45 protein-coding genes, 1 tRNA gene and 1 pseudogene (2 of these 47 only partly in view) are annotated in these 57,671 nt (G+C 69.5%); 20 read left to right on the top strand and 27 right to left on the bottom strand.

Annotated features, from left to right (window positions below; genetic code table 11):
• Positions 1 to 1,547, top strand: the 3' portion of a protein-coding gene (locus tag ACFVT5_RS02800) for an MMPL family transporter (RefSeq protein ID WP_389880676.1). Its footprint begins 664 nt before the window's first position; 1,547 of the gene's 2,211 nt are visible here — the last part of the coding sequence; its start codon lies beyond the left edge, outside the window; the stop codon is at positions 1,545 to 1,547.
• 85 nt (positions 1,548 to 1,632) lie between these two features.
• Here ACFVT5_RS02800 and ACFVT5_RS02795 read toward each other — a convergent pair whose 3' ends face one another.
• The 6 genes from ACFVT5_RS02795 to ACFVT5_RS02770 all read right to left on the bottom strand — a co-directional run bounded on the left by ACFVT5_RS02795 (position 1,633) and on the right by ACFVT5_RS02770 (position 7,727).
• On the bottom strand, positions 1,633 to 2,199 hold the full coding sequence (locus ACFVT5_RS02795; RefSeq protein ID WP_389880674.1) for a hypothetical protein: 567 nt from the start codon (positions 2,197 to 2,199) through the stop codon (positions 1,633 to 1,635).
• 85 nt (positions 2,200 to 2,284) lie between these two features.
• Positions 2,285 to 2,917 carry a hypothetical protein gene (locus ACFVT5_RS02790; RefSeq protein WP_389880670.1) on the bottom strand — a complete coding sequence of 211 codons (633 nt, stop codon included), beginning with the start codon at positions 2,915 to 2,917 and terminating at the stop codon, positions 2,285 to 2,287.
• Complete coding sequence (locus tag ACFVT5_RS02785) at positions 2,904 to 4,469, bottom strand: substrate-binding domain-containing protein (protein WP_389880668.1); 1,566 nt, start codon at positions 4,467 to 4,469, stop codon at positions 2,904 to 2,906. Before ACFVT5_RS02785 ends, ACFVT5_RS02790 begins: the two co-directional genes overlap by 14 nt.
• 11 nt (positions 4,470 to 4,480) lie before the next feature.
• Positions 4,481 to 5,677 carry a toxic anion resistance protein gene (locus ACFVT5_RS02780; protein ID WP_389880667.1) on the bottom strand — a complete coding sequence of 399 codons (1,197 nt, stop codon included), beginning with the start codon at positions 5,675 to 5,677 and terminating at the stop codon, positions 4,481 to 4,483.
• Complete coding sequence (locus ACFVT5_RS02775) at positions 5,674 to 6,792, bottom strand: hypothetical protein (RefSeq protein WP_389880665.1); 1,119 nt, start codon at positions 6,790 to 6,792, stop codon at positions 5,674 to 5,676. The genes ACFVT5_RS02780 and ACFVT5_RS02775 overlap by 4 nt, the downstream gene beginning before the upstream one ends.
• Before the next feature lie 230 nt (positions 6,793 to 7,022).
• Entirely contained in the window at positions 7,023 to 7,727 is a 705-nt protein-coding gene (locus ACFVT5_RS02770; RefSeq protein WP_389880663.1) for a hemolysin III family protein, read from the bottom strand.
• A gap of 236 nt (positions 7,728 to 7,963) precedes the next feature.
• Between ACFVT5_RS02770 and ACFVT5_RS02765 the strand changes: the two genes are divergently transcribed.
• The gene (locus ACFVT5_RS02765; protein ID WP_389880662.1) at positions 7,964 to 9,835 is read left to right on the top strand and encodes a phosphoenolpyruvate carboxykinase (GTP); all 1,872 of its coding nucleotides are present in this window, start codon (positions 7,964 to 7,966) and stop codon (positions 9,833 to 9,835) included.
• A 115-nt stretch (positions 9,836 to 9,950) separates the two neighbouring features.
• Here the strand turns inward: ACFVT5_RS02765 and ACFVT5_RS02760 are convergent, their stop codons facing one another.
• Positions 9,951 to 10,418, bottom strand: a complete 468-nt coding sequence (locus ACFVT5_RS02760; RefSeq protein WP_389880660.1) for a hypothetical protein — start codon at positions 10,416 to 10,418, stop codon at positions 9,951 to 9,953.
• A 132-nt stretch (positions 10,419 to 10,550) separates the two neighbouring features.
• On the opposite strand from ACFVT5_RS02760, the gene ACFVT5_RS02755 reads away from it, so the two are divergent.
• Together ACFVT5_RS02755 and ACFVT5_RS02750 are read left to right on the top strand one after the other, a co-directional pair.
• Positions 10,551 to 12,137: an MFS transporter gene (locus ACFVT5_RS02755; RefSeq protein ID WP_389880659.1), complete on the top strand. Its 1,587-nt coding sequence runs from the start codon at positions 10,551 to 10,553 to the stop codon at positions 12,135 to 12,137.
• Between the two features lie 5 nt (positions 12,138 to 12,142).
• Positions 12,143 to 12,790, top strand: a complete 648-nt coding sequence (locus ACFVT5_RS02750; protein WP_389880657.1) for a TetR/AcrR family transcriptional regulator — start codon at positions 12,143 to 12,145, stop codon at positions 12,788 to 12,790.
• Between the two features lie 9 nt (positions 12,791 to 12,799).
• Here ACFVT5_RS02750 and ACFVT5_RS02745 read toward each other — a convergent pair.
• Positions 12,800 to 12,874, bottom strand: a tRNA-Ala gene (locus tag ACFVT5_RS02745).
• Between the two features lie 81 nt (positions 12,875 to 12,955).
• Here ACFVT5_RS02745 and ACFVT5_RS02740 point away from each other — a divergent pair.
• Positions 12,956 to 13,690, top strand: a complete 735-nt coding sequence (locus tag ACFVT5_RS02740; protein ID WP_389880655.1) for a Mut7-C RNAse domain-containing protein — start codon at positions 12,956 to 12,958, stop codon at positions 13,688 to 13,690.
• Here ACFVT5_RS02740 and ACFVT5_RS02735 read toward each other — a convergent pair.
• The 5 genes from ACFVT5_RS02735 to ACFVT5_RS02715 all read right to left on the bottom strand — a co-directional run bounded on the left by ACFVT5_RS02735 (position 13,687) and on the right by ACFVT5_RS02715 (position 22,743).
• Complete coding sequence (locus ACFVT5_RS02735; protein WP_389880996.1) at positions 13,687 to 16,131, bottom strand: galactose oxidase-like domain-containing protein; 2,445 nt, start codon at positions 16,129 to 16,131, stop codon at positions 13,687 to 13,689. The two genes, ACFVT5_RS02740 and ACFVT5_RS02735, sit on opposite strands and share 4 nt — an antisense overlap.
• 5 nt (positions 16,132 to 16,136) lie before the next feature.
• A complete protein-coding gene (locus ACFVT5_RS02730) occupies positions 16,137 to 17,450 on the bottom strand; it encodes a glycosyltransferase (RefSeq protein ID WP_389880653.1) in 1,314 nt (437 codons plus the stop codon).
• Positions 17,447 to 19,090, bottom strand: coding sequence for an ArnT family glycosyltransferase (locus ACFVT5_RS02725; RefSeq protein WP_389880651.1), 1,644 nt, complete (start codon positions 19,088 to 19,090; stop codon positions 17,447 to 17,449). Before ACFVT5_RS02725 ends, ACFVT5_RS02730 begins: the two co-directional genes overlap by 4 nt.
• Positions 19,087 to 20,439, bottom strand: a complete 1,353-nt coding sequence (locus ACFVT5_RS02720) for a glycosyltransferase (protein ID WP_389880649.1) — start codon at positions 20,437 to 20,439, stop codon at positions 19,087 to 19,089. Before ACFVT5_RS02720 ends, ACFVT5_RS02725 begins: the two co-directional genes overlap by 4 nt.
• Positions 20,440 to 20,694: 255 nt before the next feature.
• Positions 20,695 to 22,743: a thioredoxin domain-containing protein gene (locus ACFVT5_RS02715; protein WP_389880648.1), complete on the bottom strand. Its 2,049-nt coding sequence runs from the start codon at positions 22,741 to 22,743 to the stop codon at positions 20,695 to 20,697.
• Between the two features lie 145 nt (positions 22,744 to 22,888).
• On the opposite strand from ACFVT5_RS02715, the gene ACFVT5_RS02710 reads away from it, so the two are divergent.
• Positions 22,889 to 23,161: a hypothetical protein gene (locus ACFVT5_RS02710; RefSeq protein ID WP_389880646.1), complete on the top strand. Its 273-nt coding sequence runs from the start codon at positions 22,889 to 22,891 to the stop codon at positions 23,159 to 23,161.
• Entirely contained in the window at positions 23,158 to 23,565 is a 408-nt protein-coding gene (locus ACFVT5_RS02705; RefSeq protein ID WP_389880644.1) for a PIN domain-containing protein, read from the top strand. Before ACFVT5_RS02710 ends, ACFVT5_RS02705 begins: the two co-directional genes overlap by 4 nt.
• 29 nt (positions 23,566 to 23,594) lie before the next feature.
• Here the strand turns inward: ACFVT5_RS02705 and ACFVT5_RS02700 are convergent.
• The 3 genes and pseudogenes from ACFVT5_RS02700 to ACFVT5_RS02690 form a co-directional block, all read right to left on the bottom strand.
• Positions 23,595 to 23,754 (bottom strand): annotated as a pseudogene (locus tag ACFVT5_RS02700) (DUF255 domain-containing protein); the annotation flags it as partial.
• A 618-nt stretch (positions 23,755 to 24,372) separates the two neighbouring features.
• Positions 24,373 to 24,819, bottom strand: a complete 447-nt coding sequence (locus ACFVT5_RS02695; RefSeq protein WP_389880642.1) for a hypothetical protein — start codon at positions 24,817 to 24,819, stop codon at positions 24,373 to 24,375.
• A gap of 200 nt (positions 24,820 to 25,019) precedes the next feature.
• Positions 25,020 to 32,645, bottom strand: a complete 7,626-nt coding sequence (locus ACFVT5_RS02690) for a ricin-type beta-trefoil lectin domain protein (protein WP_389880640.1) — start codon at positions 32,643 to 32,645, stop codon at positions 25,020 to 25,022.
• A gap of 565 nt (positions 32,646 to 33,210) precedes the next feature.
• On the opposite strand from ACFVT5_RS02690, the gene ACFVT5_RS02685 reads away from it, so the two are divergent.
• Together ACFVT5_RS02685 and ACFVT5_RS02680 are read left to right on the top strand one after the other, a co-directional pair.
• The gene (locus tag ACFVT5_RS02685; protein ID WP_389880638.1) at positions 33,211 to 36,360 is read left to right on the top strand and encodes a DNRLRE domain-containing protein; all 3,150 of its coding nucleotides are present in this window, start codon (positions 33,211 to 33,213) and stop codon (positions 36,358 to 36,360) included.
• 193 nt (positions 36,361 to 36,553) lie between these two features.
• Positions 36,554 to 39,766, top strand: a complete 3,213-nt coding sequence (locus ACFVT5_RS02680; protein WP_389880635.1) for a tetratricopeptide repeat protein — start codon at positions 36,554 to 36,556, stop codon at positions 39,764 to 39,766.
• A 51-nt stretch (positions 39,767 to 39,817) separates the two neighbouring features.
• Here the strand turns inward: ACFVT5_RS02680 and ACFVT5_RS02675 are convergent, their stop codons facing one another.
• Together ACFVT5_RS02675 and mca are read right to left on the bottom strand one after the other, a co-directional pair.
• Positions 39,818 to 40,069 (bottom strand): hypothetical protein, encoded by a 252-nt coding sequence (locus tag ACFVT5_RS02675; protein ID WP_389880633.1) that lies wholly within the window; start codon positions 40,067 to 40,069, stop codon positions 39,818 to 39,820.
• A complete protein-coding gene (gene mca, locus ACFVT5_RS02670; protein WP_389880631.1) occupies positions 40,062 to 40,943 on the bottom strand; it encodes a mycothiol conjugate amidase Mca in 882 nt (293 codons plus the stop codon). The genes ACFVT5_RS02675 and mca overlap by 8 nt, the downstream gene beginning before the upstream one ends.
• A gap of 125 nt (positions 40,944 to 41,068) precedes the next feature.
• Here mca and ACFVT5_RS02665 point away from each other — a divergent pair, with 125 nt between their 5' ends.
• Positions 41,069 to 41,470 carry a DUF4307 domain-containing protein gene (locus tag ACFVT5_RS02665; RefSeq protein ID WP_389880629.1) on the top strand — a complete coding sequence of 134 codons (402 nt, stop codon included), beginning with the start codon at positions 41,069 to 41,071 and terminating at the stop codon, positions 41,468 to 41,470.
• A 239-nt stretch (positions 41,471 to 41,709) separates the two neighbouring features.
• On the top strand, positions 41,710 to 42,207 hold the full coding sequence (greA, locus tag ACFVT5_RS02660; protein ID WP_389880627.1) for a transcription elongation factor GreA: 498 nt from the start codon (positions 41,710 to 41,712) through the stop codon (positions 42,205 to 42,207).
• 74 nt (positions 42,208 to 42,281) lie between these two features.
• Here greA and ACFVT5_RS02655 read toward each other — a convergent pair whose 3' ends face one another.
• The 3 genes from ACFVT5_RS02655 to ilvA all read right to left on the bottom strand — a co-directional run bounded on the left by ACFVT5_RS02655 (position 42,282) and on the right by ilvA (position 45,661).
• Positions 42,282 to 43,133, bottom strand: coding sequence for an ABC transporter permease (locus ACFVT5_RS02655; protein ID WP_389880625.1), 852 nt, complete (start codon positions 43,131 to 43,133; stop codon positions 42,282 to 42,284).
• Entirely contained in the window at positions 43,130 to 44,158 is a 1,029-nt protein-coding gene (locus ACFVT5_RS02650; protein ID WP_389880623.1) for an ATP-binding cassette domain-containing protein, read from the bottom strand. Before ACFVT5_RS02650 ends, ACFVT5_RS02655 begins: the two co-directional genes overlap by 4 nt.
• Before the next feature lie 261 nt (positions 44,159 to 44,419).
• Positions 44,420 to 45,661, bottom strand: coding sequence for a threonine ammonia-lyase (gene ilvA / locus ACFVT5_RS02645; protein WP_389880621.1), 1,242 nt, complete (start codon positions 45,659 to 45,661; stop codon positions 44,420 to 44,422).
• Between the two features lie 132 nt (positions 45,662 to 45,793).
• Between ilvA and ACFVT5_RS02640 the strand changes: the two genes are divergently transcribed.
• The 3 genes from ACFVT5_RS02640 (at position 45,794) to ACFVT5_RS02630 (ending at position 47,301) form a co-directional block, all read left to right on the top strand.
• Positions 45,794 to 46,318 (top strand): MarR family winged helix-turn-helix transcriptional regulator, encoded by a 525-nt coding sequence (locus tag ACFVT5_RS02640; protein ID WP_389880619.1) that lies wholly within the window; start codon positions 45,794 to 45,796, stop codon positions 46,316 to 46,318.
• Between the two features lie 207 nt (positions 46,319 to 46,525).
• The gene (locus ACFVT5_RS02635) at positions 46,526 to 47,053 is read left to right on the top strand and encodes a sigma factor-like helix-turn-helix DNA-binding protein (RefSeq protein ID WP_389880617.1); all 528 of its coding nucleotides are present in this window, start codon (positions 46,526 to 46,528) and stop codon (positions 47,051 to 47,053) included.
• Complete coding sequence (locus ACFVT5_RS02630) at positions 47,050 to 47,301, top strand: hypothetical protein (protein WP_389880614.1); 252 nt, start codon at positions 47,050 to 47,052, stop codon at positions 47,299 to 47,301. The genes ACFVT5_RS02635 and ACFVT5_RS02630 overlap by 4 nt, the downstream gene beginning before the upstream one ends.
• A 69-nt stretch (positions 47,302 to 47,370) precedes the next feature.
• Here the strand turns inward: ACFVT5_RS02630 and ACFVT5_RS02625 are convergent, their stop codons facing one another.
• Positions 47,371 to 48,555: a cystathionine gamma-synthase gene (locus ACFVT5_RS02625; protein WP_389880613.1), complete on the bottom strand. Its 1,185-nt coding sequence runs from the start codon at positions 48,553 to 48,555 to the stop codon at positions 47,371 to 47,373.
• 103 nt (positions 48,556 to 48,658) lie between these two features.
• On the opposite strand from ACFVT5_RS02625, the gene ACFVT5_RS02620 reads away from it, so the two are divergent.
• The 5 genes from ACFVT5_RS02620 to ACFVT5_RS02600 all read left to right on the top strand — a co-directional run bounded on the left by ACFVT5_RS02620 (position 48,659) and on the right by ACFVT5_RS02600 (position 52,880).
• Positions 48,659 to 49,777 (top strand): hypothetical protein, encoded by a 1,119-nt coding sequence (locus tag ACFVT5_RS02620; protein ID WP_389880611.1) that lies wholly within the window; start codon positions 48,659 to 48,661, stop codon positions 49,775 to 49,777.
• 105 nt (positions 49,778 to 49,882) lie between these two features.
• Positions 49,883 to 50,548 (top strand): peptide-methionine (S)-S-oxide reductase MsrA, encoded by a 666-nt coding sequence (gene msrA, locus ACFVT5_RS02615; RefSeq protein WP_389880609.1) that lies wholly within the window; start codon positions 49,883 to 49,885, stop codon positions 50,546 to 50,548.
• A gap of 141 nt (positions 50,549 to 50,689) precedes the next feature.
• Positions 50,690 to 51,010, top strand: coding sequence for a hypothetical protein (locus ACFVT5_RS02610; RefSeq protein WP_389880607.1), 321 nt, complete (start codon positions 50,690 to 50,692; stop codon positions 51,008 to 51,010).
• 146 nt (positions 51,011 to 51,156) lie between these two features.
• Positions 51,157 to 51,804: a hypothetical protein gene (locus ACFVT5_RS02605; protein WP_389880606.1), complete on the top strand. Its 648-nt coding sequence runs from the start codon at positions 51,157 to 51,159 to the stop codon at positions 51,802 to 51,804.
• The gene (locus ACFVT5_RS02600; RefSeq protein ID WP_389880604.1) at positions 51,804 to 52,880 is read left to right on the top strand and encodes a hypothetical protein; all 1,077 of its coding nucleotides are present in this window, start codon (positions 51,804 to 51,806) and stop codon (positions 52,878 to 52,880) included. The genes ACFVT5_RS02605 and ACFVT5_RS02600 overlap by 1 nt, the downstream gene beginning before the upstream one ends.
• A gap of 2 nt (positions 52,881 to 52,882) precedes the next feature.
• On the opposite strand, the gene ACFVT5_RS02595 is transcribed toward ACFVT5_RS02600, so the two are convergent.
• From ACFVT5_RS02595 to msrA (ACFVT5_RS02585), 3 genes are all read right to left on the bottom strand, one after another.
• Positions 52,883 to 54,646, bottom strand: a complete 1,764-nt coding sequence (locus ACFVT5_RS02595) for a sulfatase (protein WP_389880602.1) — start codon at positions 54,644 to 54,646, stop codon at positions 52,883 to 52,885.
• Positions 54,647 to 54,740: 94 nt separating this feature from the next.
• Positions 54,741 to 55,574 (bottom strand): hypothetical protein, encoded by an 834-nt coding sequence (locus ACFVT5_RS02590; RefSeq protein ID WP_389880600.1) that lies wholly within the window; start codon positions 55,572 to 55,574, stop codon positions 54,741 to 54,743.
• A 76-nt stretch (positions 55,575 to 55,650) separates the two neighbouring features.
• Positions 55,651 to 56,337, bottom strand: coding sequence for a peptide-methionine (S)-S-oxide reductase MsrA (msrA, locus tag ACFVT5_RS02585; protein WP_389880597.1), 687 nt, complete (start codon positions 56,335 to 56,337; stop codon positions 55,651 to 55,653).
• Positions 56,338 to 56,443: 106 nt separating this feature from the next.
• Between msrA (ACFVT5_RS02585) and ACFVT5_RS02580 the strand changes: the two genes are divergently transcribed.
• Positions 56,444 to 56,731, top strand: coding sequence for a hypothetical protein (locus ACFVT5_RS02580; RefSeq protein WP_389880595.1), 288 nt, complete (start codon positions 56,444 to 56,446; stop codon positions 56,729 to 56,731).
• A 4-nt stretch (positions 56,732 to 56,735) separates the two neighbouring features.
• Here ACFVT5_RS02580 and ACFVT5_RS02575 read toward each other — a convergent pair whose 3' ends face one another.
• Both ACFVT5_RS02575 and ACFVT5_RS02570 read right to left on the bottom strand, forming a co-directional pair.
• A complete protein-coding gene (locus tag ACFVT5_RS02575; protein WP_389880593.1) occupies positions 56,736 to 57,080 on the bottom strand; it encodes a DUF1330 domain-containing protein in 345 nt (114 codons plus the stop codon).
• A gap of 109 nt (positions 57,081 to 57,189) precedes the next feature.
• A protein-coding gene (locus tag ACFVT5_RS02570; RefSeq protein WP_389880591.1) for an NAD(P)-dependent alcohol dehydrogenase crosses the window boundary here: on the bottom strand, positions 57,190 to 57,671 show its 3' portion. The gene runs 559 nt beyond the window's last position; the window shows 482 of its 1,041 coding nt (coding positions 560-1,041); its start codon lies off the right edge, out of view; it ends in the stop codon at positions 57,190 to 57,192.

Below are 57,671 nucleotides of genomic sequence, written 5' to 3'. Positions count from 1 at the left end.
TGTTCGTCCTCGGCAGCCTCACCCAGGTGTCGGTGTTCTCGATCAACCTCACCACCGCACTCGGCCTGGGCCTCGGCATCGACTACGCGCTGCTGATGATCAGCCGGTTCCGCGAACATCTGGCGGAGGGCGCCGAGGTGCCCGACGCGCTCCGGCACACCGTGCGGACCGCCGGACGGACCATCATCTTCTCGGCGGCCACCGTCGCCGCCGCACTCGCCGCGCTCCTCGTGTTCCCGCAGTTCTTCCTGCGCTCCTTCGCCTACGCGGGCATCGGTGTCGTGGTCATCTCCGCTCTGAGCGCCCTGATCGTCGTCCCCGCGCTGCTCGCCGTACTCGGCCACCGGGTCAACAACGGCCGGCTGCCCTGGGCGGACACCGTGCGCAGCGCCGAGGCCCCGCTGTGGGGGCGGCTGGCCCGTACGGTGATGCGCAGGCCCGCGCTGACCGCGCTGCCGGTCCTCGGGGTGCTGCTGCTCGCCGCGAGCCCGCTGCTCGGCGTCGTCTTCGGTACGCCGGACGAGCGGGTGCTGCCGGAGAGCGCCCAGAGCCGGCAGGTCGCGGACGCCGTGCAGCGGGACTTCACGGGCAGCGACGCGTCGGCGGTGCAGATCGTCACGACAGGACCCATGACCCCGGCCGACCTGCGGACGTACGCCACCGGTCTGTCACAACTCGACGGCACGGTACGGGTCGAGACGTCCACCGGCACCTTCAGCGAAGGCCGCTTTGCCCCGGCCGGGCCCGCGTCCGCCGCGCTGGGACGGCCCAACGCCCAGCGGATCAGCGTCGTCACCGACCTCACGCCGAAGTCGGACGCGGCTCAGCAACTGGTCGCCGCCGTACGGGGGTTGGCGGCGCCCGGCGGGGCCGAGGTCCTGGTCGGCGGCACCGACGCACGGCTGGTCGACTCGAAGGCGTCGATCGCCGACCGGCTACCGGCCGCCATCGGGCTCGTCGCGGGCTCCACCTTCGTGATCCTCTTCCTGTTCACCGGCAGCGTGGTCCAGCCGCTGCGGGCCCTGGTCCTCAACGGGATCAGCCTCACCGCCGCCATCGGCGTCATGGTGTGGATCTTCCAGGACGGCCATCTGTCCTCGCTGCTCGGCTTCACCCCGCAGCCGATGGACACCTCGATGACGGTGCTCATGTTCTGCATCGCCTTCGGCCTCTCCATGGACTACGAGGTCTTCGTCACCAGCCGCATCAAGGAGCTGCACGACGCGGGCGCCGACACCGAGACCGCCGTCACCAGCGGCCTCTCGCACACCGGACGGATCGTCACCATGGCGGCGGGGCTGCTCGCGGTGAGCTTCTTCGCCTTCGGCACGGCCGATGTCAGCTTCATCCAGATGTTCGGCCTCGGCAGCGGTCTGGCGATCCTCATCGACGCGGTCGCGGTGCGCGGGGTGCTCGTACCGGCGGCGATGCGGCTGCTGGGGCGGACGGCCTGGTACGCGCCGCGTCCGCTGCGCGCGATGCACGGCCGGTTCGGCCTCAGCGACAGCGCGCCCGCCGAAGAGCCGAGGACACCGGTCAAGGTCTGAGCCACCCGCGCGCGCGGTCGGTCACGCGGAACACCGTGTGACCGGCCGCGCGCCACACCGCATGGCCCGGCCGCGCGCCCGCCCCTCAGCCCGGTGACGCCCCCCGCTCGACATCGACGGCGGTCGGCTGCCGTAGCTCGGTCTCGGCGACGACCATGCCGGGGCAGGCCCGCCGCAGGGCCGCCACCAGCGGCGCCAACTGGACGGTCCGGTACGGGCCGTGGTACGTGGTGTGGACGCGGTCGCCCACGCACAGCCGCAGCAGGAGTTCGTCCCGCTCGGTCCGCTCGTCGTCCTGGCCGGGCTTGACGGACACCCAGGAGACCGGTCCGACCTGGAGCGGCCGGAGCGCGGTGACCGCGTCCAGCGGGTACGTACGGGTGCGCCCGTACCGCTGACGCAGGACGAGGTGGCCGGTGTCCGGCGCCACCCGGATCTCGGTCACCGAGGTCCAGGTACGGATCCAGTTCCGCGTTCCCACCGCGGTCACCACGACCGCCGCGAATCCGCAGACGAACGCCACGCCCGGCGCGAAGAAGGCGAACAGCACGGTCAGCGGGAGCAGTGGCGCGACGGGGAAGATCCCTTGTTCCAGGTACCACGGCTTGTGATCGGCTCGCCAGTGGAAGGTTCGGGCACTCGACTCGTCCATGTACCAAGGGTCAGGGCTCGCCGCGCGGAACACCACCCCGGTCGGGTAATTGCCGTACCGGCAACCCCAACCCCTGGCAGACAGGCTAGTTGGAGCGGCCCCGCTCCTCCAGATACCGCGTATGCGACTCCTGGCGCCTGGCCTCCGTCTCACGCAGCGCGGCGGCCAGCGTGTCGGCCTCGTCGTGCAGAAGGGTCAGTTGCCGCTCCAGATGGCGTTCCGGGGGCAGTTGGCCTGGAGTGAGCCGGGTCCACCAGCGGGTGCGGACGAAGGTGTCGACGGACTCCGGGATGTCCTGGCGGATCGCGCGGGCCAGCCGGTGCACGCTCTCCGGGTCCTGCCCGAGGATCTGCGCGACCCAGCCCGGGTCGAGCAGCGCCGCGAGCAGTTCGGTCAGCTCGGTGAGCCGTCCGGCGGCGGCGGGCGGCAGCTCCACCGACTCCAGATACGTCCGCAGCGTCGCGAAGTCCTCACGCAGCGCGTCGAGTTGCTCGGCCGGGTCCTGGAAGTCGGGTGCGGCCGGGCGTTCCGGCGGTGCGATCAGGGCGCCCGCGCCGTACAGCCCGACGACGACCACGGGCCAGTACACGCCCGCCAGGCCCGTGAACGTCAGGACCAGACCGACCAGTCCGCACGCGCTGCCGGTCAGGTTCTTCCGGGACTCCAGATACGCGAGCGCTCCGGCGTATCCACCGCCCTGTCTCCTACTGGTAGCCACGGATCTCCTCGAAGGCGCCGTCGAGCGAGCCCTTCTGCGCGTCGAACAGGCGCCCGCCGGTCAGCTCGGCGATATGCGTCAGCTCCGCGCGGTCGGAGTCCCCGAACAGGATCGGGAACACCGGGATCTCCCGCTGTGCGGGCGGCAGATCCGCGTAGAAGGCGTCGAACTCCTGCGGGCGGGCGCCGGTCGTGTTCTCGCCGTCCGTCATCAGCACGATCGACGTGAACGTGTCGTCGTCGGGCCCCAGATGCTCGTACGCCTTCCGCAGCGAGGTGTAGATCGCGGTGTCGCCCTCGGCGGTGAGCCGGCCGGTGTCGGCGCGGATCGCGTCGAGCCCGGCCTGCGGGTCGGCGGGCTTCACCACATGCGTACGGACGTCCTTGACCTGCGATCCGAACGGCATCAGCGTCACCTCCTCACGGTCCCGGAAGTCCCCCGTCAGATCGCTCAGCGCCTTCTTGAGCCGGGTGAGCCGGTCGCCGTGCATGGACCCGGTGGTGTCCAGGACGTACACGGTCCGCGAGGGCCTGCGCAGCTTGTTCTCGTACGCGTCGAGGAGGCCGTCGGCCACGGAACGGCTGCCGGGGAACGGCAGTTCGCGGCGCTTGTCCGCGTCGAGTGCGGCGGCGGGCTTCACCGACGCGACGACCGGGCGGCGCAGGGTGCTGTCGGTGATCTTCCGCTGGATCTCCGGGGCGCGCAGCCGGTCGGTGAGCCGGCGGACCGCCTCGCGGGTCGCCCGGTCGGTGGACGTGAGCGACGACAGCGGGTAGTCGGCGGTGACGACGCCTTCGCGGGGGCGGATGACGGTGAGGTCGGCGCGGGTCTCGTCGCCGAGGAGCACCGACTCGTAGTTGATCAGGGCGTCGACGGTGCCCCGGCGGGCGTAGGCGGTGGCGAGCCAGCCGGAGGAACCGGACGTCAGCTTCTGGCCCTTGAAGAACTCCTTCAGGGCCGGGGTCGCCTTCTGGACGTCGGCGGTGGTGAGCGCGGACTGCGCGCCGGAGAGACCCGACGCGACCGATATCAGCGCCGAGAAGCCGGAGTTGGAGCGCGCCGGGTCTGTCATGCCGTACGTCAACTTGCCGTCCGCGACGGCCTGTTGGACCTGCGACCAGGTGACGTCATTCGGCTTCCACTTCAGCCGGGTGACGACCGAGCGCTTCACGCCGATGGCCACCGGGCTGGACATGATCGGGCTCTCCGACGCGACGGCCTTCGCGGCGTCCGGGCGGAGGCGGAGGTAGTCGTTGGACGACAGCCACACCGCGTCGTAACGGCCCTTCGTCTTGCCGGCCGCCAGTTGGTCCACGGCGTCCACGGTGCCGGTGTAGGTCGGCTCGACCGTGATCCCGGTGTCCTTCCGGACCTGCTCCAGGACCGGCTTCATGTCGGACAGCTCGGAGGACGCCAACACCCGTATGGTACGGGGGGACTTGGGGTCTTCTTGGGGATCGGCCTTGTCGTCGGTGGCCGTGGTGCAGGCCGTCGCGAGGGCGAGGAGGACGACGAGCGCGGAGCGTCTTCCCAGGCCCACGCCTGTGCTCACGGACGGGCGGTTCACAGCGACCCGCCTTCCAGGGAGTTGTTGGCCTGCGAGCGCGCCAAGTACGTGCTGGCCTGCTGGAGTTCCGTCGTCAGGGACTCCACCGTCACCGCCATCGACTCCGTCGCCTGGACCTTGTACGTGTCGATCGCGTCGAGGGTCCGGTAGATCTGCTGGAACGCGGCGCGCAGCGTCTCGGCGCCGACCGCCGGGTCCGCCGCGATGCGCTGGATCTCGCCGGACTGGGTGGCGAGCATCTCGGCGTTGCCCCGGATCAGGTCCTCGGTGGTGCCGCGCAGGGCGTTGACCTGCTCGACGACCTTGCGCTGATTCTCCAGCGCGGACGACAGCATCACGGCGATACGGAGCGCCGAGACGGTCGTTGTCGCGGCGCGGTCGACGCCCTTGATCAGCTCGTCGTTGTTGCGCCGGACCACGTCCATCGCGAGATAGCCCTGGGCGCTGACGGCGAGTTGGGTGAGCAGGTCCTGGTGCTTCTGGCGGACCGGGAAGAGGACATCGGCGCGCAGGGAGTCCGCCTGGACCGGGTCGGTGAGGTCGACGGTCGCGATGTGTCCCTCGACCGCCTCGTCCAGGGCCTGGGTGAGGACCGCGTACTCCTGGAGCTTGCCCATGGTCTCCCAGAGGCGGACGCGTTCGGTCTGAAGGGCCGCGTTGTCCCGGCGCAGTTCGTCCTGGCCGCCCCTGAGGGAGCCGACGATCTTGTTGAGGGTGCCTTGTGCGGACGCGTACTTCGCGAGGTGGTCGCGGAGTTTGTTGCCGCCGGGCAGCTTGGAGAGGAGCCGTCGGGCCTTGCCGCCGGGAACGTCCCGTGGGTCCAAGTCCTCGACGGTACGCCGGAGTTCGACCAGGGATGTGGAGACGCGGCCGGTCACGTCGTCGCCGCCGCCCGTGGGCAGCGAGCGGACGGTGCGCTGGAGCATCCGGTTCGACTGGGCGGCGGCGCCGCGCATCTCGCCGTTGCCGAGCGCCACGATCTCGCCGATGCGGGAGGTGAACTCGGGTGAGCGGGCGTCGAGTGCGGCGAGTCCGTCGACGTACTCGGCGGCGCGCCGCGTCATGGCGTCCCGTACCGAGTCGTCGACCGGGACGAGTCCGCCGGCCTTCTCGCGCGGGACGGCGGCGACGGGCTGCGGCGGGGTGAGCGTCAGCTCGGGCTCGGGCGGTGTGAGGCTGTCCGGTGTGGTCACTGGCTGGTCTCCTGGTCCCCCGCGCGAGCGGCCATCTTCCTCAGCACCCCGGCCTTGGGCACGGGAGCCTGACGGACGCCGCTCAGCGTCTGGTTGAGATACGTGGTGTGGTCGGCGGTGGCCGAGGTGAACTCCGTCCCGGCGCCCTGCGGCCGGAAGCCGTGCCGTACCGCGAGTTCCCGCAACCGTTTGTCGGTGCTGAGGAGTTCGCCCAGCTCACGGCCCTTGGGGGTGAGCGGTACGACGGTGTGGTCGCTCGGCACGGTGGTGTCCGGGTAGAGCACGGTGAGGTCGCCGGGGTCCTGACCCTGGATCAGGAGCGAGGCGACCTGCGACTCGTAGACGAGGACCAGCGGGTTGCCGACGCCGCTGATGAAGTCGCGGAACGGCTGGTCCGAACTGCTCTGCTGCGAGCCCTGTACGGCGATCAGCTTGTGCAGAAGGGGCGCGGTACGGGCGATGTCCGCGTCGTTCGCGGCGACCCGGCCGCCGTCGGCGACATAGGAGGCGGCGGCGAGGTAGAGGGCGCCCGAGTTGGAGGAGTTGGGGTCGGTGCTGGTGATCGAGAGCGCACCGGTCAGCTCGGTGAACTTGTCGGCGCCCTTGAGCTGTTGCCAGGTGCGGTCGGCCTTGGCCGCCTTCAGATAGGCGTCCATCTTCAGGGTGCCGGAGCCGCCGTCCTCGCCGCCGGCGTCGGACGAGCCGGGGCGCAGGGTCGCGAGGCCGTTGTCGGCGAGGACCTGGGCGGCGCTGTGGTGGGCGACGACGACCAGCGGCGAGTAGAAGGGGCGCGGCAGCGGCTGGTCCACCTTGTACTTCGCGGCGAGTTCGTCGGCGGGGGCCTTGCTGGACGGGAACGCGAAGTCGTACCCCTTGAGGTCGCGTCCCTCCATGGCCCATGAGCCGGACGTCTCCGTCTTCACGGTGAAGCCCTTGGCGGCGAGGGCCTTCACCACATCGGGATCCGAGAAGAACTCCGCCTTCTCCGATCCGATCACTCCGTGCACGGTCTTCGTTGCCGTGCCTGCGTCCTTACCGGTGCGGCCCGCTACGACGGCGGCTGCCACGCCACCGATCAGCAGCACCGCGAGGACGAGTCCCAGGATGCGTTTCACGAGACCGAGAGTGCTCCCGGAATCCAACGTTCCCTACGGCGTCAGGTGAACGGGGGGTGACAGGGTGATCCCGGTATGCAACGGGGGCCGCAGTCGGCAGCGCCCCGAAGGGGCGCGGGGAACTGCGCGACCAGCCACGACGGCGCCGCAGCCGAACGACGGCACATCACCGCTCGCCCAGCGGAGCGCGCGGCGGGGGTGCCGTGGCCACTTGAGGAAGGGCGGGGTGCCTACTGGTGCTGGTACGCCACCAGTGAGATGCCCACGTAATGCACCACGAAGGCCGCCAATGTCAGCGAGTGGAACACCTCGTGGAAGCCGAACCAGCGCGGTGACGGGTTCGGGCGTTTCATGCCGTAGATGACGCCGCCCGCGCTGTAGAGCAGGCCGCCGACGATCACGCAGACCAGGACGGCGATGCCGCCCGCGCGCATGAAGTCGGGCAGGAAGAAGACGGCCGCCCAGCCCATCGCGAGATAGCAGGGTGTGTAGAGCCAGCGCGGCGCGCCCACCCAGAAGACCCGGAAGACGATCCCGGCCGCCGCGGCGGCCCAGATGCCCCACAGGAGCACCTGCCCCTGCGCGTCGGGCAGCAGCAGCATCGTCAGCGGCGTGTAGGTGCCCGCGATGATCAGGAAGATATTGGCGTGGTCCAGCCTGCGGAGCACACCGTCCGCCCGCGGACCCCAGTTGCCGCGGTGATAGAGCCCGCTCACACCGAACAGGAGGCACGCGGTCAGGACGTAGATCCCGCAGGCGATACGCGCCCGGGACGACTCCGCGAGCGCGGTCAGCACCAGTCCGGAGACGAGTACGGCGGGGAACATGCCGGCGTGCAGCCAGCCACGGAGCTTCGGCTTGACCTCAAGGGCTCCCGTGCCTCCGGCGGCGGGATCCGGGGGGTCCGTGAGGGCGTCGGGGACGGGCGCTGTCATATCGGAATCGTACGGGGAGTCCGGGGGTGCCGGGGCTGGTAGGTCCATCACTGTTCACAGGGTGGCAAGGCTCACGTCGCTCATGCGTGAGGCGGTCTGGACAGATGCGCGGATGCGTCGGATGATCAAATGAGTGCGGTCGGCACCGGATGAGCGCCAAGATTCATCACCGTGAAGCGTCCGGGTCGCAGCCCCCAAGGGGCATAACAAACAAAACCCCTCAATTAGGAGCAACCGTGGCGCGCGACATCGCGGCTCCCCTTTCCACTGGCATTTCCGGCACAGCCCCCACCACCCACCAGGGCCTGATCGCCTGGGTGAGCGAGATCGCCGAACTGACTCAGCCGGACAGCGTGGTCTGGTGTGACGGTTCCGAGGCCGAGTACGAACGTCTGTGCGAGACGCTCGTCGCCAAGGGAACGTTCAAGAAGCTCGACCCCATCAAGCGCCCGAACTCGTACTACGCGGCCTCCGACCCGACCGATGTCGCGCGGGTCGAGGACCGTACCTTCATCTGCTCCGAGGACGAGCAGGACGCCGGACCCACCAACCACTGGAAGGCTCCCGGCGAGATGCGGGCCATCTTTCAGGGAGAAAAGAACAGCTTTCAGGGCACGAAGGGGCAGGGCGGGATCTTCCGGGGCTCGATGCGTGGCCGGACCATGTATGTGGTCCCGTTCTGCATGGGCCCCCTCGGCTCCCCGCTCTCCGCGCTCGGCGTCGAGATCACCGACTCCGCGTACGTCGCCGCGTCCATGCGCACCATGACCCGGATGGGACAGCCTGTCCTGGACGAGCTGGGCTCCGACGGCTTCTTCGTGAAGGCCGTCCACACCCTCGGCGCCCCCCTCGCGCCGGGCGAGGCCGACGTCCCGTGGCCGTGCAACTCCACAAAGTACATCTCGCACTTCCCGGAGACCCGCGAGATCTGGTCGTACGGCTCGGGCTACGGCGGCAACGCCCTGCTCGGCAAGAAGTGCTACGCGCTGCGCATCGCCTCCGTCATGGCCCGGGACGAGGGCTGGCTCGCCGAGCACATGCTGATCCTCAAGCTCACACCCCCGCAGGGTGAGTCGAAGTACGTCGCCGCGGCCTTCCCGTCCGCGTGCGGCAAGACCAACCTCGCGATGCTGGAGCCCACCGTCCGCGGCTGGACCGTCGAGACGATCGGCGACGACATCGCCTGGATGCGCTTCGGCGAGGACGGCCGGCTCTACGCGATCAACCCCGAGGCCGGTTTCTTCGGCGTCGCGCCCGGCACCGGTGAGCACACCAACGCCAACGCCATGAAGACCCTCTGGGGCAACTCCGTCTTCACCAATGTCGCCCTCACCGACGACGACGACATCTGGTGGGAGGGCATGACGGAGGAGACCCCGGCCCATCTCACCGACTGGAAGGGCAACTCCTGGACACCGGAGTCCGGGACGCCCGCCGCCCACCCCAACGCCCGCTTCACGGTGCCCGCGTCGCAGTGCCCGATCATCGCCCCCGAGTGGGAGGACCCGAAGGGCGTGCCGATCTCGGCGATCCTCTTCGGCGGGCGCAGGGCGAGCGCGGTGCCCCTGGTCACCGAGTCCTTCGACTGGAACCACGGTGTGTTCCTCGGCGCGAATGTCGCGTCCGAGAAGACCGCCGCGGCCGAGGGCAAGGTCGGCGAGCTGCGCCGCGACCCGTTCGCGATGCTGCCGTTCTGCGGCTACAACATGGGCGACTACATGGGCCACTGGATCGACGTCGCCAAGGGCAAGGACGCCGCGAAGCTCCCGAAGATCTACTACGTGAACTGGTTCCGCAAGAACGAGGCGGGCAAGTTCGTGTGGCCCGGCTTCGGCGAGAACAGCCGCGTCCTGAAGTGGATCGTGGACCGGCTCGACGGCCGCGCGGAGGGTGTCAAAACGCCCATCGGCATCCTGCCGACCGTGGACGCCCTGGACACCGAGGGCCTCGAACTGGCCGCGTCCGACCTGGAGTTCCTGCTCACGGTCGACAAGGAGGTCTGGCGCGAGGAGGCCGCCCTGGTCCCCGAGCACCTCAACACCTTCGGTGAGCACACGCCGAAGGAGCTGTGGGACGAGTACCGGTCGCTGGTACGGCGCCTCGGCTGACGCGGTAGTTCCACAAGTGCGGTAGTTCCGAAAGGAATGTGGCACCCGGTCCGCGCGACGCTGCGGGAGCGCGCGGACCGGGGCCGTCTACGGGGGCCCTCGCCGGGCCCCTTTCTCAGTGGGCCCCGGTGAGTTCCCGTGCCGAGTCCGCCACCGGCGCCTGCGCGTGTGCCGCCGCGTGCGCGTCCACCCGCTCCGCCGCGAGGATCGCGGCGCCCGTGTCGGCGCGCGAAGCGGCCACCACCAGGGCCCGGCCCGCGAGGACATGGGCGCGCTGGTGCAGGTCGGCGAGGTTCGTGGCGTCGGAGACCGTGGACCGCGTGGGCGGGGTGCCGCCGCGCAGCCGGGCCACCTCCCGAGCGAGCCGCTCGGCCGCCGCGTCCAGATCGGCACCGGCGGCTTCGCCGATGTCCGTGCCGGACGTACCGGACCCCAGCGCGCGCAGCTCGTCCGTGACGGCGAGCAGCGCGGCGAGATGTCCGGCGAGCTGGAGGTCCAGCTCCTCCTCGCGCGAGCGGTGCGGGAAGTCGTCGGGGAGGTCGGCCATCGTGTGGACCGACTTGGTGCGGATCGCTTCGTACATGGGACGACCTCCTCTGGGGTGACAGAAATAATCCTAGCTTAGATTCAGTCTAAAGTTGAGCGGAGTCAGGCACCTCCACCCTCGGCGTCCTCATATTGACAGCCCCCCTCTTTTGAGAGCTACTCTCATTTCATGGTTGCTGTCACTCAACAGTCGGATGTGCGGCGTGATCCCCGCCGCTGGTGGGCCCTCGGGGCTCTGGTCGCGAGTCTGCTCGTGCTCGGTTTCGATCTGACGATCCTGAATGTGGCGCTGCCGACCATGGCCGCTCAGCTCGGCGCGTCCACCGGCGAGCAGCAGTGGATGGCCGACGCGTACGTCATCGTCTTCGCGGCCCTGATGCTCCCCGCCGGGCTCCTCGGCGACCGTTTCGGGCGCCGCCGTGTCCTGCTCGTCGGTCTCGGTGTCTTCCTGCTCGGCTCGGTGTTCGGCGCCCTCGCCGACGATGTGGCGCTCGTCGTCGCCGCCCGCGCCGTGATGGGCGTCGGCGGCGCCCTGGTGATGCCGCTCGCCCTCGCCGTCCTGCCGTCCCTGTTCGCACCCGACGAGCGGACCAAGGCGGTCGGCGCGCTGTCCGCCGCGTCGGCGCTCGGGCTGCCGCTCGGGCCGATCGTCGGGGGCTGGCTGCTCGACCACTTCTGGTGGGGCTCGGTGTTCGTCGTCAACATCCCGATGGTCGCCATCGGCGTCGCCGCCTGCGTGTTCCTGCTGCCCGAGACCCGTGACCCGTCGGCGCCCCGGGTCGACGTCGTCTCCACCGCGCTCACGGCGGCCGGGCTCGGCTCGCTGATCTACGCCGTCATCGAGGCGCCGCACCGGGGCTGGGGCGACCCGCTGATCCTCGGCCTGTTCGCGGGCGCCGTCGTCCTGATGGCGGGGCTCGTACTGCGGGAGCGGCGGTCCGAGCGGCCGATGTTGGACCTGTCGCTCCTCGGCCGGCGCGGCTTCCTCCTGAACACGCTCACCGCGACCCTGGTGATGTTCGTGCTGTCGGGCCTGATGTTCGTACTGCCGCAGTACCTCCAGGCCGTCCTCGGCAACGACGCGTTCGGTACGGGGGTGCGGATGCTGCCGATGATGGGCGGACTGCTGGTCTCGGCACGCGGTGCGGCGGTGCTCGTACCCCGGTTCGGGGCGCGGGCGGTGATCAGCGCGGGGCTTGTGGTGATCGCGTTCGCCGCGCTGCTCGGCAGCCGTACGGAGGTCGGCTCCGGGTACGGGTTCACGGCGCTGTGGCTGGCGCTCGCCGGGCTCGGCTTCGGACTGTCCGTGGTGCCGGCGATGGACAGCGCCCTGGGGCATCTGCCTGCGGAGCGCGCGGGCAGCGGGTCCGGGCTGCTGATGACCGTACGACAGGTGGGCACCGCGCTCGGGATCGCCCTGCTCGGCTCGCTTCTGGCGAGTGCCTACGCGGGCAGGGTCGACACCGGTGGGCTGCCGGCCGGGGCCGCCGACACGGCGCGGGACTCGGTGGTGGCCGCGCATCTGGTGGCCGAGCGGATCGGCGACGCGTCCCTCACGGCGTCCGCCGACGCCGCCTATGTGCACGGCATGGGACTCGTGCTGGTGGTGAGCGGGATCGCGGCCCTGGTCACGGCGCTGCTCGCGGCGGCCCTGCTGCCGAGCGCCGAACCGGAAGCGGATGCGGATGCGGGATCGGATACGGAATCGGATACGGGCCGGGACTTGGCCGCGCCGCCCTCCGATGTCCGACAATGAAGAGCATGTCCGCCACCGCACACTCTCCGTCCCCACCCGCAGACCCGTCCCGTCCGGGTCTGCGGGAGCGCAAGAAGATCAAGACCCGGACGGCGATCCGTGACGCGACGTACCGGCTGATCTCCGAGCAGGGGTACGAGGCGACGACCGTCGAACAGATCGCGGAGGCGGCCGAGGTCTCCCCGAGCACCGTGTTCCGGTACTTCCCGACCAAGGAGGACATCGTCCTCACCGACGAGTTCGACCCGCTCCTGGAGGACGAGCTGCGGGCCAGGCCCGCCGACGAACCGCTCATCGACTCGCTGCGGTATGTGTTGCGCAAGGGGCTGAGCCTGGGCGGCCAGGAGGAGCCCGAGGTGACGGCGCTGCGCACCCGCCTGATGGTCGAGGTGGCGTCCGTACGGTCCCGGATGATGGAGAGCATGTCGGTCACCGGCCGCATGCTGTGCCGCGTCCTCGCCGAACGCTCAGGCCGCGACCCCGCCGACCTGGAGGTACGGGTCTACGCGATGGCCCTGATCGGCGGCCTCCAGGAAGCCACCATGTACTGGGCGGAACACCACCACAAGGACGACCTGAGAGACCTGGTGGACCGAGCCCTGACCACATTGGAAACGGGTCTGCCCCGCGAAGCACCGGACCAACGGTCCTGAAGGGAAGGGGGCGGGGCGGCCGGATTCGAACCGGTGTCCTCCTCCATGCTGTGTAGGCGCACTACCTCTGTGCTACGACCCCGCCTTGCCGGGGAGGGTATCCCGGGTGTGTCGGGGCGCGACACCGGATTAATCGCTGCGCGCCACCGTGGCATTCTGGGCCCCGTGAACGGGTTCGAGATCGTGGTCGAAGTCGCTCCCGAGCTGGGGGTGTTCGTCGGGCGAAAGTGGCGGGACGGGGCCGCTTCCCTGCCGACCGACGGGGTGTCCTCGCTGGGGCACGTCGTCGAGTCGCTGGGGGTGCCGCTGACCGAGGTGGGCGGTCTTGTCGTCGAGGGGCGCGTGACGCCGCCGGCGTATGTTCCCGTCGCCGGTGACCGTGTCGTCGTCCGTGCCGTCGAGCGACCGCAGCGGATCCCGGGCGCTCCCCTCAGATTCCTGCTCGACGTACACCTCGGCACCCTCGCCCGGCGCCTGCGTGTCCTCGGTGTCGACACCGCGTACGAGTCCACCGACATCGGCGACCCGGCGCTAGCCACCCGTTCGGCGGCCGAGCGGCGCGTGCTGCTCAGCCGGGACCGGGGGCTGCTGCGCCGCCGTGAGCTGTGGGCGGGCGGGTATGTCTACAGCGACCGGCCCGACGACCAACTCCGGGACGTACTGGGCCGGTTCGCGCCCGAACTGCGGCCCTGGACCCGGTGCACCGCCTGCAACGGGCTGCTCAAGACGGCCACCAGGGACGAGGTCGCCGACCTCCTCGAAGGCGGCACCCAGCGCTCGTACGACGTGTTCGCGCAGTGCTCCGACTGTGCCCGCGTGTACTGGCGGGGCGCCCACCACGACCGTCTGGAACGGATGGTGGCGGACGCCCTCGCCGAGTTCGGGACCCCCGACAGCTAGCGGCGGCGCACATCCCCCTTCCCGCACGCCACGCCGTCCCTGTTCGGGTCGAGGCGGAGTGGGTCGTCCTTGCCGTTGACCTTCAGGCGGCCGTACTCGTTCTTCGCGAGCCAGTCGCAGCGGGACGCCGTCGTCTTCTTCACGGACGGCGGGAAGTCCGTCGGGACGCAGACGTTGGCGGAGCCGTAGTGCCGGTCGCAGCCGGAGATCGTCGGGCTGACCTTGACCGAACTCCGCTTCTTCTGCGGCTTCTTGGCCGGAGCGGCGGGCGCGTCCGCGAAGTCGTGGACGTGCGGCGACGCGGCGGCCTGAGAGAGCGCGGCGGGCCCGTCGAGGTGCACCCACTTCGCCACCGACGGCACCCCGTTGGCGTCGACCGCGAACAGCATGTACCAGCCGGGCGGCGCCAGATTCGGGTTGCTCGTGACATTCAGGTCGATGTTGTCGCCGTCGACGGTCAGCGGCAGATCCACGAACCGCTGGTTCGGGTCCGATGAGTGCGTGACCGCCGCCGGACGGATCAACTCGGCCTTGGCGATGGGCCGGTCCACGGTGATCCGCTGCGTGTCCCCGTACTGCCACTGGCTGTCGATCACGGAGGTGATCTGCGGGCGCGGGCCCTTGAGGAGATACGGCGGGGTGTAGATGGACACGTTGTGGTTCCAGGTGCCGTTGCCCGGGTTGTCGCCCGTCGACATCACCCGGCCGTCCGGCAGCAGGAACGACGACGAGTGGTAGCCGCGCGCCTCGGGGTCGGCCGCGACCGGGTCGAAGGTCTCCGTCACCGGATCGAACAGCGACGACTCGAAGACGGGGTCGGCCCGGTTGTGCAGGGCGCCCCCGGTCTCCAGGACCTTCCCGTCGGGCAGCAGCACCGCGGACACGTACATCTTGCCCATCTGCCCGGTCTGCGGCTGCTTGCCCGCGCCCAGGTCGACGGTGCCCTGCGGCAGCGGCGGCCCGGCGACGTACGCGGGGCTCGCGGCCTTGAGGTCGATGATGTCGGTGAGCCGGTTCGCGTTCGGGTTGGAGTCGATGTTGCCGCCGCCGAGGGTGAGAACCTTCTGGTCCTGCGCCGGAGGCAGCAGCACACTCGCGGACTGGTCCCGCTCGTCCTTGCGCTGGAGGCCCGGCACATCGGTGACGGTGTTGGCGTCGTAGTCGTAGATCGACGAACCGGTGCCGGGCGTGCCGTTGCCGAAGACATGGCTGCCCGAGTAGAACAGCCGCCCGTCCTGCATGAGGATCATCGACGGGTACAGACCCCAGTACGACCAGGTCTGGTTGACCTGCCAAAGCGGCAGCCACTTCTCCTCGGCGGCCGACCACCGCTCGGCGGTCACCGAGCCGGTGGAGTCCTCGCGCAGCCCGCCGAACGAGATCACGTCACCGTTGCCGAGCGCGGTCGCCGACGGATACCAGTGGCCGTCGTTCATGTCGTTGGTCTTCTGGTACGTCTCCGACACCGGATCGAAGACGTACGAGTCCTTGAAGCCCTCGTACCCGTGCGACCCGTTGGCCGCCGGATACGCCTTGTTGCCGCTCATCACCAGGACCCGCCCGTCGGACAGCTGCACATGACCGGCGCAGAACATGTCCTTCGGTGTGGGAATCGTCTTGTACGTGCCCGCCACCGGGTCGTACACGGCCGAGGTGAAGGTGCCCGCCTCGAACATCTCCTCGCTGTTGCCGGAACCGGCGATCAGCAGCACCTTGCCGTTGTTGAGGACGACGGAGTGCATCGACCGGACCGGGTTCTGCGTCGGCAGCACCTCCCACTTGCCGTCCGCGCACTCCGCCGGGGTGCCCGTGCACACCGGGTCGGGCGGCGCGATCGTCACGTCCTCCATCGTGTAGTCGTCGGTGGTGACGGACCCGGTGCCGTAGACGGAGACGCCCCAGGTGATCTGGTCGGTGCCGGGCGGCACTTCGGGCGTACGGACCTCGGCGCGCTCCCAATTGGCGCTGATCGGGAGGGTCTTGAGGTCGGTCCAGTACTGCCAGCCGGCCGTCGTGTCGTGCCGGAAGAGGGTGACCGACACATCGGGCGTGGTCGACTTGTACCAGAGTCCGAGGTCGTACTGCCTGCCCTCCTGGACGACGGGCGCGCAGGCCGCCGACTCGGTGATCAGGGCCTTGCGGTCGCCGTCCACGCGCCGGGTCAGCTCGACCTTCATGGCCTTGCTGCCGGAGTGCGCGCCGGCGACCGTGGTGAACGTGAAGTCGTTGTCGCCCCAGCCGGACTTCTCCCAGCAGTACGGCATCCCGTCCGTACCGGCGGTCTCGAAGCCGGGGTTCTTGACGAGGTTGGCGGCGGACGCGGACTGCGGCGAGGTGAGCAGCAGTCCGGCGGTCAGGGCGCTGACGCCCAGAAACGCCGCCGCTCTTCGCCCGCCGAAACGGAATCTGACGCGTACGCCTGACCGTACGCGTGCGGACATACGGGTCATGCCGTGCTCCTGGAGGTCGGTCCGGTGCGGCTCTCGCGGTCCGTGCGGTCCGCCATGTCGGTGCTGCTGTCCGGGCCGGCCGTACGGTTCTTGTGGTCCTTGCGGCTCTTGCTGTTCTTGCGGTCCTTGCGGGGCCGGCGCGGCAGATAGACCAGGGCCTCCGTGCCGGCGAACCGCAGGACGAACGTGGTGACGAGGGCCAGGGCGGTGGCGGGCAGCACCGCCATCTGCCACTGGCTCACGAACAGGGCGATCAGCGGGATCCGCAGCACCAGATCGGCGTTGGCGAGCAGCGCGAACCGGGCGGTGCGGTCCGCCCAGTGCCGGTACTGCCTGCGATCCCGGAACAGCAGCAGTTCGATCAGCAGGAAGTTCCAGGCGACGCCCGCCTGGTTGGCGATGATCTCGGCGGGCAGATAGTGCAGCCCCGCGTGCGTGAGCCCCCACAGGGCGACCAGGTTCGGTACGAAACCGGTCAGTCCGATCAGTCCGAACACGAGCATCCGGGCCAGCGGTGACGCGGTGCGCAGCCCGACCAGGTGCCGCAGGAAGCGCAGCCCCTCCGAGACACTCGACTTGGACTCACCGGCGAACCGGTCCTGGAACACGAACGGCACCTCGTGGACCGTTCGGGGACGGCAGCGCACCGCCAGCTCCAGGAGGATCTTGTAGCCGAGCGGTTTGAGGGCGTCGGCGGTGACGGCGCTGCGCCGGATCGCGAAGAACCCGCTCATCGGGTCGCTGATGCCGCGCAGACTGCGCGGGAAGAGGCCCTTCGTCAGCCAGGTCGACGCCCGGGACACGGCGACCCGGTAGCCGCCCGCGAGTCCGGCGCGGCTGCCGCCCTTGGTGTAGCGGCTGGCGACCACCAGGGTGGCCGACGCGCTTTCACCGGCCGCGACCAACTCCGGTACCAGCGACGGCGGATGCTGGAGGTCGCCGTCCATCACGACGACCCAGTCCGAGGTCGCCGCACGAATGCCCTCGACGACGGCGCCGCCCAGGCCGCCCGTCGGCTCGTCCCGGTGGATCAAGGTGACCGGAAAGGGGCAGTCGCGCGCCGCCTCGGTGATCACGGCCGGTGTGTCGTCGGTCGAGTCGTCCACGAAGACGACCTCGCAGGGCAGCCGCGACGGCACGGACGCGGTGACCTGACGCAGCAACTCCCTTACGTTTCCTGACTCGTTGAAGGTCGGCACCACAACGGTGACGGCGCCGGGCTCCGGCATCACCTCAGCCAGTGGCCCCGGAACCCCCAACTCGTCCGGGATGCCCAGCTCTTCCGGCATCCTGCCCTCGTAACCCGTCATCGGTCGCCCCCCGTGATCCGTCGGATCTCGATCCGGTCCTCGCCGTCGCCGAAGGTGGCGACCGCCGTCGAATGCTCCAGCGCCGCCTTGACGTTGGGCAGGTCGACCGCGTCCCGCCGCACCGTCGGTGACGCCACCACGTAGTCGAGGTCGCGCCAGCCGCCCGGCATGGTCTTCGTCACCGCGGGGTCGAGGTCGGCCTTGTAGAACCAGATGGCGCCGAGGCCCGGTTCGTAACCCGCGTGCACGAGATCCAGCCAGAGCGCGTCGTCCACCAGGACCCGGGTCTTCGCCGGCTCTGGCACCTCCGTCGCCATCCAGGCGGCGGCGTGCCGGTAGGGCGCGTTGGCGTCGGCGGTGAGCGCCGTGTGGTTCCCGTCGTACCAGCGCGGTACGACATAGGCCGCGGCGGTGGCCATCAGGACCGCCGTCACGGTGAGCCGGATACCCCGGGTGATCTGCCGTTCGTCGGGGCGCCGGCCCTTTCTCAGCGCCGCGTGCGTGACGCTCGCCGCGCCTCCGGCGAGGACCAGCGCCAGGAACGGGAGCGCCTGCACCACGTACATCGCGGGCAGATAGCCCGACGGGCGCATCGCGACCAGGGCCAGTGTCGCGACCGCGAGCGCGGGCCCGGCGAGTGCCCGCGCGGTCACCGACCAGCGCCAGGTGGCGAGCAGCAGCAGCGCGCCCGCGAGCCCGCCGATCGGCAGCACCCGGTCGTAGTAGAGCCACGACTGGAGCACCCCGTACGAGCCGGAGCCCGGGTCGAAGAGGAAGCCGGAGCCGGGGCGGCTCATCTGGTACGTGATGCCGTCCCACAGCGACACATGGCCCGCGCCCGGCAGCAACTCGCCCTTGAGCAGCGCGAACAGCGGATACGAGAGCCCGATCAGGGCGCAGGCGGTGATCGCGCCGGTGATCGCGAACTTCCGGGTGTCGCGGTGGCTGTGCCGCCACATGGTGATCAGCAGCGCGGGCAGCAGCAGGAGCATCGTCTCCTTGCTGAGCACCGAGGTCGCCGCCGCGATCCCGGCGCCGAAGTGATGCCACAGATGCCGGCTCGGCGAGGCGGCCAGGCAGAACGCGAGCAGCATCCACATCACGGCGATGTTGTCGAGGAAGATCTCCCGCTGGAGCACCACGGACAGCGGCGACAGACCGAACAGCGCCATCGCCAGACCCGCCGCCCAGCGCGGCAGCCACAGCCGCCGGGCCAGGACGTACAGCAGGACCGCGCTCGCCGCGCTGACCACGAGCATCGCGATCCGCATGGTGCCGACGGTCATCGAGTCGGGGCTGAAGAGGGACGGTATCCAGGTCAGCGCGGCTATCTGCATCCAGCCGACCGGCGGGTGGTCGTACCAGTACGTGTAGTGGGCGAGCCCTGTGCCCTGCTGGACGGACCACGCCTGCGCGAGGTAGGTGCCCTCGTCGTCGCTGAGCGCGGGGTAGTCGGCGATGTTCCAGCCCTGGACGACCATGATCGCCGTCAACAGCGCGGCGCACAGGGCCAGATCGGCCGGGGAGCGGCGGAAGCGGACGACGGGACGGCGCGTCAGGACGGGCCTGGACGCACGGGAGCGCTGCGCGGGAACACCCTGGATCTCGGGGGTGTCCACCGCGGTGAGGGTGGAGGTCACGCGGGGACGTCCTCTCGGGTGGTCTCGGCGTGTACGGAAGCGGTGTGCGGGGACGCGGGCGCGGAAGTGGCCTGCGCGGAAGTGGCGTTCAGGGAACCTGAGTTCGGGGAGCCCGTGTTCAGATGGGCGCCCACATGGCTGGTCAGCTCCCAGTCGCTGCGCCCGCGCTGCTCGCGCCACACGGCACGGATCGCGGCACCGGCGAGGAGCACCTGGTAGAAGGGGCCGCCGACGACGAGCTTGACGTAGTGCGTGAACCGGACGCGGAGCCCGTACTGCTTGCCGAAGTCATGCAGGCCGACCAGCTCGAACACGAAGGTGACCAGGGCGGTGACGGCCGGCAGGAAGGTGACGAAGGCGATCCCGACCGGCACATCCAGGAAGATCGCGATGGCCGCGTTCAGCGGGATGATCACCCCGGAGAAGGCTTGCAGGAACGGTGTCATCAGCGTGTACCGGGCCAGCAACCGCTGTCCGGTGGTGGGCAGTTGCTTCCAGTCCTTCTTGCGGTAGACCTGAAGGAAGCCCTGGTTCCAGCGGGTGCGCTGCTTCAGCAGGGACATCAGGGTGTCGGGGGTCTCCTCCCGGGTCACCATGTCGGAGTCGTAGGCGACGACGACCTTCTTGCCGACGCTGGACAGCCGTACGCCCAGGTCGCAGTCCTCGGCGAGGCACTCGCCGTCCCAGCCGCCGGCCGCCCGCAGCACATCGGTCCGCACGAAGACCGTGTTGCCGCCGAGCGGGATGAACCCCTTCTGCGCGTGCAGGTGCAGCCGGGACCGGAACCAGAAGAAGTACTCCAGGCAGTTGCGCAGGCTGTACCAGCTGGAGTGGAAGTTGATGAGCTGCACCCCGCCCTGGACGACGTCGGCGCCCGAGGAGCGGAAGGCGTGGTCGACATGGGTGAGCAGTTCGGGGTGGACCTGGTCCTCGGCGTCGAACACGCCGACGATGTCGCCCCGGCAGTGCGGCAGCGCCGTGTTCAGCGCCTTCGGCTTGTTCTTGGGCGTGTTGGTGTCGACGACGACCCTGACCCTCGGGTCACCGGACGCGGCGTCCCGGGCGACCTGCGCGGTCTCCGGGTCGTCGTGCCCGACGATGACGATGATCTCGAAGTCCGTGTGGCTCGATTCAAGGAGCCGCTGGATGGTGTGGTCGAGCACGGCCTGTTCGTGGCGCGCGGGCAGCAGCAGCGAGAACGAGAGCGCGCCCCCGCTCTCCGGGCTGCCGAACCGGGTCGACGCGAGCGTCTCCGGTGTCCGCCAGGCGTGCATCTGCCACCACAGCGTGAAGGCGGCCATCCAGAAAAGGGCAAGCGAAATGGACGCGATGAAGACAGACGTGAGCAATCAGATCCCCCCAGATCCCCCTCGGTGCGACGATGAATCGCACCCCCCACCGATGTGGAGAGACTAAGGGGGTTACGTGAAACCCGGGTGCTGTTCCGATAAATAGCCTGTTTCGGCTAGGGGCGTTCGTAAGTACGACGTTTCGGGCGCTGTCCTGATCAGGTCGTTTCGTCCGGTCTGCCCTGGATGATCGGCCGTACGTTCCTACGTCTCCGCGTCCCACGCCCCTACGTAATCGCTCCTACGCAAAAGCCTCTACGCGATCCCTGTGTCCCGTGCGCCGATGGCCGCCCGTAGCCGTGTCACGTCGGTCGTCGGCGCGTCGCAGGTGAAGTTGCGGCACACGTACGCGGCCGGGCGGCCGTCGACCAGGGGGCGGTCCGCGAGCAGCGGCAGTTCCGCCGTACCGGGTTCACCGGCGGCGACGACCGCGCCGGGCGCGGTGCCCAGGAGTGCGGCGCGGAGCAGTGCGCGGGTCGCCGGGTCGTCCGCGGGGCCGACGACAGCGACCTCGCGGGGTCCGTCGAGCGCGGCCTCGGCGACGGCGAGTCCCCAGCCGATGAAGCGCGGTGCGCGCGGTGCGAGCGCCCTTACGACGCCCAATGCGCGTTCCGCGGCGGTGCGATGGGGTGCGGAGCCGGTCTGGGCCGCATACGAAAGCAGCGCGCCGGTGGCGGCCGACCAGCCCGACGGGGTCGCGTTGTCCGTCGGGTCCTGGGGGCGCCGGATCAGCGGCTCGGCGTCCGACGCGGTGTCGAAGAGGGCGCCGTCGTCGCCGGTGAACCGGGCCAGGACGTGGTCCAGCAGAAACCCGGCGAACTCCAGCCACACGCCTTCGCCGGTCACCGAGGCCAGCGCGAGGAAGCCCTCGGAGACATCGGCGTAATCCTCAAGGACCCCGGCATTGGCACCGACGCGACCGTCCTTCGAGGTACGGGACAGCCGCGCGGCCTCGTCCATGTGCAGCCGTACGAGGAGGTCGGCGGCGGCGGTGGCGGCCTCCACCAGGTCGGGGCGGTCGAAGTAGGCGCCGGTCTCGGCGAGCGCCGCGATCGCGAGCCCGTTCCACGCGGCGACCACCTTGTCGTCACGCCCCGGCGCCGGCCGCTCCGCCCGCGCCGCGAGCAGCCGTTCCCGTACGGAGGCGATCCGCTCGGCGTCGAACACGGCTTCGCTCTGCGGGAGTTGGAGTACGGACGAGCCCTCTTCGAAGGTGCCGTCCTCGGTCACGCCGAAGTAGTGCGCGGCGATGTCCGCGTCCTCGGCACCGAGTGCGTGACGCAACTGCTCGGGGGTCCACACGTAATAGGCACCCTCGACGTGCCGCCCCGACCCACCGGGCTCCTCGCTGTCGGCGTCGAGGGCGGAGGCGAACCCGCCTTCGGTGGTGCGGAGTTCGCGGACCATGAAGTCGGCGGTCTCCAAGGCCACACGCCGGGCAAGCTCGGACCCGGTGGCGCGCCAAAGATGGGCGTACACGCGGCAGAGCAGCGCATTGTCGTAAAGCATCTTCTCGAAGTGGGGCACGACCCACTGCCGATCGACGGAGTACCGCGCGAAACCCCCGCCGAGCTGGTCGTAGATCCCGCCGCGCGCCATCCGCTCACAGGTGTCGACGGCCATCTGCAAGGCACCCTCAGCACCGGTGCGCGCGTGGTGCCGCAGCAGGAACTCGATGACCATGGACGGCGGAAACTTCGGCGCCTGCCCGAACCCGCCGTACGAGGTGTCGTAGTCCCGCGTAAGGGCGAGAAGGGCGTGCGCCTGCTCGCCCTCGCCGGGCATCTCCCCCACCCCGAAGGTGAGTTCGCGCTCGGCGAGGTCCCGGGTGATCTTCCCGGCGACCTCGGTGACCTCCCCGCGCCGGTCCTCCCACGCCTCCCGCACCCCGTCGAGCACCTGCCGGAACGACGGCATCCCGTGCCGGGGCTCGGGCGGAAAGTACGTACCGAAGTAGAACGGCTCGGCGTCGGGCGTCAGAAACACGGTCATCGGCCACCCGCCCTGCCCGGTGGCGGCCTGCACGGCCTCCATGTACACGGCATCGACATCGGGCCGCTCCTCACGGTCGACCTTGACGGCGAGGAAGTGACCGTTGATCAGGGCGGCGGTGGCTTCATCCTCGAAGGACTCGTGCGCCATGACATGACACCAGTGACACGCGGAGTAGCCGACCGACAGCAGAACGGGTACACCGCGCCGTCGCGCTTCCTCGAATGCCTCCGGCGTCCAGGGCCACCAGTCGACCGGGTTGTCCGCGTGCTGGAGCAGATAGGGCGAGGTCACACCGGCCAGGCGGTTCATGGACCCCAGCCTCTCACGACGTCCGGCCCCGACCGGGGGGACCCGCGCCTCCGTCCGCTTGGCCAACGTCAAACCCTCGTCGATGCGGGAAGACGCCAGAACCGAAATCCTCACCTTGTAATAGATGCTGTCTTACACTGGGAGTATGAAGCCGACCAGAGCTGGGACCACCGAGAACATTTCCGTGTCCATGCCGACAGAGCTGATCACTGAGCTCCGCTCTCGAACAGGTCGTCGCGGGCTCTCCAGCTACATCACCGAGGCTGTCAGACACCAGCTCGCCATGGACGGGCTCGCCGAGATCGTCGCGTCGCACGAAGAGGAACACGGCGCGCTCACGGAGCAGGAGATTGAAGCCGCTCGTCGTGAACTCTTCGGAGACGGGCACTCCGGGAACGTCGAACGAGGCGCTGCGTGAAAGAGCGGCCGGCGCGCTCCCTGGTGCTCGACTTCGAGGCGCTCTCGCTGCTTCTGCGCAACGACCGCAAGATGGCGGCTCGCATCGAGGCGTCGCGGAAGGTCGGAGTCCCCGTCCTCGTATCGGTGCTGACCATCGTCGAAGCCGCGCAGGGGAAGACCGACCTGGCGCGCTTGAAGTGGGTACTCTCCCGGCTGCGGGTGGAACCAGTCAGCCAGGAAGACTCCTTGACCGCAGTGGCGCTGCTTCGGGACGCAGGTGGGCTGCACGGGCACAAGTACGCCATCGACGCTGTCGTCGCCGCGCTCGCGCTCCGGGCTCCGGCTCCCGTGGTCGTCCTGACCACTGACCGTGACGACTGGTCGAAGCTTTGCGGAGACCGCGTGATCATCAGAGAGGTGTGAGGCCGCAGACTATCCGGTTCGCGAATTCAGTGGCACCAGTGGCAGCTCGAATACCCCACGCTCAAAAGAACGGGCACGTCCCGCCGCCGGGCCTCCGCGAACGCCTCCTCGCCCAAAGGCCACCAATCCACCGGGGTGGAGGCGTGCAGAAGGAGATAGGGCGACTGGCGAGTCGGCCAGTCGATTCATACGGGCATCGTCGCACGACCCGGGGCGACCGCGCAGACAGAGCGCGTTCCAGGCCGCGGTAACTCAGTCTCCGGCGGCCCGGTCGCCCTCTACCTCAGTATTCCCACCAGAAATCAATCTCCTTATGCAGCCGGGAACGAAAGCAATGCGAGTGTGCGTAGAGAATTTGACTGACCTCGCCGGCCAGCGAGCCAACTTTGATTCGCATGGCCAACGGATCCTCACTCACTCGAATGACGAGATAGCAAAAACAGCACGTTGGATCTGAGCTTGTCTCAGCCATCCAGGTCATACCACCTTCCGCTGGGAATTCTTCCCGCGAGTGAGGAGTCCGTCAGACCTCGAAAGCTAGTCTCGTGATCGGGTCCACCCTCGGCGGGCTACCCGGTTCACAGGTGGCGCCGCAGTTGCGCTCTTCGCCGGTGACGTAGACCGCTTCGAACGCTGGCAGGGCAACCGGGTCGGGGACGATGGTCACGTGGCACTCGCGTATCCCCGCCAGGAGGCATCCGGCGGGGGTTCGAGTTTGCTAATGCCATTCACCACGAGGGCTGCGGGATTGAGTACCACGCACCCAGCAACCAATGTGCGAGTGGCGCAACCTCAGATGGTTCAGAACTACGCCGATCCGGATGAGAAGGTGACAATGGGGCCATCTTCGGAAGCGATAACCCGAACATCGAAAATCCGGTGAGGAAATTCGGCAGACAACGCAGCACCCCACGTTTTTGCAATACATGCGGCAAAGAAATCCTGTGCCCGCCAGTCCTCTTCGACATCATCCGAATCGACAATCTGCCCGACTCGTAGCTGATTCAGTGTCGCCTCAATTTTTCGAATGTCACCAGAGAGGCTCTCGCGCCAGGCTTTAAAATTCGATTCTTCGTATGCACGATCCCACAGCACACACCCCTCCACTTCGACAAAACGCGGCCAGAAAATCCGGGAGAATGCCACCATCATTCCTAGATCACCATGGCCTTTCACGTAATCTAGGTAATCAACTCCCCCTCCCCATTCCTCCACCCAGGACTTAATTCCGGGGTAATCCATCGGGTCATTCACGGATAGCTCCTCGCGTCACTTGCCTAGGGGGTCAGTCATTCGAGTCACCCGGAGAGGCAATGGCAAACCCACAGAGATTCAGAAATTCAAAGACCTCAGGCGCCCGCCATGTTGTCGCGAGCGCCTGAGGTAGTGTCCTTATACCAATATTCAATTATTTATGAACGGCTTGTATGTCGGCCATCCATATTCGACTCGACCTACCGGCAGCCGCATAGCTCTTCCTCGGGGCGTAGAGGCCGCGGCATCTTCTCCCAGTTGCGAAAAACCTGGCCCGTTTTGGGATTGACATGCTTGGCCATATCGAGAATATGTGGGGCCGGTATTCCGGCATGCGGCGCTGAGTCAGGATCGAGGTCCGCACGCTGGGAAATTGCGCCTTCCTCATCGTACCGCGCATAAGCAGTAACCGTCCCATCCTCTTTCTGGCGGAAAAGTGTTTCCCCGGGGTCAGCAGTCTTGGGAAAGCGTCCGCTGACGTGCCGCGCACCCTCAAGGCTCAATCCGCCTGTATTGCAATTGTGAACCAGGACTGGCGTGGCCCCCGCCAGCGCATAGTACGTATGGAGGTCGCTGACCGTGAGGTTGTGGACGGTGGCTTTCTGTGCGGTCCACCGTTCGATCGCGGTGATCTGAACGTAGGTACCGGCACTGGTGCGGAGCCATTCGCCGGTGCGCAGGTCGGTGGCGTCGACCCACTTGCCCAGTTCGGGGACCCAGAACGGGTGGCCGGCGGTCGCGGTGATCTCGGCGGTCGTACGGGACTTGGTGGCCTTCTTGTCGCCGGTCTTGATCGTGATCTTGACGAGGTGCTTGAGGCCCTTGCCCTTGATCTCGGCGGTGACCGTTTCGGTACGGGTCTCGCCGGTCTTCGCATCGGTCGCGACGACCTTGTCGCCGGTCTTGACCTGTTCGATCGGCTTGGTGGTGCCGTCCGCCATCAGGACCCTGGTGCCCGGGGTGAAGCTGTTGACCGAGCAGGAGCCGCCGCTCTCCGCCTTGCCGGAGCCCCCGCTGCCGCTGGAGCCCCCGCTGCCGCGTGCGGATCCGCCGGAGTTGCCCCCAGGTTTGGAGCCGCCACCCTTGCCCGCGCCGCCGCCCTTGCCCCCGCCGGAGCTGGCGGAGACCTTCGGGGCCGCCTTCGCCTGGGCCTGTTTCTGGACGGGGTTGCCGGTCTTCTTTTTCTGGGCGAGCGCCTTGTCGGCGATTCTCTTCGCCTGTTCCGCGGCCTTCTTCTTCGCCCGTTGGGCGGCTTCCTTCTTCGCTTTCTCGATCGCCGCCTTCTTGGCCCGGAGGGCCGCCGCTTCGGCGGCCTTGGCCGCCTTCAGCACCAGCTCCGCGGCCTTCTTTGCCGCGCGGAACGACTCGATGGCCTTGATCGTGCGGTTGACGGCCTTCATCACCGCCGGGATCTTCCCGAGCTTCGCCCAGGGGATCGCCCCGATGATCAGGCTGCCGCACGACCACATGTCGCCGCCGAAACACGCCATCGCGTCATTGATGCCGATGAAGTCCTTCAGCGTCTCCCACGCGACCGCCAGAATCACCGAGGTCAGCGACTTGCCCATCGTGGACTGTGCCTGCGCGACCTGCGCCGCCGACAGACCCGCGCCCGCCAGCGCCGCCGCCTGCTCCGACGCCGTCAGGCTGATCGCCAGACCCGTCGGGTCGGACATCGTCACCGGGTTGTTGTGGGCGTAGGCGTAACCGTTCGACTGGAGTACGTCGTTCAGGTCCAGGACCGGGTCCGCGGACAGGAATCGCCCCACCACCGGGTCGTACAGACGCGCCCCCAAGGGCTGGAAACCCGAGGCATCGTCACGCGTCGCACCCAGGAATCCCGTATGGGACTGGTAGTTGATGCCGACCGTGCTCGTACCACGCTGGTTCCCGAACGGATCCTGCTTACGGATACGCACCGTGTTGTTGCTGTTGAGCGCGACCTCGGCGTACGTGCTGCCCTGATGGTCACCGGCGAGCGCGACCAGTGTTTCGGTGCCCTGGCCGTACGCGTACCGCAGCACCGCCCCGCCCGGCGCGGAGTAGGTGCGCTGGGTGTTGATCAGGACCCCGCCCTGCGCGATCGTCACCTCCGTGTCACCGAGGTGCAGCGTGGCCTGCTTGCCCTGGATCGTCAGCAGACGTGAGCCGTCGGGGCCGTAGATGTGCCGGGTGTCGTTCTGCGGGTACCACAGCTGCTCGGTCTTGGTCGCGTCGCAGGCCGCCAGGACGGTGGGGGTCGAGTTCGCCGAGTTCGCGTCCTTCACCGCCACACACAGACCCGAGGACTGACCCGAGGGCGCATACGTGAGCTGACCCGACGTCGTACGCTTCAGCTCCTGCGCCGCCGAGCCGTCGCACTTCTGCAACTGGACCGCCGAACCCACCGTGTTCGCGGCCGGCTGGAGGCACCAGTCGTCGTAGGTGGACAGGGCGCCCCGGTCGCGGTCCGTCTGACCGGGGGTCGGGGTGAAGCGCCAGGTCTGGCCCGGAACCGTACTGCAGGGGTACAGATGGATGGCCTGCCCGACCGCCGCAAGTCCGCCCTTCAGGTCGAGGCACTTGCCCGCCAGACCCACGTACGGGGTCTTCCCGCCCGAGCCCTGGCCGCTGATCCGGTCGACCTGTCCGTCATACGTCCAGGACAGTTCCTGCTTGTCGCCGTTCTGGACGGACGTGATGGACTTGGTCTCGCCCGTCAGTTCGTACAGGCGCTCCGCCTCGGCCTTGACCTGCGCGCCCTGCGGCGTGGTGTAGGTCTTCGACACCTTGGTCAGGGTGTGCGGCTGAGTGCCGTCCGCCTTGCCGTAGGCGTAGCTGGTCGTCGCGTCCTTGGACGTGGCGCCCGTCAGGTCCTTCTCGGTCAGCTTCGTGCGGTTGCCGGCCAGGTCGTATTCGTACTCCTGCCAGAAACCCGAACTGTCCTTCCCCGCCGCCACGTTGAGCGAGCCGTCGGCGTTCTTGGGGCCCGCGCACGCCGTCTGGTCCTTCGCCGTCCACGCCGTCTTGAGCTGGCCCAGCGGGTCGTATGTGAAGCACTGGCGCTCCGCGATCCCGGTGGAGTGCTCTTGGATCGAGGTGACATTTCCGGCCGGGTCATAGGTGTAGGCCCGCTTGGAGACGAGATTGCCGGTGACCACGTTCTGGTCGCCGGTCTGCTCGCGGTAGACGGACTGCTCCGTCAGCTCACCGCCGGACTCGTCGTACAGGGCCTGCGTCCACACCCGGTACGGCTGCGCACCCAGGGTCGAGCGCAGCACCTGGCCGAAGGAGTCGTAGATCGTCTCGGCGCCGTACCAGTCCTTGCCGGAGATGGAGAGGGGCTTGCCGTCCTCGTTGTAGCGGACGACGAGCTTCTCGGCGTCGAACCGGCCGGCCGCCGGGAGGGTGGCCTCGTCCAGCATGCCGGTGTCGGTGTACTGGTAGTCGTACGTGTACGACGTGTCCAGGCCCCAGGTGTCCTTGATGGACTGCGGAAGCGTCAGCGTGGTGGAGGTCGGCTGGTAGTCCTTGGTGTAGCCGTTGACCTTCTGGGTGTACGCCTGGTTGTCGGTATAGCGGGTCGCGGAGTACGGCATGCCCTTGCCGCCGGGCGCCTTGTCGTAGTCCATGGCGGACAACAGCGTGCCGCCCGCGTCGTTCAGCCGCTGCTCGGTCGGCCGCGACAGGGCGTCGTAGCCGTTCCAGACCGTGACGCCCCGCGCGTTGGTGGTGGTCAGCGGGCGGTCGAAGGTGTCGTACGTGGTCTCGGTGGTGCCCGAGTCCGGGTCGGTGGCGGTCAGCTGCCGGCCGCGGTGGTCGTACGTCCACGACCACGGGTGCGTGGTGTCGGTGGAACTGGTCGCCTTCTCCAGACGTCCGTGCCCGTCGTACGCGTACCGCATCGAGGTGAAGCCGCCCGGCGCGTCCGGGTTGAAGGTGTCGACGCGGGAGGTCCGGCCGAGGGCGTCGGTGAAGACCTGGTAGGACGAGGCGCCGGTCGGGTTGATCACCTTCGACCAGTCCTGGCCGTACTCGTAGCGGGTGGCCCGCTCCGGGACCGGCTGCGAGGATGCCTCCTGCGTCACCGGGTCGGCGACCTTGAGGACCGGGGTCTCCGCCAGGACACGGCCGAGACCGTCGTAGGAGTAGCGGGTGATGTTCGGTACGGCGGTGTCGGCGAGCGGGGCGAACAGTTCGCCGAACTTCGCCTCGTGGGTGAGGTAGGCGTTGTTGGTCTGCCAGACCTCGCCGGAGGTGTTGTAGAGCGTGTCGGTGATCAGGTGGCCGCCGCCGTCGGCCTCCTCCTGCGTCTGCCGTTCGCGGCCGAGGCCGTCGTAGAGGGTGACGGAGCTCTCGATCCGGTTCTCGTGGCCGCGCGCCTGGGTGGTGATGTACGGCGGCTTCCGGTCCGGGTTCTTCGGGTCGTAGGCCGGGATCGTGTAGACGGCCTTGAAGTCCGGTACGGGCGAGTCCGACGGGCTGCGGCCCGCACCCCATGCCTCGCTGAGGCGGCCCAGCGGGTCGTACTTCGCCTCGCTGACCAGGTTGTTGGTGTCAGTGGTCTTCAGAGTGGTCGAACGGCCCGGCTCCAGCTCCTGCGTCTGGGAGTGGCCGAGGGCGTTGGTCTCGGTGACCGTGAAGACCTGACCGGTGGGCGGGTCGTAGGTGATGGTGGACGGCTTCCCGTCCGGGTCGATCTGTTTCACCACGCGGCCGACGGTGTCGAACTCGGTCCTGAGACCGGGATCGAAGCCGGTGCCGGCGCCGTTCAGCGACCAGGTCTGGCTCGCCTCGCCGAGCGTGCCGGCGCCGAGCGCGGTGCCGTAGTTCTGGCCGTCGTACGCGGTGCGTGTCGCGCCGCTCAGGGTGGACAGGTCGCCGAAGTCGGCGTCGGCGCAGGTGGTCGGGGAGACCAGGACCTGCTTGGTCAGGCCGATCAGGTTCTTGGCGGTCTGGTGGACGTACTCCAGGCTGGTGCAGGACTCGTCGCCCGCCTTGCCGGTGTCGCCGAGTGATTCGACCCGGGTGGGCAGGCCGTACGTCGGCTCGTACGTGGTGGTGCTTCTGACGGTCCGCAGGGTGCGGTTGTCGTCGCCGGTGCCGGAGGAGCGGGTGTACGCGATCTCCTCGGGCTCGGTGACGCGCCACGCGCGCAGCGGGGTGAGGCCGTCGTCGCGGTCACGCTTGGCGAGTTCGGTGGCTTCGGGGACGGTGACGCTGCGGGAGAGCCAGTCGGTGTCCGCGTCGCCGGCGTTGGTGTAGGTGAGTTCCTCGGCTATGCGGCCGGCGAAGGGTTCGCGGTCCTTGGCGATCTCGGTGCCGGTGATGTCCTTGACCGGGACGGAGTCGCCCATGCCGCGGAAGTAACGGGTGACGGACTTGGACTTCTTGCTGCCGATCGACGACTCGTCCGTGCCCGTGATCACCGTGGTCTGCTCGAAACCGGCGAACTGGGAGTAGGTGCGGGTGGACTTCTTGGTGAACTCCGCCTCGGCGAGCTTCCAGCCCGGGTCCGTATAGGCGTAGGCCGTCTGGGTCGCGAACGCGCCGTCGACGTTGGGGAGTTCCTCGATGGTGTCCACCACGTACTTGTGGAACCAGTCGATGTCCTCGGCCTCGGGGTCGGGGTTCCAGAAGGCGGGGTAGCACAGGCGGTCGTTGGCCTTCAGGTCCGCGGTGTCCTTCTTGCCGGGCAGGCCGGTGCCCGTGGCGCACGCATCGGTGGGACGTTTGTAGGTGACGACGGTCTCGCCGCCGTACTCGTTGATGACGCGCGAGATCCGCAGCCGGGAGAAGCCGGGGCGCGGGTCGTTCGGCCGCATGACCCGGTTGGGCATGTCCTCGGCGTTGGACTCGAAGCGCACCGCGTTGAGGGTGACGCTGTCGTCCGTGGAACCGCGGCGGGCGAAGCCGGTCCGCTGGACCGACTCCAGCCACAGGGCGGTGTTCGGGCCGGTCTTCAGGACGGGGAAGCTCTGCTTGAGGGTGTACTTGTCCACCACCTGACGGGCGGTGGTGTCGGTACGCCGCTGCGCCGAGGTGGTGATCTCGGCCAGGCGCTTGCGGGACCAGAAGGACGGACCGGCGTTCCAGCACTTCTTTCCGGACTGGCAGCGCAGGTCGGCCGGAGTGTCGTACCAGATGCGGTACTTGCCCGGGTCCTTGTCGGAGAAGTTCGCCTCCGAGCAGGTCAGCGTGGACTCGGTGTAGCAGCGCTCGTCGACCGTGAAACCGACGCGGGCCGGGGCGGTCGCGGAGAAGACGCTCTCCTTGCGCTGCCCGTAGTAGATGTGGTCGAGCCAGCCGCCCCGGTCGTATTCGACCGGCGCCTTGAAGTTGAAGTTGCGGGCGTAGTGGTTCTTCTCCTTCTGCCACCACAGGGACATGGCGTTGCCGTGGATGTCCTCGACGTAGTCGAGGCTCCAGCGCCAGCCCTGGGTGCACCAGGAGCCCGCCCAGTCACCGGCCTTGTAGCAGTCCTCGCCGTCGTGGTTGCCGTACACCGGCACGGTCAGGACGGAGTCGGTGACCGGCTGGCCGGAGGTCCAGCCGGGGAGCTTGTGCTTGCCGAAGTGGTACTTCGTGCCGTCGCGCGTGGTGACGACCCAGTACTCGCCGTTCTTCGCGCCGTTGCCAGTGTCCGGGTCCTTGATCAGCTCGACCTTGGAGCCGTCGCCGCTGGCGGTCGTCCAGGTGCCGCCCGCCCACACCAGTTCGGTGGTCATGCCGCCGAGGGAGAGGGTGGCGTTCTCCGAGCCCCAGCACAGGTCGGCCGTGCGGTGGGTCTTGTTGTTCGACCCCTCCTTCTTGGAGTCCTCGCGGCAGTTGGCGTAGGTGCGGGTGATCGAGCCCGGGTTGTAGTCCCAGCCGTCGCCGATCCAGGACGCCTGGTTGTTGGAGGCGGAGGTGCGGCCGTCCACCGACTGGGAGGAGTAGGAGAAATTCACCTTCGGCGTGAGGCCGCCGGGCGCCTCCGGGACCTGGATCTGGTAGCCGTAGGTGAAGGCGCCCGAGGACGAGCCGGCCGACCAGGAGCCCGAGGAGAGCAGGGGGGCGGCGGTGTAGTCGCCCGCGGCGGAGGAGCCGGTGTCGAGGGCGCCGACGACCTGGGGGCCGGAGGCATCGACGGCGGAGAGGGCGGCCGTACGGGCCGAGGCGCCGGAGGCCGTCGCCTTCGCGTCGCCGCCCAACAGGCCGGCGACCGGCACCGAGCCCGAGAGGATCTTGCGCGTGGTCTCCTTCCTGGCGGCAGGGGTGCGGGTGGGCGCCTCGTCGGCCGGGACCAACTCGATGGTGCTGCGCAGCCGTTCCGGCCGCTCGTCGTTCTTGCCCGAGAGGGTCGTCGTACCGCCCTCGGCGGCGCAGTCGCCGGTGTCGGGGGCGTCCAGGACGCAGTCGGGCAGCAGCATCAGGCCGAAGCGGTCGGCCGCCTGTGGACCGTAGAGGTCGGCGAAGGCGGTGGTGTCGACTTCGAGCGCGACCTGCGCGGCCGGGTCGGCGCCGGCCGGCGGGGTGACCCGCATGATCATGCCGGAGACGCCCGTGTCCTGGGACGTGGTCGGCGGGGCCAGGTCGACCTTCCAGTCCCCGGCGAGTGCGGCCGCGTCGGCGCCCTCGGGCACACCGACGGCGATCGGCAGATCCTCGACCGGCACGGTGGTGCCCGGCGCGGTGTCCGCCGTCAGCGTCGCGACACCGCTGTCCTCGTTCCAGGGGGTGACAGCGGTCGGCGCGTACGGGTCGACGGGGACCTCGGGCGCGGTGGTGAGGCTCTTGTCGGCCTCCTCGTCGCCGTCGACGGCCGTGTTCTTGGGCAGGTCGGGCAGCTCGACCGAGCGGCTCATGCCAGGACCGGGTATCGCCCACGCGCCCGAGCCCAGGCTCGTCACGGTCAGCGTCGAGGACAACAAGAGGACGGTCACCGCGCGGCCGAACCGCCGGCGCCGTCGTTGTGACTCCGTCAGGGCGAGGCGTCCTGACCCCAGCCATGACAGTGGACCTTGAGCACGCATACGCGTCGACTCCACCCAGGCGATGCAGATAACAGAGATGCTTCGGACCCTCCGTCATGACCGTTGAAGGATCAAGGCCGTTGAAGCCGACGGAAAGCGCCCTCTTGAGACCTGCATCACGGGATGTTGAGTGACAAATCATCAATTCCCCGCACCGGTAGGAGAGTTCACCGGAAATCCAGCCCCGTGAACACATAACCGGTGATCAAAAGCCGCAAGATCAACATTCGCGACCCGCCGACCGGGGGGCAGCCGGATCTTCATCACGGATTCATAAAGTCTTCGCGCGTAGACGACGTGTGCAAGCCATGTCATGGTGTGCGCGCTCATGTCCTGATCCGCTTGGACTACACGGGAGACCGCCGTGTCCGCGCCGCCTCGTTTTCTCAGTCCCTTCGTGCGCACGCGCACCCGGCTGACCCTCACCCTCGGCCTGGTTGTGGCCGCCCTGACCGCTGCCTTGCTGCCCTGGTGGCACACCGGTCCCCCGCCGACTCCCCAGGCTCGCGAGAAGACCGACGCCCGCCGGACCGCCCCCGGTCCGCGCGACGGGGCCGCCGCCGCGGCCGAGGCCAGGCGCACCGGCAAGGACGTGGTCGTCGACACGGCGACCACCCCCACCGCCATGACCTGGGCCCAGCCGGACGGCAACCTGCGCACGCGGATCACCGCGGTGCCGAAGCGGGCGAAGGACGCCTCCGGGAAGTGGGCGCCGGTGGACAACCGGCTGCGCCGTACGAAGGACGGTGTGCGGCCGGTCAATCCGGCGGTACCGCTGCTCTTCTCCGGCAGGACGACCGGGGGCCGGGCGGACCGCTCGTACGCGCGCGCCCCGCTGACGATTCCTCGGACGCCCGCCGGGAGCACCCGGTCGGACGTGTCGGCCACGTCCGCGGAGACCGTGCTGGCGACGACCGTCATCCAGGGTCACAGCGTCGTGTACACCTGGCCCGGCGAGCTGCCGGAGCCGGTGCTCGACGGGCCGCGCGCCCTCTACTCCGAGGTGCTGCTCGGCGTCGACATGCTGCTGGTCGCGCGGGAGGAGGGCGGCTTCGCGCAACTCCTCATCGTCAAGGACCGCGAGGCCGCGCGGAACCCCGCGCTGGAGACGCTGTCGTACGGACTGAAGTCCTCGACGGCGACCTTCCGCCACGACGAGACGGCGGGCCGCGTCCAGGTGCTGGACGGCAGCGGCAAGGAGATCGGCTCCATCCCCACGCCGTTCGCCTGGGACTCCAGCGGCCGTGACGTGGAACTGCCCCAGGACGAGAGCGAGCCGCGCACCTCGGTGGCGACACCGGCCGATGTGCTGAAGCTGTCCGGGCTGAGCGGAATCGAGCCGGGATCCCGGCAGGCGGTGGCGCCGATGAGTCTGGCCGGCGACGGGACGGGGACGGCCCGCATCGATGTGAAGGTCGGCGGGACCGGCCTGCTCAGCGACCCCGAGGCCCTCTTCCCGGTGTTCGTCGACCCGACGCTCAACGCCGGATGGCTGGCATGGACGGTGGCGTACAAGCCGTACCCGAACACCAGCTTCTGGAACGGCACCAACTTCAGCTCGGGTACATCGGACGCCCGCGTCGGCCACGAGGACGACACGAACGGCACGGCCCGCTCCTACTGGCGGATGAACTACAGCAGCAGTCTGAAGGGCGCGACCGTCACCTCGGCGAGCTTCAAGGTGCTCAACAACCACTCCTGGTCCTGCACGAGGCGCGAGTTCCAGCTCTGGCAGACCGGGGCGATCTCCTCGGGCACGACGTGGAACAAGAAGCCGACCAATTCCTTCGAGATCGAGCGGAAGTCGTTCGCGCACGGCTGGTCGTCCGCCGACTGCCCCGACGAGTACGAGGCGTTCAACGTGAAGTCCGCGGCGCAGAAGGGCGCGGACGGCGGCTGGTCGAACATCACCTTCGGGATGCAGGCGACCAGTGAGGGCGACACCCAGACCTGGCGGAAGTTCAGGGCGACCTCGGCGACGCTCGAAGTCGTCTACAACCGGCCGCCCGCCGTGCCCAGCAGCGTCTCCAGCACCCCCGGCGGCACCTGCAACACCAGCACGGCCGGTGTGACGGTCGGCAAGACCAACGTGGTCCTGTCGGCGAAGTCCTCGGACGTCGACGGCAACCTGAAGGGGCTGCGCTTCCGCTTCTGGAAGGCGGGCGACGCGACCCCGGCCGGCACCCTCGTCACCAGCCTGAGCAGCGGCAAGGGCACGCTGACGATCGCGTCGAGCACCCTCGTGGACAAGGGTCTCTACTACTGGGACGTCCGCGCGGAGGACTCCGGGGGCCTGGTCACCGCGTACTACCCGACCAGCGGCAACCGGTGCCGGATCACCGTCGACGGGTCGGCCCCACCGCCGCCGACCGTGGAAAGCGACGTCTTCCTTGAGGCCACCGACGACGGCGCGACCTGGGCGACGGTCGAGTTCGGCGAGACGGGTGCGGTCACCTTCACCTCCGAGGGCGCGAGCAAGTTCCAGTACGCCATCGACGGGGTGAAGTGGACGGACAAGACCGCCACCAACGGCACCGCCACCATCCCCGACCTCAAACCGCCGCACGCGGGCCCCAACGTGCTGAACGTGCACGCCTTCGACGCGCTCGGCAACAAGAGCAAGGTCACCAACTACACCTTCTACGTGCCCCCGAGCGCCACGGGCGACGGCCCCGGTGACACCTCCGGCGACGGCATACCCGACCTGCTGGTCGTGGACGCGAGCGGCAAGCTCATCAACTGCCCGGGCAGCGTCGACGGCGAACTCAACGCATGCCAGGACGCCGCCTACACCAAGGACGGCGAGCTGAACCCGGCAGGCCACTGGTACGACCCGGGCAAGGGCAAGTCCGCCCTGATCACCCACTACGGGGACGCCTACCCCGGCGACGGCATCACGGACCTCTTCGCGGTCTCCCCCGACGGCACGTTCTGGCTCTACCCGGGTGACGGGTACGGCAGTTTCGACGTCGACAAGCGGATGAGGATCCGGCTGCCCGCCAACGCCCCGGCGCCCTCGACCTGGACCCAGATCAAGGCCGTCGGCGACATCACCGGCGACAAGCATCCCGACCTCGTGCTGCGAGCCGGCCCCGCGTTCTGGACACTCTCCGGCTACACCGGGGCAGGCTTCCAGACGGCGACGCTGATGGAGGGCGCCGCCTGGGCCCGCCGCGACATCGTCAACGTCGCCGACATAGACGGCGACAACGTCCCCGACCTGCTCTGGCGCAACCTGGACAACGGCAACATGTACGTCCGCCACGGCAAGCCCGGCCCGGTCGGCGGCAGCGTCGACCTCGAATCCATCAAGCTGGCGGCCAACTCCCGGGACGGAGACGTCAGTTACGCCACCACCTGGACCGAGGCCAACGTCACCACCGCGATCGGCATCCCCGACGTCAACAACGACGGCATCCCCGACATCTGGGCCCGCTTCGCCTCCGACGGCCAGATACGCGTCTACCACCCGTCCAGAACGAGCGCGAACAACCCCGTGAAGATCGTACTGACGGAAGACTGGAGGACGGTGAAAGCTCTCGGCTGAGAAACCGTCGCTTTCCTGGACGGCGGAGACGGCGCCCGGTCGTCTCCGCCGGAAGTTCCGCCCTGTCCGCCCGCACCGCCACAGGTCCGCCATCCTCGCCATCGGCACCCCCGTTCCGAGGACGCCCTCGCGCTGAAGCCCCGTACGCAGGACACTTGAGCCCGGAACTTTCGCTGCTGGAGGGGGACATGACATGCGGGACAGCCATCGGGGCGATGCCGAGCGGCTGTTGGGGCGGGCGGTCGAGGAGGAGGTTCGGCGGTCGGGTGGGCGGACCGACGGCTCCGTCCTGATGAACCGGGCGCGCGGCGCGCTGGACGTGATGGCGGAGACCGCGGCCGAGGAGTACGCCGCCTACACCAAGGCGCTGGACGAGGCGGAGGCCGGACAGCTGACCTTCGGGCAGCGGTACGCGCGGGAGGGCGCCGGGACTCCGCTGCTGGTCACGGCGGTGGCGGCGGTCGCCGCGTGCCTGGCGGACCTGGCGCTCGGCACCGGTCCCGGTATCGCGGTCGGCGCGGGAGCGACCGTCGCGGTGGCCGGCGCGGCGACGACCGTGGCGAAGGTGACGGCCTCGCACATCCCGGCCGCGAGCCGCCGCGCGGGCGCCCGTAACCAGCCCGGCGGCCCGGAACAGCTGAGGCTCCAGTGGCTGACGGCGCTGGAGGTACGGGGCATCCGGCCGTTCCTGGATCAGCAGCGGGTGCTCACGGCCGCGTCCGGAGGCGGCGGCGCGAAGAAGACGCCGCCCCAGTTGCGGCGTACGGACAAGAGCGCGGCGGCCCGCAGGCGTACGGTCCTGGAGCAGAGTTTCGGCCAACTACCCGAGCCCGACGGGCCGTTCGCGGGACGGCGTACGGCGCTGACGCGGATCGCGCAGTGGGTGCACGCGGCGCGCGCGTCCACCGAGACCCGGCCCACGGTCGTGGTGCTGCACGGCGCGCCCGGCTCAGGCCGCTCCACGCTCGCGGTGCACGCGGCGCACCATCTGCGGGACCAGTTCCGGGGCGCGTGCGTGGTGGACCTGCGCGGCGACAGCCCGGAGTCCCCGCCCCTGTCGACCCGGGACGCGCTGCTGCATCTGCTGAACCGGCTCGGCGCCCCTCGTGAGCAGTTGCTGTTCCGTGAGCGGTCGTCCCAGGACCAGCAGGTACGGCGGCTGAGCGAGCTGTACCACCAGCATCTGACCGGGCTGCCCGTGACGATCGTGCTGGACGACGCGAGCGACGCCGAACAGGTACGCACCCTGGTCCCCGGGCGCTCGGACAGTCTGGTCCTGGTCACCGCCCGCTCCCCGCTGACGCTGCCCGCCGATCTGCCCGCCTGGGTGCACCACCTCCCGGTGGAGGCGCTGGACGAGGCCGGCGCGGAGGAGCTGCTGAAGTCGGCGGCCCAGGACGCGTCGGGTCCCTACGACGCGGACGCGGCGGACCGGATCCGGGACCTGTGCGGCGGGCTCCCGCTGGCGCTGCGGGTCGCCGGCTCGTCCCTGGGCCCGCGTACCCCGCGCCAACTGGCCGCCGACCTCGCGGCGTACGGCCCGGTCGAGCCGGTGGAGCGGGTGCTGTGGCTGCGGTACTCCGACCAGTCCGAGCAGGCCCGGCGGCTGCTGCGGCGCCTGGCACTCGCCGGGCGGGCCTCGCTCGGGGCGGCAGCCGCCGCCGCGCTGCTCGCGACGGACGAGCCGGAGGCGGCCCGGCATCTGACGGCACTGAGCCGCGCCGGCCTCATCGATCACGTACGCGGCAGCCGCTACCGACTGCACGATCTCGTACGGGCGTTCGCGCAGGCACGCCTCCTGGACGAGGAGGAACCGGCCGAGCGCACGGCGGCGCAGGAGCGGCTGATCGTCAGCTACGCGGAGCTGGCCGACTCCGTGATCCGGCTGGTGGACGGCAAGACGTCCACGCGCGCGGACCGCGTCGGGCCGCACGGATTCACCTCGCTCGACGCGGCGCTGCGCTGGCTGGACGACGAGTCGAGCTTCATCACGGCGGCGCTGCGGCACGCGGAGGGCGTGGACCAGGGCGCGGTCCTGAACCTGCTGGGCGCGCTCTGCGACTACTGCCTGCTGCGCGGCGACCTGTACCGGCTCGGCGAGATCAGCGAGCTGACCCAGGCGGTCGACCAGGGACTCCTCGTACGGTCGGTGCAGTGGCGTACGGGTATCGCGGCCCGGCAGCTCGGTGAGCTGGACAAGGCGCGCACCACGCTGTCGTCGGTGGTCGACCTGTACTTCGAGGCGCACCACGAGGCGGGCGCGGCGCGTGCCCTGTGTTCGCTGGGGATCACGCTGCACCACCAGGGCAATCTCACCGAGGCGGCGACCAAGCTGCGGGAGGCGCTGGACCTCCAGGCGTCGGACGTGCTGGCCGGCGACCGGGCGTGGACCCTGCACGCGCTCGCCGCCGTGGAGCGGGACCGGGCCCATCTCGCGGAGGCGCTGCGGCTCCTCGCGACGGCGCTGGAACTGCACCGCGAGAGCGAGTCGGTGCACGGCGAGGCATGGGCGCACTTCCAGCTCGGCCAGGTCTGTCTGCGGATGGGTGACGTACCGCGCGCGGAGACGGAGCTGCGCGCGGCGCTCGATCTGTACGGGCGGACCCGGGACGGACGCGGCGAGGCATGGGCGCTGACCCAGCTCGCGCGGGCCCGGCTGGTGGACGGCGACCCGTCCGCCGCCGTGGACGGACTGCGCCAGGCGGTGTCGCGGCACCGGGACAACGAGGACGCGCGCGGCGAGGCGTGGTCGGTGTACTACCTCGGGCAGGCCCTGGAGGGGACCGGCAACCTCGACCAGGCGGTCCGCGAGCTGGAGCGGTCCCGGACGATGTTCTCGCGGATGCGGGACGTGTACGGGCTGGCGTGCGCGCGGCACCACTCGGCGCGGGTCACCCGCGACCAGCGGGCCGCGCAGACGGGTTCCCTGCGCAACAGCGGCTTCGCGCGGCAGCTCCTGGTGGACGCGCGGGCCGACTTCCAGCGGATCGGCGTCGCGCACGGCGAGGCATGGACCTGTCTGGAACTCGCGGTGGTCGACGCGGGCAATCTGCGCCCGCAGCAGGCACTCACGCTGTGCGACGAGGCGGCGGCCCTGTTCGCGACGTACGGGGACCGGCGCGGTGAGGACTGGGCGCACTTCCTGCGCTGCACCCTGCTGCCGTACGCGTCACCGGGCGGCGTCGAGGTGGGTACGGCGGTCGCGCAGGAGGAGCTGGCCCAGCTCGCCCGCACCCGGCACCCGGCACGGGACGGCAAGCTGGACGACTACGCGGACGCGTTCGCGCTCCTCCTGGAACGGGGCGTTCCGCTGGAGCAGGGCTGGCCCGCCTGGCGCCTGGGCATGGTCCCCAACCGCCAGTCGAGGGAGGTCATGGGCGTACCGATCCCGACGACGTCCGTGTGACGGGGAGCGGATGTCCCCAGGGATGGGCCGACCCATCCCTCGGAACACCCGCTATTCCTTGGCGGCGCCGGCCACGGTTCCGGCCCCGGTACCGGCCTTGGCCTTGGTGTTCTCCCCCTCGTCGAAATTCACCTTGCCCATGTGCCGGTTCATCGACCGCATCAGGCCCCAGACCGCCAGGGCCATCACCGCGAAGACGATGAAGCCGAGGACACCGGGGGTCACCTTGTTCTCGTCCACCTCTTTCGCGAGGGGGACGAGATGGGCCACTGCCAGGCTTGCGCTTGCGCTCATGTCAGGCATTGTCGCGGATGCCCGCGAAGAGGTCGTCCTCGGGGAGGGAGGTATCGACCAAAGACTTCGCCAGCTCGTACTCCTCGGTGGGCCACACGGACTTCTGGAGGTCCATCGGGACCCGGAACCAGCCGCCGTCGGGATCGATCTGCGTGGCGTGCGCGATGAGCGCCTTGTCCCGGATCTCGTAGAAGTCGGCGCAGGGCACGTGCGTGGTCAGTGTCCGCTCGACCCGCTCGAACTCGTCCCACCGCTTCAGCCAGTCCCCGTACGGCGACTCCAGGCCGCGCGCGAGCAGCGCCTCGTGCAGCGCCTCGGTGCGCGGCCGGTTGAAGCCCTGGTTGTAGTACAGCTTCAGCGGCTGGTACGCGGGCCCGAACTCGTCCTCGGGGTACTTCTCGGTGTCCGTCGCGCCCTCGAACGCCACCATCGAGATCTGGTGGGTCATGATGTGGTCGGGGTGCGGATAGCCACCGTTCTCGTCGTAGGTCGTGACGACCTGCGGACGGAACGCGCGGATCTTCCGCACCAGCCGCCCGGCGGCCTCGTCCACGTCCTCCAGGGCGAAGCAGCCCTCGGGCAGCGGCGGCAGCGGATCGCCCTCGGGCAGCCCCGAGTCGACGAAGCCGAGCCACTCCTGCTTGACGCCGAGAATCTCGCGCGCCTCGTCCATCTCCTTCTGACGCACCTCGTGGATGTGCTCCTCGATGTACGTGTCTCCCTGGAGCTTCGGGTTGAGGATGGAGCCGCGCTCCCCGCCCGTGCAGGTCACGACCAGCACGTCCACCCCCTCGGACACGTACTTGGCCATGGTGGCCGCGCCCTTCGACGACTCGTCGTCGGGGTGGGCGTGCACGGCCATCAGTCGCAGCTGCTCAGTCAAGACTCGATCCTCGTGATTCGGCGCCCGTCTGATCCGGCGCGATTGGGCGACTTCTATAGTGACTGAATCGGGGGGCCAATAATTCCGGGGCCCCCTTCCCCGTTTCCGGCGGCGAGAGGACGATCATGAGCGCGGTCCGCGAACAGCTCCCCGAGGGCCGTTACGGGCGGTCGGCCGACGCGCGCGCCGACCGGAAGCTCAAGATCGTGGGCGCGGTCCTCGGCGTCCTGGGGCTGGGGCTCGTCAGCTGGATCGGCTGGGACTACGTCGGCGGGCAGAAGATCAGCGCCGAGGTGATCAAGTTCAAGGTCGTGTCGGACAGCGCCGTCGAGGTGCATCTGGAGGTCCGCAAGGACGCCGCAGCGCAGGGCTACTGCACCGTGCGGTCACAGGCCGAGAACGGTGCCGAGGTGGGCCGCGCGGACTTCCGCTTCGACCAGGACACGGACCGGATCGACAAGGTCGTCACGCTCCGCACCACCGCGCGCGGCACGAGCGCCGAGCTGCTGGGCTGCCACTCCGACTGAGCGTCCGACTGAGCCGCCAGCGGCACCGGTCCGGTGGCTGACCCGGCACCGGTTCGGTGGCCGACCCGGCGCTGACCGGGGCCCGGCCCGGGGCTGACCTGCGTTGACGCAAGTCTGATGGCTTATGTCCTCCCCCTTCGGCGACGAAATTGTTAGGCTCGTGGTTTCGCCCACCCGAGAACGTACATTCTTCTGGGTAGGGCGATGCTTTGTATTCCCAGTACCTACGAGGAGCACCTGTGACCCAGACCAGCGACAACGTCACCTGGCTGACCCAGGAGGCGTACAACCAGCTCAAGGCCGAGCTGGAGTATCTGTCTGGTCCCGCGCGCACCGAGATCGCCAAGAAGATCGAGGCGGCGCGCGAGGAGGGCGACCTGCGCGAGAACGGCGGGTATCACGCGGCCAAGGAGGAGCAGGGCAAGCAGGAGCTTCGCGTGCGCCAGCTCACCCAGCTCCTGGAGAACGCCAAGGTCGGTGAGGCCCCCGCGGACGACGGCATCGTCGAGCCCGGCATGGTCGTCACGATCGCCTTCGACGGCGACGAGGACGACACCCTGACGTTCCTCATGGCGTCGCGCGAGTACGCGAGCGCGAACATCGAGACCTACTCGCCCCAGTCCCCGCTGGGCACGGGTGTGAACGGCAAGAAGGTCGGTGAGGACGCGGCGTACGAACTGCCGAACGGCAAGCTCGCCTCGGTCAAGATCCTTGCCGCCAAGCCCTATTCGGCCTGAGCCGCACGCGTACGCCGATGCCCCCGGTCCTCTGATGAGGGCGCGGGGGCATCGGCGTGTCCGTCGGGTGCCGGTCAGGCCGTGGCGTCGCGGTACTTGCGGACCGCGAGGGTCCGGAAGACCACGATGATCAGGACGGACCAGATCAGGGACGCCCACACCGGGTGCTGCATGGGCCAGGCCGACGAGTCGACAACGCCGGGGTTGCCGAACAGCTCCCGGCACGCCTGGACGGTCGCGCTGAACGGGTTCCAGTCGGCGACATGCCGCAGCCAGGGCGTCATCTGGCTGGAGTCCACGAACGCGTTCGACACGAAGGTGACCGGGAAGAGCCAGATCAGTCCGCCCGATGTGGCCGCCTCCGGGGTCCGCACGGACAGGCCGATGAGGGCGCCGATCCAGGTGAACGCATAGCCGAGCAGAAGCAGCAGCGCGAAGCCGCCGAGCACCTCACCGATGCTGGTGTGGGTGCGCCAGCCGACGAGCAGCGCCACGATCGCGAGGACCAGAACGGTCAGCGCGGTCTGCACGAGGTCGGCGAGGGTGCGTCCGGTGAGGACGGCACCGCGCGCCATGGGCAGCGACCGGAAGCGGTCGATGAGGCCCTTGTGCATGTCGTCGGCGATTCCGGCGCCCGCGCCCGCGGTGGCGAAGGTGACGGTCTGCGCGAAGATGCCGGCCATCAGGAACTCGGTGTAGACACCGGAGTCGGTGCTGCCGCCGATGTTCATGGACCCGCCGAACACGTACGTGAACATCACCACGAACATGATCGGCTGGATCAGCCCGAAGATGACCATCTCCGGGATACGGGTCATCCGGATCAGATTGCGCCGGGCGACGACGAGGGAGTCCCGGATCGACTGGCTGACGCCGCCGGAGCCCTGGGGTGCGCCGACCTTCGCGATGTCGGTCACTGCGGTCACTGGACGGTCTCCTTCTTGGCCTTGCCCTTGCGGTTCCGGGTGTCGCGGCTGCCCGCTTCGTCGTCGTCGGTCCCGGTGGTCGCCTCCTCGGCGACATGGCCGGTGAGGGAGATGAAGACGTCGTCCAGGGTGGGGCGGCGCAGCCCGATGTCGTCGATCTCGATGCCCCGGGTGTCCAGCTCGCGGATGACCTCGGCGAGCAGCTTGGCGCCGCCGGTGACCGGGACGGTCAGCTTGCGGGTGTGCTGCTCGGCGGCGACCTCGCCCTTGCCGAATCCGGCGAGGACCTCGGACGCGACGGTGATGTGCTCCCGCTCGTGCACCACGACCTCGACGCGCTCGCCGCCGGTGCGGGCCTTGAGCTGGTCGGAGGTGCCGCGCGCGATGACGCGGCCGTGGTCGACCACGCAGATGTCGTGCGCCAGGTGGTCGGCCTCTTCGAGGTACTGCGTGGTCAGCAGCAGGGTGGTGCCGCCGGCCACGAGTTCCTGGATGACCTCCCACAGGCTCTGGCGGTTGCGCGGGTCCAGGCCGGTGGTGGGCTCGTCCATGAACATCACGGGCGGGGACACCACCAGCGCGGCGGCGAGGTCGAGACGGCGGCGCATGCCCCCGGAGTACGTCTTCGCGGGCCGGTCGGCGGCGTCCGCGAGCCCGAAGCGCTCCAGGAGTTCGACCGCGCGGGCCTTGGCCGCCTTGGCCTTCAGCTGATAGAGCTGGCCGACCATCTGGAGGTTCTCGCGGCCCGTCAGATATTCGTCGACGGCCGCGAACTGGCCGGACAGGCCGATGGAGCGGCGGACTTCGTTCGGATGCTTGAGGACGTCGATGCCCGCGACTACGGCGGTGCCGCTGTCGGGTCGCAGCAGGGTGGTCAGGCAGCGGACCGCGGTGGTCTTGCCCGCCCCGTTCGGCCCGAGCAGGCCGAGGACGGTGCCTTCGGGGACATCGAGATCGACGCCGTCCAGAGCCTTTACGTCGCCGAAGGTCTTCACCAGACCCTCGGCGTAGATGGCGCCTGGCATGTGGCTTCTCCCAGGTGTTGGGTCACCCGGTGCCGGGCGACTCGGTACGGAAAACGGATGACTGGCAGGACGAGAGACACACCATAACGCGATACATCGCGTCTCTACAACGGGTTTTCCCGTGTCGGGATGCGGAATGCCGTCACCTGCGGCGCTGTCCGAAGCCGCCCGTCGAAAGCCGACCCTGACCGAAGCGTGTCGCTGAGCGGAGCCGACGCAGAACGAAGCCTGCGATAGCCCAGTGCCGTCCGGTGCCGTCCGTCAGGAGATGACCGTGTACCCCGCGTCCCGGAGCGCGGCGCCGACCTCGGCGCAGTGCTCGGGCCCCTTCGTCTCCAGGTGCAACTCCACCTCCGCCTCCGTGAGCCCGAGCCGCGGGTCGGTCCGTACATGACTCACGTCGAGGACGTTAGCGTCCACCACTGACAACACCCCCAGGAGAGTCGCGAGCGCCCCGGGACGGTCGGTCAGGCGCAGCCGTACCGCGAGATAGCGTCCCGCCGCCGCCATGCCGTGCCGCAGGACGCGCTCCATGAGGACCGGGTCGACATTGCCGCCCGACAGCAGCGCGACCACCGGCCCGTCGAAGGAGCCCGGGTCGCTCATCAGCGCCGCGACGGGGCTGGCCCCCGCCGGTTCGACGACCATCTTGGCCCGCTCCAGGCACAGCAGCAGCGCGCGCGACAGGGCGTCCTCGGACACCGTCCGCACCTCGTCGACCAGGTCCTGCACGATCCGGAACGGCAGGTCACCGGGGCGCCCCACCTTGATGCCGTCGGCCATCGTCACCGGGGCGTCGATCGACACCGGGCGCCCGGCCGCGAGCGAGGGCGGATACGCGGCCGAGCCCACCGCCTGCACCCCGATCACCCGTACATCGGGCCGCAGCGCCTTCACCGCGACCGCCACGCCCGCGATGAGCCCACCGCCGCCCACCCCGACGACGACGGTCCGCACCTCGGGGCACTGCTCCAGGATCTCCAGGCCGACCGTGCCCTGGCCCGCGATGATGTCCCGGTGGTCGAACGGATGGATGAACACGGCGCCCGTCTCTGCGGCGTACTCCTGCGCGGCGGCCAGTGTCTCGTCGACGACCTGACCATGCAGCCTCACCTCGGCGCCGTACTCGCGCGTGGCCGCCACCTTCGGCAAAGGTGCGCCCACCGGCATGAACACGGTCGAGCGCACCCCGAGGAGTGACGACGCGTGCGCGACGCCCTGGGCGTGGTTCCCGGCACTCGCGGCCACCACACCGGCGGCACGCTCCTCGGGCAGCAGCCCCGCGATCCGTACGTACGCGCCGCGCAGTTTGAACGAACCCGTGCGCTGAAGGTTCTCGCATTTGAGGTGGACCGGCGCTCCCACCAGGGCGGACAGGTGCTTGCTGCCCTCCATCGCGGTCACCCGCGCCACGCCCGCGAGCATCTTGGCCGCGCCGCGCACGTCGTCCAGAGTGACGGGCGGCGTCAGGCGGGGAAAGGAGTCAGCCGTGCGGTAGCTCATGACGCAAGTCTCGCAGCTCACACGGCACCTCTCAGGCCGCGTGATCTGTTTGCGCAGCGCCCGTACGACCGGCCTCCCGGCCGCGTACTCTGTCCCCCACCTTTTCCCCACGCATGAAGTGAGCCTCCGGCCATGCCCACAACACCTGAAATGTCGATGGACATGACGACCTCCGGCGACACCGGCCTTCTCGACACGCTGCAACACGAGGTGGCCGTCTTCGCCCGCCGTGCCGAACAGACCCGGCTCGGCGGGGTCGGGCAGGTGCGCAACTCCATGGACCGCGCCGCGTATCTGCTGCTCAACCGCCTCGACAAGGAAGGCCCGATGGGCGTCAAGGCGCTCGCCGCGAGCATGGGCATCGACTCGTCGACGGTGACCCGGCAGGTCGCCCCGCTGGTCGACACCGGGCTCGTGAAGCGGACGTCGCACCCCGAGGACGGCCGCGCGGTCGTCCTCCAGCTCTCCCCGCGCGGTCAGGCCCGCCTCGACGAGGTCCGCTCCTCACGGCGGGAGCTGATGGCCATGTTGACGGAGGACTGGGAGCCGGCGGAACGTGAACAGTTCTGCACGCTCCTCACGCGCTTCAACAGCGCCCTCTCCGCACGCCAGGCCGGACAGTCCACTCCCGGCGCGGAGGGCGATCCCGCGTCCTGACCCCGGCGACCGGGAAATCCGCACCGTCCCCCTCGTACCGCGTCCTCGTACCGCGTCATACCGCCTCGTACCGCGCTCTTGACCGGGGGTGGGCGCCTGGCCTCATATGAGACCGGGACCGTCCCTTCTCGGCACCGTCCCTGCTTGGCACCTCTTGGCACCTCTTGGCATTTCCTGGCACTTCTGGCTCTTCCGGCGGGAGGCACGGTGCGACAACGGCACGCGTCGCAGGACGCCCGCCGGGCCCGGGAGTTCGAGGCGTTCGTCGCGGGCGCGGCAGGACGGTTGCTGCACGCCGCGACGCTCCTCACGGCGGAGCCCCCCGACGCCAACCCGCGCGCGCGGCGCCTGCTCACGCACGCGCTCGCGCACACGTACGCGTACTGGGACCGGCTGCGCGGCGAGGACCCGTACGACCGCGCCCGGCAGCAGCTCGCCGTGCGCTTCGCGCGGGGGGCGTGGCACGCGTACGGCCTCGCGCGCGTGCCGTGGATCGGGCGCCACGGCTGGGGCACGTCCCGTACGGAGCCGGGTGGGGTGCTGGTCCGGCTCACCCCGCAGGAGCGGCTCGTCCTCGTGCTGCGGATGTACGAGGGGGTGGCCGAGGAACAGACGGCCGCCCTGCTCGCGCTGTCCGTGGAGCGCGTCCGGGCGATCACCGCGCGCGCGACGGCGACGCTGCTGCGTCCTCCACGCGGTCCCGCGACCGCCCTACCCACGGTGGCGCCGTCATGAACGGGACCGACCGCAAGGAACAGGCCGTACGGAGCCTCCTGGAGGGCACACAGCCCGCCGTGCCGCCCGAGCTGTACGGGGACGCCGTACGGCGCGGTGCGCGCATGTTGCGGCGCCGTACGGTGCTGCGCCGGCTGCTGTGGTTCGTGCTGGCCGTCGCCGTGGTGGCCTTTGTGGTGTGGGCGTCGCTGGCCCGCCCGTGGGTGGAGCCGCCGGCGGACACGACTCCACCGCTCACCGGCTGGTAGGACCGGCCTTTCCGGAGCGGCCTCTCCGGACCGGCCCTTTCGGACCGGTCCGGGCCGGTCCGGCCTTCGTCAGCCGAGTGCCTGCTGAAGGTCCGCGAGGAGGTCGTCGGCGGACTCGATGCCCACCGAGAGGCGGACCAGGTCGCCCGGCACCTCCAGGGCCGAACCGGCGACCGACGCGTGCGTCATACGGCCCGGGTGCTCGATCAGGGACTCGACGCCGCCCAGGGACTCGCCGAGCGTGAACACCTTCGTCCGGTCGCACACCGCGACGGCCGCCTCCTCGCCGCCCTCGACCTGGAAGGACACCATGCCGCCGAAGCTCTTCATCTGCTTCGCGGCGATCTCGTGTCCCTGGTGGTCCGGCAGCCCCGGGTAGAGCACGCGCGTCACGCGCGCGTGGCGGGTCAGCATGTCGGCGACACGGACCGCGTTCTCGCTGTGCCGGTCCATGCGCACGGCGAGCGTCTTGATGCCGCGCAGCACCAGCCAGGCGTCGAACGGTCCGGCGACCGCGCCCATCGCGTTCTGGTGGTACGTCAGCTCCTCGCCGAGCGCCGCGTCGCTGACGACCAGGGCGCCGCCGACGACGTCCGAGTGGCCGCCCATGTACTTCGTCAGCGAGTGCACGACGACATCGGCGCCGAGGTGGAGAGGCTGCTGGAGGTAGGGGCTGGCGAAGGTGTTGTCGACGACGAGCCGGGCGCCCACCTCGCGCGCGATCTGCGCGATCACGGCGATGTCCGTGATGCCGAGCAGCGGGTTGGACGGCGTCTCGACCCAGATCACCTTGGTCTTCGGCGTGATCGCGGCCCGCACCGACGCCGGGTCGCTGGTGTTCGCGACGGACCACTCGACACCCCAGCGGGCGACGACCTTCGCGAACAGCCGGAACGTGCCCCCATAGGCGTCGTCGGGGATGACGACATGGTCGCCGGGGCCGAGCAGGGTCCGCAGGAGGCAGTCCTCGGCGGCCAGGCCCGACGCGAACGCGAGTCCGCGGACACCGCCCTCCAGGGCGGCGAGGTTCTGCTCCAGGGCCGTCCGCGTCGGGTTGGCGCTGCGGCTGTACTCGTAGCCACCGCGCAGGCCGCCGACGCCGTCCTGCTTGTAGGTGGACACCTGGTAGATGGGCGGGACGACCGCGCCGGTCAGGGGATCCGCGGTGTTGCCCGCGTGGATCGCGACGGTCTCGAAGGCGTGCTCGGGGTGCGCGTGTGTGCTGGGCCCGTGCGTGGTGTGCGAGTCGCTCATGGGCACCGAGGGTAATGCGGGGACGGCCCTGGTGAGCACCGGTGAGACTGCTAGTCATGTGACGGGTTCGCCAATTGTCGGACCCGTCTGGTTCGCTGGACGCATGGAAATTCTCTGGGTCCTGATCGCCGTGGTCATGCTGGGCGCGGTCCTCGGACCGATGATGCTGCGCAGGCGCGGCGGGATCCGCCTGGCCAACCCGGGCTCACCGGACGCCGCGGACCCCGCGAACTACGGCTTCCTGCGCCAGGAGGAGCTGGACGTGCGGATGCCAGGGCCGGACCAGGACCTCGAAGACGTCCTGGACGTGGTGCAGCACACCCAGGACTGGCGCGCCGCGTCGCAACTGCTGGCGGGCACCGGCATCGAGGGCGAGGAGCGATGGCAGCGGGTGCAGGCGTTCGCCGGCGCCGCGTCGCTCGAACTGCGGCAGCGGCCCGGCGGGGTCAGTGAGAGCCCCGGCGGGCAGTGGCTGCGGGTCTGGCGGGCCGAGGCCCCGAAGGACGCCGGGGGCGCCGCCGTGCACGCCGAGTTCCTGGTCCAGCAGGCGTGGCGGACGGCCACGCCCGGGACGGACGAGTTCCGGATCATCCTGGAGGAGGCCCGCGCCGCGTGCGGTGAGGCCGCCCTGCTCTCCCCCGGTGACCCCGTTCCGTACATCGTGGAGCTGTCCATCGCGCGCGGGCTCGCGTATTCGCGCGAGGAGTTCGAGCAGCTGTGGCTGAAGATCCTCGACCGGGCGCCCGCGCACATGGGGGCGCATCTCGCGGCCCTGCACTACTGGTGCGAGAAATGGCTCGGCTCCCGCGAGGTGGCCTACGCCTTCGCCGAGGCGGCGGCGGCCCGCTCCCCGCAGGGCTCCCTCCTCTCGGCCCTGCCCCTCTTCGCGGTGTACGAGCATCTGCCGGAGATCACGCTGGTACGCGGCTTCTACGAGAGCGAGGTCGTCCGCAAGGCCATCGAGGGCGCCCTCTACGCGGTCCACACGGCCCGCTCCGACGACCCGATGCTCGCCCACGTACGCCACCTGCTGCTCTTCTTCCTGGTCCGCGGCGAACGCTGGGGCGAGGCCATGAACCAGCTCACCCACGTCGACGGCCACGTGGGCGCCCTTCCGTGGACGGTCGCGGACGATCCGGCGGCGGACTATGCGGTGTACCGGGCGTTGGCGGTGGCGGGGTACGAGGCGAACGGGGGGAGCCCGGCGACGCTGACGCAGTGACGGGGTGGGGGTGTCCGGTCCGGGAGTGGGCGGGACCTCGGGGGATGGAATTCCCGGTAGGCGTCGCACGTTGTTGTTTCCGTATCCGATTGCCGAGGAGTCCGCATGTTCCTGCACAGCCGTACACCGCAGCTGCCGACGCCGGAGCAGGCCCTGAAGGGTCGCCCCGAGCCGGCCTTCACGGTGCCCGAGCGCCACACGGTCCTCGGCACCCCGCTCCTCGGCCCGTATCCCGAGGGACTGGAGATCGCCGACTTCGGCCTGGGCTGTTTCTGGGGCGCCGAACGCAAGTTCTGGCAGACAGAGGGCGTCTGGACGACACTCGTCGGCTACCAGGGCGGTACGACGCCGAACCCGACGTACGAGGAGGCATGCTCGGGTCTCACCGGCCACACGGAGGCGGTCCGTGTGGTCTACGACCCGAAGGTCGTCCCGTACGAGACGCTGCTGAAGCTTTTCTGGGAGTCGCACGACCCGACGCAGGGGTTCCGCCAGGGCAATGACGTGGGCACCCAGTACCGGTCCGCGATCTACACCCACTCGCCGGCGCAGGCTGCGGCGGCGGAGGCGTCCCGCGAGCGGTACCAGCGGGTGCTGTCGGCCTCCGGCCACGGCACGATCACCACGGAACTCCTCCCGGCGGAGGGCCGCCCGTTCTATCCGGCGGAGGCATACCACCAGCAGTACCTGGACAAGAACCCGGCGGGCTACTGCGGAATCGGCGGCACAGGCGTCTCCTGCCCGATCGGCGTCGCTCCCGCCGAGGGCTGAGCACTGCGTCTTCAATCAGGAACGGCAGCGCACGCTCTACGGAGCGCGCTGTCTCCTGAGGATCTCGCTGCCATCGCCCTGATCGACCCCCAGGATCAACCGGCTGATCAGGGCGGGCCCGACGCCGAACCGCTCTGGGGCGTGTTCGCCGCGCTCCAGAGGTGGGAGTTCCTGGTCCGGCGCATGGAAGGTCCGTGGTCCGACACCAAGTACTACATGGTGTACGAGTACCTGGACCAACTGACCTACAGAGACACCCTCGAAGACTTCGCCCACGCGATGACCCCCGCCCTACGGGACCAGTTCCTACGATCGATCGCCCCCTTGGACCACCGCTACAGGGCGGCCACGGTGGACGATGACGGCACCGAACTCGCCCAGTACTGGAAGCCGCTCAGGGACGGCCGGGAAACCCGTTGGTGGTGGACCCGAAGGCCACGCGCCTTGCCACCGGGCTGGTGACTCCGGCTCACCCAGGGGGATTCGGGGACGTAAGCGGCGGCAAAGGTGTGATCAGGGGTTGACGGGAATCCAACTGGTGTCCGCGTGTGCACGGTGGGTAGCGTTGGTTCGCTTCAGCTACCCCCCTACCTCGCCAGGAGTCCCCCGTGAACCGCCCCGCCCGGCTCGTGCCGGCCGCCCTCGTCACCACGGCCGCCCTGCTGCTGACCGCCTGCGGCTCCGGGGAGGACGACGGATCGTCCTCGGACAAGATCAAGGGGGCGGGCAGAGAAGGGAGCGCCAGCGCATCGGCGTCCGCCTCGGCATCGGCGGCCACCGACGGCCGCCCGGAGATCACCCTCCCGAAGACGTTCCAGGCGAACTTCGAGAGCTGGACGAACAGCGACCCCAAACTCCAGGCGATCATCAACGATGGGCGCGAGGAACTGCGTTCGAAGTACGCCGCGATCACCGAGTCCGCCCCGGACTCCGAAGCGGTGGCTTTCTACAACTCGGGGAACTCGCTCGCGACGGCCCGCACATGGATCAAGAGCTTCGTGGACACCGACGACAGCCTGATCGGCGAGGTCAGGGTCTACAACCCACAGGTCCACATCAACAACACGGGTTCCGGCGTCCTGTTCTACTGCGTCGACGAACGCAAGGCGTCCACCAAGAACCGTAAGACCGGCAAGGTCACGGCCACCCCCGACAAGCCCGAATCCGTACTCCAGTACCGCGCCCGGTTGGACAAGACCGCGCAAGGGGTCTGGAAGACCGTCTCCCTGGAGACCGTTGCCGGGGGGTGCGGCTGATGCGGCCAGCCGCGAAGGTGTGCGCCCTCGTGATCGCCTCATCGGTCTTCACCTCAGCCTTGTCCTCGACGGCGTCCTATGCCGTCGGAGACAAGGACAACCAGTCGCCCCCACCACCCGGCCCCTCCGGAAACGCGTCCGGCAACACCCTCACCGCCGAAGCCAGTGCCACGTCCATTCAGGTCACGCACGTCAGCGGAGGCGGTTCCGGTGGGAAGTCGCGCAAGGCGCTGGTGCCGGTGGATCCCAACTGGCGGCCCCCGGCGTGCTGGTACGAACCCGTTGCCACGCCCGCGCAGCTGAAAGCGGGCGTCGACCGGCTCAAGCAGGGCGGGGATCTGGTCCGGGTCACCCCCACGCTGAGCTGGGGCGAGGACCTGATGGTCAGTCACTACGAGAAGGGCGAGGGCCAGTCCGGCGGCGAGGACGGTTACAAGGACTACAACCTCGGCGAGGACGGCATGTTCTGGCGCGGGGTGATCAACAAGAACCGCGAGAACGACCCCGCGTCCTACGACTGCGAACGCAATCTGTTCTGGCAGGACGCCAACACCGTCCCCGACGATCCCAACGCCCCCACCCCCGATGTCCTCGCCGCCTACGCCTACGACAAGATCCAAGTTCCCGACACCGAGGTCGAGTTGAAGCCCGAGGGGCGGTCCACGGTGAATCTGCCTACCTGGGTGTGGCTGGATCGGGGGACGTTCAAGGACGTCAAGGTGCGGGCCGAGTTGCCGAACACGAATCTCTGGGCCGAGACGACCGCGAAACCGGTGGCGTTGCGGCTCAAGCCCGGTACCGGCGACGCCGAGACCCACCCCGTGTCGGGACAGTGCCGGATCAATGACGACGGTTCCATCGGCACCCCGTACACCAAGGGCGACGCGGGCGACACCCCGCCGTGCGGCATCACGTACCGGCGGGCGTCGGACGGGGAGCCGTACCGGCTGACCGCCTCGATCACCTGGGAGATCTCCTGGGAGGGCACGGGCGGCACGGGAGACGACCTGCCGGACGGGACCTTCGCGACGACGCAGGACATGGCCGTGCAGGAGGTTCAGTCCATCAACCGCTGACCTCACCGGTCGGTCTGTTTCGGTGCCTCGGCGCGCGGGCCGTATGCCGTCAAGAAGCGGTCGCGGAACGTGTCCATGCGCCACAGCGGCGCGTCCGGGCCGGGTTTCAGGCCCTCGTCCCAGCCCCAGTCGGCGATCCGGTCGAGTACGGCGGGGTCGCGCGCGACGATCGAGACCGGCACGTCACGGCTCGCGTGGTCGCCGGTGACCGTCGGGACGGGCTGGTGGTCGCCGAGGAAGACGAGCACGGTGTCCTTCTTGCCGTACTTCTCGACGTACGAGATCAGGCTGGTCAGCGAGTACTCGATGGCACGGCGGTACTCGGCGCGGACCTGGTCCGGGTCCTTCCACACGTCCTTGGGGTCCTTGCCCGCCGCGTGGACGGCGTCGTACACCGAGCCGTCCCCGATCTCGTCCCAGCCGAGGGTGGACGGGATCGGGGCCCACGGATTGTGGCTGGACGTGAGGATGATCTCCGACATCAGCGGCCTGTCCCCGTCGCTCCGGCCGTGTTCCAGGCGTTCGAACGCGGACAGCGTGTACTGGTCCGGCATCCGCGACCAGCTGAACTTCGGGCCCTGGTAGCCGAGGGTGCGGGAGTCGTAGACGTGGTCGAGTCCGTAGAACCGGCCCTCGGGCCAGGCGCGGGTGACGCCCGGCATGATGCCCACCGTCCGCCAGGCACCGGTCCGTTCGAAGGCGCCGGTGACGGTGAGCCGCTCGCTGGACGTGACACTGCGGTAGCGCTGCTCGTTCTTGATCCACAGGCCCGACAGAAAGGTGGAGTGGGCCAGCCAACTGCCGCCGCCCGCCGTGGGCGAGGTGAGGAACGCGCTGCGCGACGCGTACTCGGCCGCGCGCAACCGGCTGGTGCCGTCCGCGAGTACGGCGCCGACCTGCGACGCCATCGCGGGGTCCTCCACCGCGGTACGGCCGTAGCTCTCGATGAACGCGAAGATGACGTCCTTGCCGCGCAGCCCGGTGAGCAACTGGTCGGGCGGGGTGCTCGCGAACGGGTCGTCGGCGGCCTCCTTCGCGAACTCCCGTTCGTCCGCGAGACCTTGGCGGATGCGGTCGGCGCGGTCCTGGACGCCCATCGCCACACTGTCCGAGGCGATCGGTACGCCCGCGATCTGCGCGCCGAGCGCCGCGCACACCACCCAGACGGTCCCGGCGACCAGCGTGCCACGGGTCGCCAGGGCGCTGTGCCGGACGAGGAGGCGGCTCAGCCGGACGACCGCCAGCGTGATGAGGACGAACAGCGCCACGACGAGAACGGCGACCCCGACGACGGTTCCGATCGCACCGGCCCGCCCGACCGAGTCCTGGAGGAACGCCTCCGCGTCGTCGAACAGGATCCAGTCGAGCACCGGGTCGAAGGGGCGGGCCAGGGTCGAATAGAAGCCCATGTCAAGGAAGTTGAGGAACGTCAGCACACCGAGTCCGAACCCGGCGGCGACAGCGGCGAACCGCCGTGCGCGGGGCGGCAGCACCAGCAGCAGGGCGACCCCGCACACACCCTCGACCGGGACGCGCGCGAACTCACCGGGCGTGAGGCCGTCGAGTCGGTCGGGCAGCAGGAGCGCGGCGATGACGAGGGCGGCGGCGAGGGCGGTGGTGGTACGGGATGCGGTACGGGCGAACACGGGGTGCCGCTCCCGCCAACTACCGTGAGTCGCTGGGGTGTTGTTCGTGCCAATGTCCTCGTCGGGCGCGGCGGTCGGCGGCGGGTCCTCCGGGGTCACCGCCGCGTCAACGGCCGGCATCTGCTGAGTACGCGTGAAGAACGACAACCCGAAGGCCCTTCCGTACGGAACCCGGTGGTGGCTCCTGTGTGTACGGGCGGCAGGGAGCTTCGGTTCAACTCCACCGCGATGAATCCCCGGACGGTGGGACCCGGTGCATACGGTCCAGGTCGCCGGCCAACAGGTCCCCGTGCTCGATGACGAAGTCCCCGTTGGGCAGGGACCCGTTGACGTGGACACCCATGACCGTGTCGGGCAGGAACGCGCGCAGGGCGTGCCGCATATCGGGCGCGTAGTGCACGGGCTTACCCCAGCCCTCCGATGCCTCGTCCGTGCCGACGATCACCCAATGGTCCACAGAGACAAGGCTGTTGAGGTCCGGTACCCCGCCAGTGTGGCAGTCGAGCGCCGGGAGGGTCAGCCGGTCCGGGTCGGTGGGCGGGTACCACATGAGGAGCGGCTTGGCGCGGGTCGCCTCGGCGTTGTCGAAGCAGCACACGGCGATGGCGTGCCCGGGGTACCGCTCCGCGTAGAACGCGAAGAGGGCGGGGTCGAGCCGGGGTCGCCGGTGCTCCGGCACCCGGGCGAGGGCGGCGGGGACGGCGTTCGGGTCGGTGGCGAGCAGCACGGTGTAGATGTCGTGCTCGAACACCTCGACCTCGGCCTCCGCGCTCATCCAGGCGATGTCACCGGACGGCCCCCTGAACCGGGGCCGGACGGCGGCGACCATCCGCTCCAGTACGTCCGGACTCCGGCCCACGGAAAGGAAGTTGTCCCGGCTCATCCGGGCCGTGGGCAGCGGCAGCAGCATCGCGTTGGGTCCGTCGGCCAGATTCACCGCCGTGTTCTGATACCCGAGCACATGGACCAGCCCGTACGAGGCGTGCCGCAGCCGCCCGGCGTACAGCGTCGTACCGGAGAACTCGGCCTGGTCCAGGGAGACACACATAGGGTCACGGTACCGAGCGGTCACAGTGGACCGAGCGGATCGAGCGGCTTCGTCCCGCGCCGGGCCAACTCCGCGATCAACCGGGGGATTTCATCGCCCCCACCGGAAACGACACCCCCGTACCGCCCAGCCCGCAGTACCCCGCCGGATTCTTGTGCAGGTACTGCTGGTGGTACTCCCGGGCCGGATAGAAGGGGTGCTCGGCCGCCGGGAGGATGTCCGTGGTGATGGCGCCCCCCGATCCGCCACCGCGTCCGGCGGCGGACAGCGCCCGCTGGTACAGGGCGCGGGTCTCCTCGGCCGCCGCGTGCTGCGCGGGGGAATGCGTGAAGACGATCGACCTGACGTGGGTGCCGACGTCATTGCCCTGGCGGAAGCCCTGCGTGGGGTCGTGGGACTCCCAGAACAGGGCCAGCAGGGCACGGTACGAGACCCGGGCCGGGTCGAAGACCACCCGTACCGTCTCGGCGTGCCCGGTCAGTCCGGTCCGCACCTCGTCGTCCACCGGATACGGCGTGAACCCGCCCTGGAACCCGACCAGCGTCGTCCGGACACCTCCCGGCAATTGCCAGAACCGCCGCTCCGCACCCCAGAAGCACCCCAGCGCGAAGTCCGCGACCTCGCATCCCTCGGGGTAGGGCCCGAGCAGGGCGGTCCCGAGTACGGCGTGCTTCTCCGGGACCTCGTACGCCGACGCCGACCGGCCCGGCGGCGCCTCGTCGGGTGTGGGCATCCGCACCCCTCGACCCCGTCCGAACGACATGACGTCCCCCTCACTCCCGCACTCCCGACGGCAGCCCGGTACCGGACTTCTGCCCCGCCCATGGTGCGAGGAATCAGAGGAATCAGCGGCCGTCCGGGGTCGGCCGGTGTTCCACGTACGGTTGCCCGCCTGGGAGTCGGTGGCCCTCGATCTGCACCGGCACCTGCGCGCCCACGCGGACACCGTCCCGGACGACGCCCGGGTACGGGCACTGATCGCGCGGCTCCAGGACACCCGGCCGGACCTGGCGCACTGGTGGGCGTGCCGTTCGGTGGGCGGTTTCGCGCCGCGTGAGATCGAGGTCCGGGGCGGCTCCGGGACCGCGCGCTACGAACTGACACTGCTGGATCTGGGCATCGGCCACACCCTGCTGGTGCACACACCCGTCACCTGAGCCGTCACCTGACGATCTGCTCCGCCAGCGTCGCCGCCGTGCCCAAGATGTCGTAGCCGGGCGGCACCCCGGGGACCAGGATCGCCGTGCCCTCGATGTTGCGGGTGCGCAGCGGAAGGATCTCCTGGTAGGCGTCCGACGCGTACCAGCTCCGGGCGTTGTCCATGTCGGGGAAGGCGATGACCACGACCGTGCCCGGCCAGGGTTCCTCGACGATCTCGACGGTCGCGCCGTGCACGAGGAACCGGCCGCCGAAGGGGTCCAGGGTCGCCTGGATCCGCTCCATGTACGTGATGATCTCGTCGTTCAGCTCGGCGGGGTGCAGATGGGCGATGGCATACGCGGTCATGGGGCCCTCCGGTTCGAGGCGTACGGAACAGTCGAGGCACCGGTCGGAACCGGTGCCTCGATACTCGTCCGCACACTTCCGGAGGTCGATTACCCCAGAAGTAAGGCGGTCAGATGGTCGCGGTGTCGATCACGAACCGGTACCGCACATCACTGTTCAGCACCCGCTCGTACGCCTCGTTGATCTGGCTCGCCTCGATCAGTTCGATCTCGGCGCCGAGCCCGTGCTCCGCGCAGAAGTCGAGCATTTCCTGGGTCTCGCGGATGCCGCCGATGCCGGAGCCGGCGAGGGTCTTGCGGCCCGACAGGACCGAGAACAGGTTGAGCGAGATGGGCTCCTCGGGGGCGCCGACGTTCACCAGCGCGCCGTCCGTCCGCAGCAGCGACAGGAACGCGTCGAAGTTCAGCGGCGCGGACACGGTGGAAAGGATCAGGTCGAACGTGCCGCGCAGCTTCTCGAAGGTCTCCGGGTCGCTGGTCGCGTAGTAGTGGTCGGCGCCCAGCCGCAAGCCGTCGTCCTTCTTGCGCAGGGACTGCGACAGGACGGTCACCTCGGCGCCGAGCGCGTGCGCGATCTTCACGCCCATGTGTC

Source organism: Streptomyces sp. NPDC058001, assembly GCF_042886315.1.
Classification (GTDB): Bacteria; Actinomycetota; Actinomycetes; order Streptomycetales; family Streptomycetaceae; genus Streptomyces.
This window is presented reverse-complemented; position numbering and strand designations above follow the sequence as displayed.

Excerpts from the sequence above, each read along its gene's own strand:
- ACFVT5_RS02795 (WP_389880674.1), bottom strand. The coding sequence starts at position 2,199 with ATGGACGAGTCGAGTGCCCGAACCTTCCACTGGCGAGCCGATCACAAG.
- ACFVT5_RS02770 (WP_389880663.1), bottom strand. The coding sequence starts at position 7,727 with ATGACAGCGCCCGTCCCCGACGCCCTCACGGACCCCCCGGATCCCGCC.
- ACFVT5_RS02760 (WP_389880660.1), bottom strand. The coding sequence starts at position 10,418 with ATGTACGAAGCGATCCGCACCAAGTCGGTCCACACGATGGCCGACCTC.
- ACFVT5_RS02755 (WP_389880659.1), top strand. The coding sequence starts at position 10,551 with ATGGTTGCTGTCACTCAACAGTCGGATGTGCGGCGTGATCCCCGCCGC.
- ACFVT5_RS02750 (WP_389880657.1), top strand. The coding sequence starts at position 12,143 with ATGTCCGCCACCGCACACTCTCCGTCCCCACCCGCAGACCCGTCCCGT.
- ACFVT5_RS02735 (WP_389880996.1), bottom strand. The coding sequence starts at position 16,131 with ATGTCCGCACGCGTACGGTCAGGCGTACGCGTCAGATTCCGTTTCGGC.
- ACFVT5_RS02730 (WP_389880653.1), bottom strand. The coding sequence starts at position 17,450 with ATGACGGGTTACGAGGGCAGGATGCCGGAAGAGCTGGGCATCCCGGAC.
- ACFVT5_RS02715 (WP_389880648.1), bottom strand. The coding sequence starts at position 22,743 with ATGAACCGCCTGGCCGGTGTGACCTCGCCCTATCTGCTCCAGCACGCG.
- ACFVT5_RS02710 (WP_389880646.1), top strand. The coding sequence starts at position 22,889 with ATGAAGCCGACCAGAGCTGGGACCACCGAGAACATTTCCGTGTCCATG.
- ACFVT5_RS02690 (WP_389880640.1), bottom strand. The coding sequence starts at position 32,645 with ATGAGCCGCTCGGTCGAGCTGCCCGACCTGCCCAAGAACACGGCCGTC.
- ACFVT5_RS02680 (WP_389880635.1), top strand. The coding sequence starts at position 36,554 with ATGCGGGACAGCCATCGGGGCGATGCCGAGCGGCTGTTGGGGCGGGCG.
- ACFVT5_RS02675 (WP_389880633.1), bottom strand. The coding sequence starts at position 40,069 with ATGCCTGACATGAGCGCAAGCGCAAGCCTGGCAGTGGCCCATCTCGTC.
- ACFVT5_RS02665 (WP_389880629.1), top strand. The coding sequence starts at position 41,069 with ATGAGCGCGGTCCGCGAACAGCTCCCCGAGGGCCGTTACGGGCGGTCG.
- ACFVT5_RS02650 (WP_389880623.1), bottom strand. The coding sequence starts at position 44,158 with ATGCCAGGCGCCATCTACGCCGAGGGTCTGGTGAAGACCTTCGGCGAC.
- ilvA (WP_389880621.1), bottom strand. The coding sequence starts at position 45,661 with ATGAGCTACCGCACGGCTGACTCCTTTCCCCGCCTGACGCCGCCCGTC.
- ACFVT5_RS02640 (WP_389880619.1), top strand. The coding sequence starts at position 45,794 with ATGCCCACAACACCTGAAATGTCGATGGACATGACGACCTCCGGCGAC.
- ACFVT5_RS02630 (WP_389880614.1), top strand. The coding sequence starts at position 47,050 with ATGAACGGGACCGACCGCAAGGAACAGGCCGTACGGAGCCTCCTGGAG.
- ACFVT5_RS02625 (WP_389880613.1), bottom strand. The coding sequence starts at position 48,555 with ATGAGCGACTCGCACACCACGCACGGGCCCAGCACACACGCGCACCCC.
- ACFVT5_RS02620 (WP_389880611.1), top strand. The coding sequence starts at position 48,659 with ATGGAAATTCTCTGGGTCCTGATCGCCGTGGTCATGCTGGGCGCGGTC.
- msrA (WP_389880609.1), top strand. The coding sequence starts at position 49,883 with ATGTTCCTGCACAGCCGTACACCGCAGCTGCCGACGCCGGAGCAGGCC.
- ACFVT5_RS02600 (WP_389880604.1), top strand. The coding sequence starts at position 51,804 with ATGCGGCCAGCCGCGAAGGTGTGCGCCCTCGTGATCGCCTCATCGGTC.
- ACFVT5_RS02595 (WP_389880602.1), bottom strand. The coding sequence starts at position 54,646 with ATGCCGGCCGTTGACGCGGCGGTGACCCCGGAGGACCCGCCGCCGACC.
- ACFVT5_RS02590 (WP_389880600.1), bottom strand. The coding sequence starts at position 55,574 with ATGTGTGTCTCCCTGGACCAGGCCGAGTTCTCCGGTACGACGCTGTAC.
- msrA (WP_389880597.1), bottom strand. The coding sequence starts at position 56,337 with ATGTCGTTCGGACGGGGTCGAGGGGTGCGGATGCCCACACCCGACGAG.
- ACFVT5_RS02575 (WP_389880593.1), bottom strand. The coding sequence starts at position 57,080 with ATGACCGCGTATGCCATCGCCCATCTGCACCCCGCCGAGCTGAACGAC.